This is a genomic window from Candidatus Eisenbacteria bacterium (assembly GCA_035577985.1).
Taxonomy (GTDB): domain Bacteria; phylum Desulfobacterota; class Binatia; order DP-6; family DP-6; genus DATJZY01.
In genome coordinates this window covers 1-52896 of the sequence record DATJZY010000154.1, presented here as the reverse complement: position 1 = coordinate 52896, position 52896 = coordinate 1, and the positions used below count along the sequence as shown (strand labels likewise).

Annotated in this window: 62 protein-coding genes; 40 read left to right on the top strand and 22 right to left on the bottom strand. The window is 70.7% G+C overall.

Translation table 11 applies throughout. The features are described from left to right. Positions 1-624 (bottom strand): DUF1566 domain-containing protein (locus VMS22_22590; GenBank protein HXJ36835.1); only part of this gene is annotated, 624 nt, incomplete at its 3' end. Between VMS22_22590 and VMS22_22585 the strand changes: the two genes are divergently transcribed. From VMS22_22585 to VMS22_22570, 4 genes are all read left to right on the top strand, one after another. Then, the gene (locus VMS22_22585) at positions 617-1837 is read left to right on the top strand and encodes a hypothetical protein (protein HXJ36834.1); all 1221 of its coding nucleotides are present in this window, start codon (positions 617-619) and stop codon (positions 1835-1837) included. The genes VMS22_22590 and VMS22_22585 overlap by 8 nt on opposite strands. After that, entirely contained in the window at positions 1819-2550 is a 732-nt protein-coding gene (locus VMS22_22580; protein ID HXJ36833.1) for a hypothetical protein, read from the top strand. Before VMS22_22585 ends, VMS22_22580 begins: the two co-directional genes overlap by 19 nt. Positions 2551-2584: 34 nt before the next feature. Then, positions 2585-3448 (top strand): GFA family protein, encoded by an 864-nt coding sequence (locus VMS22_22575; protein HXJ36832.1) that lies wholly within the window; start codon positions 2585-2587, stop codon positions 3446-3448. Positions 3449-3512: 64 nt separating this feature from the next. Then, positions 3513-4961, top strand: coding sequence for a sulfatase (locus VMS22_22570; protein ID HXJ36831.1), 1449 nt, complete (start codon positions 3513-3515; stop codon positions 4959-4961). Positions 4962-4980: 19 nt separating this feature from the next. On the opposite strand, the gene VMS22_22565 is transcribed toward VMS22_22570, so the two are convergent. Genes VMS22_22565 through VMS22_22555 form a run of 3 tightly spaced genes read right to left on the bottom strand, consistent with a single transcriptional unit; the run spans position 4981 to position 6863 of the window. Continuing rightward, complete coding sequence (locus VMS22_22565; protein ID HXJ36830.1) at positions 4981-5838, bottom strand: crotonase/enoyl-CoA hydratase family protein; 858 nt, start codon at positions 5836-5838, stop codon at positions 4981-4983. Between the two features lie 11 nt (positions 5839-5849). Beyond that, a complete protein-coding gene (locus VMS22_22560; protein ID HXJ36829.1) occupies positions 5850-6032 on the bottom strand; it encodes a hypothetical protein in 183 nt (60 codons plus the stop codon). Between the two features lie 3 nt (positions 6033-6035). After that, a complete protein-coding gene (locus tag VMS22_22555; GenBank protein HXJ36828.1) occupies positions 6036-6863 on the bottom strand; it encodes a MaoC/PaaZ C-terminal domain-containing protein in 828 nt (275 codons plus the stop codon). Between the two features lie 54 nt (positions 6864-6917). Here VMS22_22555 and VMS22_22550 point away from each other — a divergent pair, with 54 nt between their 5' ends. Beyond that, the gene (locus VMS22_22550; GenBank protein HXJ36827.1) at positions 6918-7661 is read left to right on the top strand and encodes an SDR family NAD(P)-dependent oxidoreductase; all 744 of its coding nucleotides are present in this window, start codon (positions 6918-6920) and stop codon (positions 7659-7661) included. A gap of 157 nt (positions 7662-7818) precedes the next feature. Here VMS22_22550 and VMS22_22545 read toward each other — a convergent pair whose 3' ends face one another. The 4 genes from VMS22_22545 to VMS22_22530 all read right to left on the bottom strand — a co-directional run bounded on the left by VMS22_22545 (position 7819) and on the right by VMS22_22530 (position 10861). Next, positions 7819-8553 carry a hypothetical protein gene (locus VMS22_22545; GenBank protein ID HXJ36826.1) on the bottom strand — a complete coding sequence of 245 codons (735 nt, stop codon included), beginning with the start codon at positions 8551-8553 and terminating at the stop codon, positions 7819-7821. An 87-nt stretch (positions 8554-8640) separates the two neighbouring features. Further along, a complete protein-coding gene (locus tag VMS22_22540; protein ID HXJ36825.1) occupies positions 8641-9279 on the bottom strand; it encodes a YqiA/YcfP family alpha/beta fold hydrolase in 639 nt (212 codons plus the stop codon). Further along, a complete protein-coding gene (locus tag VMS22_22535; GenBank protein HXJ36824.1) occupies positions 9276-9686 on the bottom strand; it encodes an OB-fold domain-containing protein in 411 nt (136 codons plus the stop codon). The genes VMS22_22540 and VMS22_22535 overlap by 4 nt, the downstream gene beginning before the upstream one ends. Continuing rightward, a complete protein-coding gene (locus VMS22_22530; protein ID HXJ36823.1) occupies positions 9683-10861 on the bottom strand; it encodes a transporter in 1179 nt (392 codons plus the stop codon). Before VMS22_22530 ends, VMS22_22535 begins: the two co-directional genes overlap by 4 nt. A 295-nt stretch (positions 10862-11156) precedes the next feature. Here VMS22_22530 and VMS22_22525 point away from each other — a divergent pair, with 295 nt between their 5' ends. Continuing rightward, a complete protein-coding gene (locus VMS22_22525; protein HXJ36822.1) occupies positions 11157-11300 on the top strand; it encodes a hypothetical protein in 144 nt (47 codons plus the stop codon). Positions 11301-11517: 217 nt separating this feature from the next. Here VMS22_22525 and VMS22_22520 read toward each other — a convergent pair whose 3' ends face one another. After that, on the bottom strand, positions 11518-12036 hold the full coding sequence (locus VMS22_22520; GenBank protein ID HXJ36821.1) for a YbhB/YbcL family Raf kinase inhibitor-like protein: 519 nt from the start codon (positions 12034-12036) through the stop codon (positions 11518-11520). An 82-nt stretch (positions 12037-12118) separates the two neighbouring features. On the opposite strand from VMS22_22520, the gene VMS22_22515 reads away from it, so the two are divergent. Both VMS22_22515 and VMS22_22510 read left to right on the top strand, forming a co-directional pair. Further along, positions 12119-13162, top strand: a complete 1044-nt coding sequence (locus tag VMS22_22515) for a class I SAM-dependent methyltransferase (GenBank protein HXJ36820.1) — start codon at positions 12119-12121, stop codon at positions 13160-13162. Continuing rightward, a complete protein-coding gene (locus VMS22_22510; GenBank protein HXJ36819.1) occupies positions 13159-14103 on the top strand; it encodes a hypothetical protein in 945 nt (314 codons plus the stop codon). The genes VMS22_22515 and VMS22_22510 overlap by 4 nt, the downstream gene beginning before the upstream one ends. Here VMS22_22510 and VMS22_22505 read toward each other — a convergent pair. The 4 genes from VMS22_22505 to VMS22_22490 form a co-directional block, all read right to left on the bottom strand. Then, positions 14097-14591, bottom strand: a complete 495-nt coding sequence (locus VMS22_22505; protein ID HXJ36818.1) for a TlpA disulfide reductase family protein — start codon at positions 14589-14591, stop codon at positions 14097-14099. The genes VMS22_22510 and VMS22_22505 overlap by 7 nt on opposite strands. Before the next feature lie 5 nt (positions 14592-14596). Further along, a complete protein-coding gene (locus VMS22_22500) occupies positions 14597-15073 on the bottom strand; it encodes a hypothetical protein (GenBank protein HXJ36817.1) in 477 nt (158 codons plus the stop codon). 80 nt (positions 15074-15153) lie between these two features. Continuing rightward, the gene (locus VMS22_22495; GenBank protein ID HXJ36816.1) at positions 15154-16293 is read right to left on the bottom strand and encodes an acyl-CoA dehydrogenase family protein; all 1140 of its coding nucleotides are present in this window, start codon (positions 16291-16293) and stop codon (positions 15154-15156) included. Next, entirely contained in the window at positions 16290-17492 is a 1203-nt protein-coding gene (locus tag VMS22_22490) for an acyl-CoA dehydrogenase family protein (GenBank protein HXJ36815.1), read from the bottom strand. The genes VMS22_22495 and VMS22_22490 overlap by 4 nt, the downstream gene beginning before the upstream one ends. Before the next feature lie 94 nt (positions 17493-17586). On the opposite strand from VMS22_22490, the gene VMS22_22485 reads away from it, so the two are divergent. From VMS22_22485 to metK, 19 genes are all read left to right on the top strand, one after another. Continuing rightward, positions 17587-18810 (top strand): glycosyltransferase family 39 protein, encoded by a 1224-nt coding sequence (locus VMS22_22485; GenBank protein ID HXJ36814.1) that lies wholly within the window; start codon positions 17587-17589, stop codon positions 18808-18810. A gap of 39 nt (positions 18811-18849) precedes the next feature. Further along, a complete protein-coding gene (locus VMS22_22480; GenBank protein ID HXJ36813.1) occupies positions 18850-19293 on the top strand; it encodes a hypothetical protein in 444 nt (147 codons plus the stop codon). Continuing rightward, a complete protein-coding gene (locus VMS22_22475) occupies positions 19290-19682 on the top strand; it encodes a hypothetical protein (GenBank protein HXJ36812.1) in 393 nt (130 codons plus the stop codon). The genes VMS22_22480 and VMS22_22475 overlap by 4 nt, the downstream gene beginning before the upstream one ends. 127 nt (positions 19683-19809) lie before the next feature. Beyond that, positions 19810-20580: a 3-deoxy-manno-octulosonate cytidylyltransferase gene (kdsB, locus tag VMS22_22470; protein ID HXJ36811.1), complete on the top strand. Its 771-nt coding sequence runs from the start codon at positions 19810-19812 to the stop codon at positions 20578-20580. After that, positions 20577-22235: a CTP synthase gene (locus VMS22_22465; protein ID HXJ36810.1), complete on the top strand. Its 1659-nt coding sequence runs from the start codon at positions 20577-20579 to the stop codon at positions 22233-22235. Before kdsB ends, VMS22_22465 begins: the two co-directional genes overlap by 4 nt. 7 nt (positions 22236-22242) lie before the next feature. Continuing rightward, on the top strand, positions 22243-23079 hold the full coding sequence (gene kdsA, locus VMS22_22460) for a 3-deoxy-8-phosphooctulonate synthase (GenBank protein HXJ36809.1): 837 nt from the start codon (positions 22243-22245) through the stop codon (positions 23077-23079). Beyond that, positions 23076-24056 (top strand): KpsF/GutQ family sugar-phosphate isomerase, encoded by a 981-nt coding sequence (locus VMS22_22455; GenBank protein ID HXJ36808.1) that lies wholly within the window; start codon positions 23076-23078, stop codon positions 24054-24056. Before kdsA ends, VMS22_22455 begins: the two co-directional genes overlap by 4 nt. 6 nt (positions 24057-24062) lie before the next feature. Beyond that, positions 24063-25028 carry a lysophospholipid acyltransferase family protein gene (locus VMS22_22450; GenBank protein HXJ36807.1) on the top strand — a complete coding sequence of 322 codons (966 nt, stop codon included), beginning with the start codon at positions 24063-24065 and terminating at the stop codon, positions 25026-25028. A 55-nt stretch (positions 25029-25083) separates the two neighbouring features. Next, the gene (gene lptC / locus VMS22_22445) at positions 25084-25671 is read left to right on the top strand and encodes an LPS export ABC transporter periplasmic protein LptC (protein HXJ36806.1); all 588 of its coding nucleotides are present in this window, start codon (positions 25084-25086) and stop codon (positions 25669-25671) included. Continuing rightward, entirely contained in the window at positions 25655-26257 is a 603-nt protein-coding gene (locus VMS22_22440) for an LptA/OstA family protein (GenBank protein HXJ36805.1), read from the top strand. Before lptC ends, VMS22_22440 begins: the two co-directional genes overlap by 17 nt. Before the next feature lie 2 nt (positions 26258-26259). Beyond that, positions 26260-26991 carry an LPS export ABC transporter ATP-binding protein gene (gene lptB / locus VMS22_22435; GenBank protein HXJ36804.1) on the top strand — a complete coding sequence of 244 codons (732 nt, stop codon included), beginning with the start codon at positions 26260-26262 and terminating at the stop codon, positions 26989-26991. A 27-nt stretch (positions 26992-27018) separates the two neighbouring features. After that, positions 27019-28497 carry an RNA polymerase factor sigma-54 gene (gene rpoN, locus VMS22_22430; GenBank protein HXJ36803.1) on the top strand — a complete coding sequence of 493 codons (1479 nt, stop codon included), beginning with the start codon at positions 27019-27021 and terminating at the stop codon, positions 28495-28497. Positions 28498-28534: 37 nt separating this feature from the next. Beyond that, complete coding sequence (gene raiA / locus VMS22_22425; protein HXJ36802.1) at positions 28535-29074, top strand: ribosome-associated translation inhibitor RaiA; 540 nt, start codon at positions 28535-28537, stop codon at positions 29072-29074. Positions 29075-29081: 7 nt separating this feature from the next. Then, positions 29082-29543 (top strand): PTS sugar transporter subunit IIA, encoded by a 462-nt coding sequence (locus VMS22_22420; GenBank protein HXJ36801.1) that lies wholly within the window; start codon positions 29082-29084, stop codon positions 29541-29543. Beyond that, on the top strand, positions 29540-30481 hold the full coding sequence (hprK, locus tag VMS22_22415) for an HPr(Ser) kinase/phosphatase (GenBank protein HXJ36800.1): 942 nt from the start codon (positions 29540-29542) through the stop codon (positions 30479-30481). Before VMS22_22420 ends, hprK begins: the two co-directional genes overlap by 4 nt. Further along, the gene (gene rapZ / locus VMS22_22410) at positions 30478-31341 is read left to right on the top strand and encodes an RNase adapter RapZ (protein HXJ36799.1); all 864 of its coding nucleotides are present in this window, start codon (positions 30478-30480) and stop codon (positions 31339-31341) included. The genes hprK and rapZ overlap by 4 nt, the downstream gene beginning before the upstream one ends. A gap of 53 nt (positions 31342-31394) precedes the next feature. Then, positions 31395-31799, top strand: coding sequence for a PTS fructose transporter subunit IIA (locus VMS22_22405; GenBank protein HXJ36798.1), 405 nt, complete (start codon positions 31395-31397; stop codon positions 31797-31799). Beyond that, positions 31796-32077 carry an HPr family phosphocarrier protein gene (locus VMS22_22400; protein HXJ36797.1) on the top strand — a complete coding sequence of 94 codons (282 nt, stop codon included), beginning with the start codon at positions 31796-31798 and terminating at the stop codon, positions 32075-32077. Before VMS22_22405 ends, VMS22_22400 begins: the two co-directional genes overlap by 4 nt. A gap of 118 nt (positions 32078-32195) precedes the next feature. Beyond that, a complete protein-coding gene (gene metK / locus VMS22_22395; GenBank protein HXJ36796.1) occupies positions 32196-33368 on the top strand; it encodes a methionine adenosyltransferase in 1173 nt (390 codons plus the stop codon). Positions 33369-33380: 12 nt separating this feature from the next. On the opposite strand, the gene VMS22_22390 is transcribed toward metK, so the two are convergent. Next, positions 33381-34829 carry an amidohydrolase family protein gene (locus VMS22_22390; protein HXJ36795.1) on the bottom strand — a complete coding sequence of 483 codons (1449 nt, stop codon included), beginning with the start codon at positions 34827-34829 and terminating at the stop codon, positions 33381-33383. Positions 34830-34936: 107 nt separating this feature from the next. Here VMS22_22390 and ahcY point away from each other — a divergent pair, with 107 nt between their 5' ends. Continuing rightward, complete coding sequence (ahcY, locus tag VMS22_22385; protein ID HXJ36794.1) at positions 34937-36415, top strand: adenosylhomocysteinase; 1479 nt, start codon at positions 34937-34939, stop codon at positions 36413-36415. Positions 36416-36427: 12 nt separating this feature from the next. Here the strand turns inward: ahcY and VMS22_22380 are convergent, their stop codons facing one another. From VMS22_22380 to lexA, 3 genes are all read right to left on the bottom strand, one after another. Next, positions 36428-37048, bottom strand: coding sequence for a YIP1 family protein (locus VMS22_22380; GenBank protein ID HXJ36793.1), 621 nt, complete (start codon positions 37046-37048; stop codon positions 36428-36430). Positions 37049-37121: 73 nt separating this feature from the next. Further along, positions 37122-38273: a radical SAM family heme chaperone HemW gene (gene hemW / locus VMS22_22375; protein ID HXJ36792.1), complete on the bottom strand. Its 1152-nt coding sequence runs from the start codon at positions 38271-38273 to the stop codon at positions 37122-37124. After that, complete coding sequence (gene lexA / locus VMS22_22370) at positions 38273-38872, bottom strand: transcriptional repressor LexA (GenBank protein HXJ36791.1); 600 nt, start codon at positions 38870-38872, stop codon at positions 38273-38275. Before lexA ends, hemW begins: the two co-directional genes overlap by 1 nt. Positions 38873-38985: 113 nt before the next feature. Here lexA and VMS22_22365 point away from each other — a divergent pair, with 113 nt between their 5' ends. Genes VMS22_22365 through VMS22_22355 form a run of 3 tightly spaced genes read left to right on the top strand, consistent with a single transcriptional unit; the run spans position 38986 to position 40597 of the window. Continuing rightward, positions 38986-39201: a hypothetical protein gene (locus VMS22_22365; protein HXJ36790.1), complete on the top strand. Its 216-nt coding sequence runs from the start codon at positions 38986-38988 to the stop codon at positions 39199-39201. Continuing rightward, a complete protein-coding gene (locus tag VMS22_22360) occupies positions 39201-39782 on the top strand; it encodes a hypothetical protein (GenBank protein HXJ36789.1) in 582 nt (193 codons plus the stop codon). The genes VMS22_22365 and VMS22_22360 overlap by 1 nt, the downstream gene beginning before the upstream one ends. 41 nt (positions 39783-39823) lie before the next feature. Then, entirely contained in the window at positions 39824-40597 is a 774-nt protein-coding gene (locus VMS22_22355; GenBank protein ID HXJ36788.1) for a hypothetical protein, read from the top strand. A gap of 6 nt (positions 40598-40603) precedes the next feature. On the opposite strand, the gene mltG is transcribed toward VMS22_22355, so the two are convergent. Both mltG and ruvX read right to left on the bottom strand, forming a co-directional pair. After that, positions 40604-41605, bottom strand: coding sequence for an endolytic transglycosylase MltG (gene mltG, locus VMS22_22350; protein ID HXJ36787.1), 1002 nt, complete (start codon positions 41603-41605; stop codon positions 40604-40606). Then, complete coding sequence (gene ruvX / locus VMS22_22345; protein HXJ36786.1) at positions 41602-42015, bottom strand: Holliday junction resolvase RuvX; 414 nt, start codon at positions 42013-42015, stop codon at positions 41602-41604. Before ruvX ends, mltG begins: the two co-directional genes overlap by 4 nt. Before the next feature lie 156 nt (positions 42016-42171). On the opposite strand from ruvX, the gene VMS22_22340 reads away from it, so the two are divergent. The 3 genes from VMS22_22340 (at position 42172) to VMS22_22330 (ending at position 46636) form a co-directional block, all read left to right on the top strand. Continuing rightward, positions 42172-43557, top strand: coding sequence for a M23 family metallopeptidase (locus VMS22_22340; protein HXJ36785.1), 1386 nt, complete (start codon positions 42172-42174; stop codon positions 43555-43557). Between the two features lie 12 nt (positions 43558-43569). Further along, positions 43570-44361: a glycerophosphodiester phosphodiesterase gene (locus VMS22_22335; protein ID HXJ36784.1), complete on the top strand. Its 792-nt coding sequence runs from the start codon at positions 43570-43572 to the stop codon at positions 44359-44361. A 112-nt stretch (positions 44362-44473) separates the two neighbouring features. Next, positions 44474-46636 carry a molybdopterin-dependent oxidoreductase gene (locus VMS22_22330; GenBank protein HXJ36783.1) on the top strand — a complete coding sequence of 721 codons (2163 nt, stop codon included), beginning with the start codon at positions 44474-44476 and terminating at the stop codon, positions 46634-46636. A 50-nt stretch (positions 46637-46686) separates the two neighbouring features. Here VMS22_22330 and VMS22_22325 read toward each other — a convergent pair whose 3' ends face one another. Together VMS22_22325 and VMS22_22320 are read right to left on the bottom strand one after the other, a co-directional pair. Then, a complete protein-coding gene (locus tag VMS22_22325; protein HXJ36782.1) occupies positions 46687-47109 on the bottom strand; it encodes a GNAT family N-acetyltransferase in 423 nt (140 codons plus the stop codon). A gap of 8 nt (positions 47110-47117) precedes the next feature. Continuing rightward, positions 47118-47939 (bottom strand): 3'(2'),5'-bisphosphate nucleotidase CysQ, encoded by an 822-nt coding sequence (locus tag VMS22_22320; GenBank protein HXJ36781.1) that lies wholly within the window; start codon positions 47937-47939, stop codon positions 47118-47120. A 41-nt stretch (positions 47940-47980) separates the two neighbouring features. Between VMS22_22320 and VMS22_22315 the strand changes: the two genes are divergently transcribed. The 6 genes from VMS22_22315 (at position 47981) to VMS22_22290 (ending at position 52426) form a co-directional block, all read left to right on the top strand. Continuing rightward, on the top strand, positions 47981-48439 hold the full coding sequence (locus tag VMS22_22315) for a phosphatidylglycerophosphatase A (protein ID HXJ36780.1): 459 nt from the start codon (positions 47981-47983) through the stop codon (positions 48437-48439). Continuing rightward, positions 48436-49710 (top strand): competence/damage-inducible protein A, encoded by a 1275-nt coding sequence (locus VMS22_22310; GenBank protein ID HXJ36779.1) that lies wholly within the window; start codon positions 48436-48438, stop codon positions 49708-49710. Before VMS22_22315 ends, VMS22_22310 begins: the two co-directional genes overlap by 4 nt. Then, positions 49710-50297: an RNA 2',3'-cyclic phosphodiesterase gene (gene thpR / locus VMS22_22305; GenBank protein ID HXJ36778.1), complete on the top strand. Its 588-nt coding sequence runs from the start codon at positions 49710-49712 to the stop codon at positions 50295-50297. The genes VMS22_22310 and thpR overlap by 1 nt, the downstream gene beginning before the upstream one ends. Positions 50298-50386: 89 nt before the next feature. Continuing rightward, a complete protein-coding gene (locus VMS22_22300; protein HXJ36777.1) occupies positions 50387-51073 on the top strand; it encodes a hypothetical protein in 687 nt (228 codons plus the stop codon). Then, the gene (locus VMS22_22295; protein HXJ36776.1) at positions 51070-51777 is read left to right on the top strand and encodes a hypothetical protein; all 708 of its coding nucleotides are present in this window, start codon (positions 51070-51072) and stop codon (positions 51775-51777) included. The genes VMS22_22300 and VMS22_22295 overlap by 4 nt, the downstream gene beginning before the upstream one ends. 4 nt (positions 51778-51781) lie before the next feature. After that, positions 51782-52426 carry a hypothetical protein gene (locus VMS22_22290; GenBank protein ID HXJ36775.1) on the top strand — a complete coding sequence of 215 codons (645 nt, stop codon included), beginning with the start codon at positions 51782-51784 and terminating at the stop codon, positions 52424-52426. A 19-nt stretch (positions 52427-52445) separates the two neighbouring features. Here the strand turns inward: VMS22_22290 and VMS22_22285 are convergent. Then, positions 52446-52896, bottom strand: a 451-nt coding sequence (locus VMS22_22285) for a hypothetical protein (protein ID HXJ36774.1), incomplete at its 5' end; no start/stop codon positions are given.

The window sequence follows — 52896 nt, the reverse complement described above, 5'->3', positions numbered from 1 at the left end:
CGGAACGCGAACCGCCCGGACGAAGTCGCCGAACTCCTTCGCGTCGCTGTCGACGTTGCCGTTGGAGAAGTTGACGTTCCAGGCGTGCGCCAGGTTCGCGACGTCGGTGCTCGCCGACCAGTAGTCGAGGGGCCGCGTCGGGCCGAAGATCGGATCGATCCGGGGCACGAGGACCGGCACGATGATCGACTCCAGCTCCGGCGCGTCCGGCGTGCTGCCGGGCGGGTTGCCGCTCATGGTCGGGAGCCGCCAGTCGTTGTGCCCGGCGAAGCCGGCATCGTTGAGTCTGTCGAGCCATTCCCAGACGGTCGAGAGCGAGCCCAGCCCCTGGGGGTCGACGTTGCACGTTCCGTCCGCCGGCGCGCACGGCTCGCAGCCACCGTCCTGCCAGTTGGCGGGATCGGTCTGCACCTTGCAGGCCACCTCGGCGCCCACCGTCGGCTGGCACAGCTTGGTCGTGTCGAGCGTGCACACGCCGGCCCACACGTAGCGGTTGTCCACGTCGTGCAGGTCGTTCGGGTTGGGGCCGCCGCCGCCGTCGTCCTTCTTCTCCCACTGCAGGCCCGTCGCCGTGTCGAAGATGGTTCCGTTCCCGAGGTCGCAGAGCGTCCCGGACGTGGCCACGCAGGCGAGCGTCGTCGTGGTGGTCGACGTGCTCGTCGTGGTGCTGGTGGTGGACCACGTGCTCGACGTCGTCGAGCTGCTGGTCGAGGTCGTCGAGGTGGTCGGCTCCTCGGTGGTGGTGGTCGTGCTGCTGCTGGTCGAGGAGCTGCTCGACGTCGAGGTGCTGCTGGTCGTCGACGAGCTCGTCGACGTGGACGACGTGGTCGGCTCCTCGGTCGTGGTCGTCGTGCTGCTCGAGGTGGAGCTGGATGTCGACGTGCTCGACGTCGTCGAGCTGGACGTCGAGGTGCTGGTCGAGGTCGACGAGGTGGTCGGCGCTTCGGTGGTGGTCGAGGTCGACGTGGAGGACGACGTCGACGAGGACGTGCTGCTGGTCGTGGAGCTGCTGGTCGAGCTGGTGGAGGTCGAGGTCGACGTGGAGGACGTCGTGGGCGCTTCCGTGCTCGTGGTGCTGCTGGACGAGGTGCTGCTCGACGTCGAGGAGCTCGTGCTGCTCGACGAGGACGAGCTGCTCGTCGAGGACGACGTGCTGGTCGTGGAGGAGCTGCTGGTGGTCGAGCTGGTCGAGGTCGACGACGAAGTGGACGTCGAGCTCGACGTCGAGGACGTCGTCGGAGCCGCGCTCGTGGACGTCGTGCTGGTCGACGGGGTCGTCGAGGTGCTCGACGTCGAGGACGAGGACGTGGTGGTCGTGGGTGCCGCGGTGGTGCTGGTGCTGCTGGTCGAGGGCGCGGTCGAGGTGGAGGTGCTCGAGGTCGACGTCGTGGGCGCGGCGCTCGTGGAGGTCGTGCTGGTCGACGGCGTGGTCGAGGTGCTCGACGTCGAGGACGAGGACGTGGTGGTCGTGGGCGCCGCGGTGGTGCTGGTGCTGCTGGTCGTCGGGGCGCTCGACGTGGACGTCGACGAAGAGGTCGTGGTCGATGACGTCGTGGGCGCCGCGGAGGTCGACGTGGTGCTGGTCGAGGGCGCGCTCGACGTGGAGGAGCTGCTGGTCGTCGAGGAGCTCGTGGTCGTGGAGGACGTGGTCGAGGAGCTCGTGGTCGTCGACGTCGTGGACGAGCTCGAGGTCGAGGTGCTGGACGACGAGGTCGTGCTGGTCGAGGACGAGGTCGTCGTGGTGGTCGTCGCCGGCGTGAGCGCCCGGCACATCGCGTCGGCCGTGCCGCGCTTGCAGACGAGCGAGGCGCCCGTGTCGTGCGCGATCAGCTTGTAGGAGCACGTGGTGAACTGGGAGCAGAGGCACGTCTGGACGCCGCCGTTCGTGATGCAGTAGGCCGTGTAGACGCCGCCGGCGGGGGCGCCGGCGGCGAGAACGTCGAACGGAAGATCGCCGAGTCCCTTGCCGACGAGCTTCGCGAGCTTGCCGGGCTTGATCAGCGCGAGCTTCGCCTGCGTCGGTCCGCCCGGCGCCGACTTGTTGACGAAGCGCGCCACCTTGGGACTGTTCGCGACCCAAGCGGCGCCCTCGGGCAGCACGAAGCCGCCCTCGGCGAGACCGTTCGCGTACTTCGCGGTGAAGTCGACGGTGATGCTCGATGGATCGGTGCCGGGACCCTTGGTGACGGCGCGATCCTTCGACTCGAAGAGGAACTTCGCTTTGCCGGCGGCGGCGAGCTTGTCCGTCACCGTCAGCTGGGTCGCGGTGACGCCGACGTCGGCCGCGCGCGCGACGGAGGTCAGAAGCAGCAGAGAAACGATCCCGGCGTAGATCGACGCTCGGGAATCACGAACACGCATTCGGTTGGCTCCTCGCCAGATCAGGCCCTTGGACACACGGATGGCGCGGGGAAGGTACCTTTCTCGGTGTTCGCGGCGCAAGCCATTCGGCCCATGCAAGTGCACTGGCCAGCGCCCTGCGCTGTGGGTTCGGCGATGACGTGCAGCGTTCTGCGAAGCCGGCGCGACGCCTTCGGAGCGGCAGTTTGACGCTGCCCGACCCGCGACGTAGCGAGGCGGCAGCATGTCGACGGTGCTTGGAAGCTGTCTCTGTGGTGACGTCGCCTGGAAAGTCGAAGAGCCGCTCGACTTGATGTCGCACTGCCATTGCTCGCGCTGCCGGAAGGCGCACGGCACGGCGTTCGCCACCTACGTCATGGGCCGGGCCGGCGGGTTCGCGTTCCTGCGCGGGCGCGAGGGCGTCCAGCGCTACGAGTCGTCGCCGGGGTTCTTCCGGCCGTTCTGCGGGCGGTGCGGCTCGGTCGTCCCGGACGGCGAGCTGGCGTGGGAGGACCGGGTTGCGATGCCCGCGGGTCCCCTGGAGGGCGACCCGGGCGTCCGCCCCCTCGCGCACATCTTCGTCGGCTCCAAGGCGTCGTGGTTCGAGATCCGCGGCGACATCCCGCGATTCGACGCCGAGCCACCCGGCTTCGGGATGACCCCGCTCGCCGAGCTGCCGCCGCGCAGCGCCGCTTCCGGGCCGCCCCGCGGGAGCTGCCTGTGTGGCGGCGTCGAGTACGTCGTCGAGGGTGCGCCCCTGCGCTCGCAGCACTGTCACTGCTCGCGCTGCCGCAAGGCGCGCGCCGCGGCGCACGCGTCGAACCTCTTCACCGTGGCCGACGGCGTGCGCTTCGTGCGTGGCGAGGACCTGCTCGTCTCCTACAAGGTCCCGGAGGCGCGGTTCTTCACCCAGGTCTTCTGCCGCGTCTGCGGCTCACCCATGCCGCGCATCGATCGCGAGCGCGGCCTCGCGGTCGTGCCGCTCGGCACGCTCGATGGGGACGCGCCCATGCGCCCCCAGCGCCACATCTTCGTGGGATCGATGGCGCCGTGGTACACGATCGCCGACGATCTGCCCCAGCACGCCGAGCTGCCGCCGGTCGCCTGAGGCGCGACGACGGCGGCCGCGCCGCGCGCTTTGAACCGCGGGAGGGGTCTAGTAGTGAACCTGCGTGGCAGGCGTGCGCGAGCTCCGTGTCCGGACCGTGGCCATCTGGATGGTGCTGTCGCTCGCCGCGTGCTCGTCGCCTCCCCGCGACCCGCGGAAGTTCAACGTGCTCATGATCGCGCTCGACGCCTGCCGCGCCGACGCGATCCACGCCTACGGCTTCGAGCGGGAAACGACCCCGGAGCTCGACGCGCTCGCTCGGCATCCGGACACGACGGTCTTCCGCCGCCACTACGTCCAGGCGTCGTGGACGAAGCCGTCGACGGCTTCGCTCTTCACGGGCCGATACGTGTCGAGCCACGGGGTCTACCTGGGGGTTTCGCTCCAGACCTACCGGAACGCGGAGGGGGCCGAGATGACGGTGGCGAATCACGCCTTGTCCGACGACGCGGAGACGCTCGCCGAACGGCTCGCCGCGCACGGCTTCGAGACCTTCGCGATCATGATGAACCACCACCTGGCGCCGGTCTTCGGCCTCGCCCAGGGATTCGGGACGGTGGTACCGTTCCAGGTGAAGAGCGGGGGCGACAGCGTCCGTGCCGTGCGCGCCCTCGACTTCGTACGCGCGCAGCGCGGACGGTTCTTCGGGTACGTCCATCTGCACGGTTGTCACTTCCCGTTCCCGTACTGGCGTCGCGATGGCGAGTACATGACTCGCTACGCCTTTCCGTACGACGAAGCCGCGCGACGACAGAGCGGGGTGGACTTCATCCGTCCCAAGGTGCGCCAGGACATCGCCGACGGCACGCTCCATCTCACGCCGGAGGACGTGCGGTTCCTGCACCTCGTGTACGAGGCGCAACTTCGCCGCGCCGACGACGTCGCCATCGGGCCGCTGTTGCGCGGACTGCGCGACCTCGGCGTCTTCGACGACACCCTCATCGTGGTGACCGCCGACCACGGCGAGGAGCTGTACGACCACGCGGGTTACGGCCATGGACACGCGCTCTGGGAGGAGCTGCTTCATGTCCCCTTCATCGTGAAGTTCCCGCACGGGCGCCGGCCCGCCCAGCTCGGCCCCGAGGTGACGCACCTCTCGCGCGCGATCGACGTGCTGCCGTCGCTTCTCTCCCTCGTGGAGCTGCCGGTCGACGCGGGCCTCCAGGGCGCCGACATCTTCGGCGGAGTGTTCCCGCGCCTGGTGATCGCGGAGATGGCGCCCGTACGCGAGGTGGAGGGCTGGGCAGGTCACCGGCGCGCGTTCCTCGACGAGCGCTACAAGGTGATCGAGACGGACGGCGGTCCGCTGCTCTTCGACCTCGCGCTGGATCCAGGCGAGCGCACGAACGTGGCGAGCGACCATCCGGAGATCGTCGCGCGGCTCGTCACGAGCGGGAGGGCCGAGATCGATCGCGCGGCGGGCGGGCCGCCCATGGCTCGCGAGGTCAAGGAAGCACTGTCTCCGGATGCCGCCGCCAACCTGCGCGAGCTCGGGTACCTCGAGGGCCAATGATCGGCGCCGCCGCCGCCGGCTACTTGAACGGCCGCGGCGGCCACCACGGATAGAACGGCGGCAGGTCGGTCGACGGCTTCATCGGGAACGCCGGCGGACGCTTCTGCAGGAATGAAGTCACGCCCTCGATCGCGTCGGCGGAGCGGCCCATCTCGTAGATGGCCTTCGAGTCGACCTTGTGCGCCTCCATCGGGTGGTCGGCGCCGAGCATGCGCCAGAGCATCGCGCGCGTGAGCGTGACGGAGATCGCCGACGTGTTCTCGACGATCTCGCGCGCGATGCCCCGCGCGGTGTCCATGAGCGCCTCCGGTGCGACCACGCGCGACACGAGGCGGCCGGCGAGCGCCTCCTCGGCCGGGAAGATGCGGCCGGTGTAGCACCACTCCGCCGCCTGGCTGATGCCGACGATGCGCGGCAGGAACCAGCTCGACGCCGCCTCGGGGACGATGCCGCGGCGGGCGAACACGAAGCCGAAGCGTGCGCTCGTCGAGGCGATGCGGACGTCCATCGGCAGCGTCATGGTGCAGCCGACGCCGACCGCCGGGCCGTTGAAGGCCGCGATGACGGGCTTCTTCGACTCGAAGATGCGCAGCGAGACGAGCCCGCCGCCGTCGCGGAACTCCTTGATCTCCGAGGCGCCCTGGCTCTCGTAGTCGAAGGTCTGGCTTCCGCCCGACACGTCGGCGCCGGCGCAGAAGGCGCGGCCGGCGCCGGTCACGATGACGGCGCGCACGGCGTCATCGGCGTCGGTGCGATCGAACGCCTCGATCAGCTCGTACATCATCGTGACCGTGAAGGCGTTCAGCTTCTCCGGCCGGTTGAGCGTGATCGTGCAGACGCCGTCCGCCACGTCGTAGAGGATCTGCGTGAACGACATGCCGGCGGCCTTCAGGCGGCGCTCTTCTTCAGCTCGTAGTCGAGCACCTCGACCGTACCGCCGCCGTCGAGCTCGACGGTGCAGAACCACGATCCGTTCGACACCAAGAGCCGCTCCTTCGTCACGCGTCCCGTGCGGCCGCCGGGCACCGTCACGCGATCGCCGACCTGGATGCGTCCCGCGGGCGGATTCATCGCTCAGGTGATGGTGGCAGCCGCGCTCGAGAGCGACTCGCCGCGCTCGGTCCTGGCCGTGAAGACGATCTTCCCCTTCTCGACCTCCCACATGTCGGTGGTGATCGTCTCGCCGGGGAAGACGACGCCCGAGAAGCGCACCTCGAAGGTCTTCATGCGCGCCGGATCGTTGTCGCAGTAGGCGGCCAGTACCGCGCGGCCCGCGTGGCCGAACGTGCAGAGACCATGCAGGATCGGCGTGTCGAACCCGCCCATCTTCGCGAAGTCGGGATCGGCGTGGAGGGGGTTCATGTCGCCCGACAGGCGGTAGATGAGGGCCTGCTGCGGCAGCGTCTTGTAGGAGATCGACTTGTCGGGCTTGCGGTCGGGCGGCACGTTGCGCGCGCCCGACGGCCCGCGGTCGCCGCCGAAGCCGCCCTCACCGCGCACGAAGATGGAGGACTGCCCGCGGAAGAGCACCTTGCCCTTCTCGTCGACGGATTCCGTCGCGACGACCACGACCGCGCCCTTCACCTTGTCGTAGACGGCCTTGATGGTCGGCGTCGTCGTGACGGTGGCCTCGGTCGGGATGGGCCCGGTGAGCTCGATCGACTGCTCGCCGTGCAGCACCATCGCCGGGTTCACCTGCATGGCGCCGCCGAGGTTCAGCATGGCGGGGAACGCGGGAACGACGGCGAAGGTGGGGAGCACCTTCAGCTCGCGCTCGTAGACGAACTGGAGCTCTTCGCGCCCGCAGCCGACGCCGAGCCCGTAGAGCATGACGTCCTTCTGGTCCCAGCTCTGCGTCACGCCGCCGAGCTTCTTGCCGATGTACGACAGATCGATGGGCATCCGCGAAAGTCACCGCATTTGACCGCCAACGTCAAGGGGACGTAACCGGAGCGGATGGCAGGTGCACTCGACGGCAGGAGCGTGGTCGTGACCGGGGCCTCGAGCGGCATCGGCGCCGCCGTGGTCCGGGCGCTGGCGGCGGCCGGCGCGCGCGTGACGATGGGCGCGCGGCGGCTCGATCGGCTCGAATCGCTCGCGCGCGAGATCGGGCCGCAGGTCGCCGTCGCCCGCACGGACATGCGCGTCGAGGCGGACGTCGTGCGCCTGGTCGCGACGGCGCGCGAGCGTTTCGGCGGCGTCGACGCGCTCGTGAACAACGCCGGCCTCGGTCGCAGGGCGCCGATCGCCGCCGCGACCCCGAGCGAGCCATGGCGCGAGATGCTCGAGACGAACGTGCTGGGTCTCCTCATCGCGACCCGCGAGGCGATCCAGGACATGGAGCGCCGCGGCGTCGCCGGGCACGTCGTCCACGTGTCGTCGATGGCGGGTCACCGCGTTCCCGGTCCCGACTCGGCCGTGTACGCGGCGACGAAGTTCGCCGTGCGCGCGATCACCGAGGGTCTGCGACAGGAGCTGCGCGCCAAGAAGAGCCCGATCCGCGTCTCGTGCGTCTCGCCCGGCTACGTCGACACCGAGTTCACGGGCGTCTTCGTCGGCCCCGGCGCGACGCCGCAGCCGCGCGACACGAAGCAGCTCGAGGCGGGCGACGTCGCGCGGGCGATCGTGTGGATCCTCTCGCAGCCGGCGCACGTCGAGGTCCATGACGTGCTGGTGCGTCCGACCGGGCAGCGGAACTGAGGCGGCGTGGTCGGTCCGCGAGGTCGGGGACGAGGCTTCGGCTTCGGCTCCGCCGCGCGACAGAACACTCGGCTGGGTAACGGCTGACATTTCGTCGCGCCGCTCCGCAGGCGCCTCCGCCTCGTCCCCGACCTCGCGGACCGACGTCGGCGCGCAGCTAGTGCCCGGTCGGCGCAGCGTGCAGCGTTTGTTGGGCGTGAGTGACTACGAGGCCCAGGGCATCGCCGCACTGATCGGACTTCGCGAGCTTGCGGGCGATCGACTTCATGTGCCGGAGGGCTCGGGCTGCGCCCTTCGCGTGGGACTTTGCGTGGGTTGGATCGGCGGTGGTGCGGGCGACCTCGTCGCGAGCTTTTTCGAGCAGCTTGTCGAATTTTGGTGGCACGGTCCTCGGGCAGCCGGCGATCTCGGGGGAGATGGCTAGCGCGCAGCGGGCGGCGTCGTAGGGGGCGGGCGAGGTGCGGCAGCAGAGGTTGAGGTAGTCGACGTCCTTCAGATCGGAGCTCTCGCGCGCCAGCATCGTCGCCCCGGCGGCGGTACCGGCGTCGACGAGGATCGAATCGGTGGCCGCACAGCGCGGCCCGCCTCCGGCGCGCGGCGCATCGAGCGCGAGCCCCGAGATGGCGATCGACGAGATCGGACGCGGGTCGCAGTCGGACGAGGCGAGGCGCGTGCACACGCGCAGGTCGAAGCGGCAAGTGCCGTCGACGACGCCGTCGGCGTCGCACGACGGATCGCCGTCGGTGCAGACGACGCCGCTCGCGCCGTCGGTCGGCGAGAGCCCTTCGAATCCGACCGTGCAATCCGTGTCGACGAGGCCGCCGCCCAGTACGGCGGCGCAGAGCGGGCGAGCTACGACGAGGACGAGGAAGACGACCACGAGGTGCCGCATTGCCGCCCTTCAAGCGCTACGCGCCGCCGACGCGACGGTCAACCGTGGCTAGGAGACCGACCCAAGACGGAGTCTTGGGTCGGCTTCCTAGATGCCGCGTTCGCGCAGGAATTCGAGCGACTCACTCCATAGAGCATCCAGCACGTCGGTGAGCTCGTGCCCCGACTCGTACACGACGAGACGGCGTAGCGCCCCGCGGCGCGCGACGAAGCGCTCGGCGGCCTCGAGCGGCACGGCGTCGTCCCGCCGGCCGTGCAGGACGAGGGCCGGGCAGGTCGGATCGGGCTCCTCGGGGTAGCGCCGGGCGTCGTCGAGGAGCGCGATCGAGAGCGGCTCCTCGCGATCGCGCCCGTAGTGGAACACGGGCGCCGTACCGCGCGCGCGCCACTTCGCCATCGCGGCCTCGCCGACGCTGTGCTCCCATCGCGCGGCGAAGCCGAAGGCGGGCGCCATGAGGACGAGGGCCGGAACCCGATCCGGACGGCGCGCCGCCGCGAGCGCGGCGAGATAGCCGCCGAGGCTCGAGCCGAAGAGGATGGTGGGTCCGGCGTCGAGCAGCGCGTCGGCGATCGCGAGCTGTGAGGTGATCGTCATGTTCGTGAAGTCCGGCGCGAGATCCGGCACCGCGAGCGTATGGCCGCGCTCGGCCAGCCGGGCGCGGAAGACCCGCGCCTTCGTGCTGCCCGGACCCGAGGCGAAGCCGTGCAGATAGGCGAGGCGGGTCACGAGCGCGGCACGAAGTAGTGGAGCCCGATCGCGTCCGAGGCGCGGACGATCCGGAGCTCGACCGGGAGACCCAGCCGGAGCGCCGGCGGCTCGACGCCGCGCACCGCCGTCACCATGCGCGGTCCCTCCTCGAGCTCGACCACGACGACGGCGTACGGCACGTCCTCCATGAAGGGTGGGACGAGCCCCTGGTGCGTCACGGTCCAGCTGAAGACCACGCCACGACCCGACGTCCGCACCCACTGCCAGCGATCGGAGCCGCAGCGGCCGCACATGATGCGCGGCGGGTGGCGCCACACGCCACAGCCGTCGCAGCGCTGCAGGCGGAGCTCGCCCGCGGCGAGGTGCGCGTAGAACTCGGCGTTGAGGCCGTCGGGATTCGGCGTGAAGCGCGGCGTGAACGTCATCGATCGCTCCGCAGGATCGCGAGGCTGCCGTCGCCGAAGTCGCCCCAGCCGGTGACGAGGCCGAGCGTCGCGTCCGGCACCTGCGCCGGGCCGGCCTCGTGGCGCAGCTGCCGCACGGCCTCGATCACGTGGTTCATCCCCCACATGTGCCCCTGCGAGAGGAGCCCGCCGTGCGTATTCAAAGGATAGCGGCCGCCGAGCTCGATCCGGCCGTCGCGCACGAAGTCGGCCGATTCGCCCCGGGCGCAGAGGCCGAGCGCCTCGATCTGCAGGAGCGCCACGTACGTGAAGCAGTCGTAGATCTGCAGGAAGTGGACGTCGTGCGGGCGGATGCCCGCCATCGCGAACGCCTTCGGCGCCGCGAACGAGAGGCCGATCTGGTACGGGTCGGGCCGGTTCGGGATGTCGTCGGCAGGCATGGGATGCCCTTCGGCGGCGCCCATCAGCACGACCGGCGGACGGCGGAGATCGCGCGCGCGCTCGCGGCTCGTCACCACGATCGCGTTCGCGCAGTCGGTCTCGAGCGAGCAGTCGTAGAGCCGGAACGGCTCCGACACCCAGCGCGCGGCGAGGTACTGCTCCATCGTGAGCGGCTTGCCGTGCATGAGCGCGCGCGCGTTGCGCTGCGCGTGGGCGCGGCACGCGACCGCGATCGCACCCGTCGCCTCGTCGGGGATGCCGTACTCCAGCTTGTGGCGCGTCGCGATCCACGCGTACATCTGCACCGGCAGCATCGCGCCGTACGGCATGTAGAAGTCCATGACGACGTCGGCGAGCGTCGTCGCGGTGAGGCCGTGCTTGGGGGTGCGCGCGCCGGGCTTCGGACGGAACGCCGAGTAGCCGTTCCAGCCGACGACGACGAGCACCGCCGTCGCGAGCCCCGCGTCGACGGCCATCGCGGCGCTCTGGAGCGCCGCGACCGGGCTCGCGCCGCCCATGTGCACGGTGACGGAGTAGCGCAGGTCCCGGATCCCGAGGTTCGCGGCGAGCTCCTCGGCGGTCGTGTAGCCCGACGGTGGGATGATGCCGTCGATGTCGGCGAGCCGGAGCCCCGCGTCGGCCGTCGCCTCGCGCGCGACCCGCAGCATCATCTCGACCGGCAGCTCGTCGGCGCCGCGGACGTACTCGGTCTCGGCGACGCCGACGATGGCGGTGCGATCCGCGAAGCCGGGCATCGGGTGCATATGCCGGATCGGAGCGGGTGTGGGCAATCGGTACTCCATCTCCAGGCATTGCGGTTCGGCGGAGCCGGCGTTAGCGTCGCGCGCATGACGGAGCCCGCCCCAGCGGCCCCTGCATCCCCCGCGCGCTACACCGTCGAGGAGTACTTCGCGCTCGTGGATCAGGGCGTGCTCGAGCCCGACGATCGTGTCGAGCTGCTCGAGGGTGTGGTGGTGGCGATGGCGCCGGAGAACTTGTGGCATGCGAACGGGGTGCGACTGGTGGCGCGGGCGGTGACGAAGGCGGTCGGTGCGCGCGGCTACGTCGACCAGCAGCATTGCTTCGATCCGCATCGCCCGGCGCGGGGAGCGGATCGCGCTCGCCGCACTGCCGGACGTCAGCGTCGCGGTCGACGAGCTGCTGCCACCCGCCGAGACGGGCGACCTCGGCTAGGGGTAGCGGCCAAGACTACGTCCCCGGTCGGGGAGTCGGACCGCCGGGATGTCGCGTCCGAGCCTGCGCGAGCGTCGATCAGCGGCCGCGTTCGTCATGCGTACCTCGTGTGCCGCGCCGGCTCCGCCGGCCGCGGCATGTCGGTCGCGCGGGCCACGGGCGGCGACGCCCTCGCGCCCTACCCCCGAGCCAAGACGGAGTCTTGGCTCGATTGCTCCTAGCGCCCGTACGTTCCGACCAGCTCGGCCTTGCCGAGCGTGTGCCCGGCGATCGCGCGCAGCACGTCCGCCTTGGTCGCGCCCGGGGCGAGGCCGGTGGGCGCGTCCAGGGCGTAGAGCGTGAAGTGATAGTGGTGCGGCGGACCGGGGGGCGGGCACGGGCCCCCGTGGCCCGCACGTCGGAAGTCGTTCTTGCCCTGCGTGCCGATCGTGGCGTCGCCCGGCGCGACGCCCGCCGGCAGCGACGTCGCCGTCGCCGGCAGGTCGTAGAGGACCCAATGGACCCAGGTGCCGGCGGGCGCGTCGGGGTCGTCGACCACGAGCGCGAAGGCCTTGGTGCCGGCGGGCGGGTCACGCCAGGCGAGCGGCGGCGAGGCGTCCTTGCCGTCGCACGTGTGCTCGCGCGGGATGGTCGCCCCCGCCGCAAAGGCGCCGCTCGTGAGGGTGAACGTCGCCGCCGTGGCGGAACTCCCCGCGACGAGGACGAGGGCGCCCGCAGCCACGCCGCGCACCGACATGGCGCGAGCATAGCCCGACTGCGGCCGCGCTCAACCCCGACCGTTTGACAGCGACGCCCGGGCCGGCGATCAGGCGACGGCGATGCGCGTCGGCGCGATCGGAGAGAGCTTCATGGAACGGCTCGGTCTCGTGAGCGGCGTGGTGCCGACGCCGTTCGTCGACTCGTGGGCGACGTTCATCTTCGCACGGACCGTGATGGTCGCCGTGCGGATCGGGCTCTTCGATGCGCTCGAAGAGGGACCGCTCGAAGCCCCGGAAATCGCCCAACGGTGCGGAACCGACGCGCGCGGCACGACGAAGCTCCTCGGCGCGCTCGCCGCGTCGGGCTACGTCGAGCTCGCCGGGACGCGCTACGCGCTGACCGCGCTCGCGCGCAAGTGGCTCCTCGCCTCGAGCCCGCAGTCGCTGCGCGACGTCATCCTGCTGCGCTTCGTCGACTGGGAGTGGCTCGGCGAGCTGGAGCGATTCGTCCGCACGGGCGCGCCGGTCGACATGCACGCGCGCATGTCGAAGGAGCAGTGGGGCATCTACCAGCGCGGCATGCGCGCGCTCGCGCGCACGTCGGCGGCGGAGGTGATCCAGCGCACGCCCGTGCCGAAGGGCGCGACGGCCCTGCTCGACGTCGGCGGTTCCCACGGGCTCTATTCGGTCGCGTTCTGCCGCCAGTACCCGGCGCTGCGCGCGACGGTGCTGGATCTTCCGGAAGCGGTCGCCGAGGCCGCGCCGCTCCTCGCCGAGGAGAGGATCGGCGATCGCGTCGTGCATCGGGTCGGCAACGCGATCACCGACGACTTCGGCACGAGCGTCTATGACGTGGTGCTGTTCTCGCAGGTCGTGCACCTCTTCAGGGCGGAGGTGTGCCGCGACCTCGTGCGCCGCGCAGCGGGCGCGCTGCGCCCCGGAGGCCACGTCGTCATCTTCGACATCATCCGCCCGCCGTCGCCAACGGCCAGCGGGCAGGGTGCCGCCTTGATGGACCTCTACTTCGCGCTGGTGAGCGAGTCGGGCACCTGGTCGTTCGAGGAGATGGCGAGCTGGCAGCGCGACGCGGGCCTCACCGCGAAGAAGCCGATCCGACTCATGAGGCTGCCGGGGCTCGGGATCCAGGTCGGCGTGAAGCGGTGACGGCGGCGCAGATCATCCAGGGCTTCGAGGTCGAGGCGGTCGTCGTGTTCGCCATCGTCGGCTGGCGCGTGCTGAGCCAGCTCCTCTTCACGGGAACGCTGGGCGTCCTCGGCTGCCTGTTCGTCGGCGGCCTCGCGGTCGCGATCGTGGGCGATCCGATCGCCAACTGGGGACTCACGGCGCTCTACAGCGATCAGTTCATGCTGCTGCCGGCGGCCATGGGATGGGGGCTCTCGCCGGCCCAGTCGTGGGCGTGCGTGTTCGCGTACCCGTGGTGCTTTCCGATGATGGCGTACGCCGGGCGGTGGATCGCGCGCCGGCTCGGCGGCACGTCGGCGCCCGCCGGGTTCCTCGGCGGCGCGCTCGTCGGGGCCGTGCTCTTCACGCTCGCCGTCCCCGTGACCTTCGTGCCGCGCCAGGTGATCGTCTACCAGAACGCGCCGCCCTGGCCGCTGACGCTCTTCGCCGGAACGCCGGGACAGGTCCAGCTCCTCGACGTGCTCGGGATCACCGTGTTCGTCGGGCTGCTCACGGCGATTCTCATGCCGGCGGCCGGCCAGTCCCGGTTCGAGCGCTGGCTTCCGCGCGGGGTGGTCGGGCGTGCGGGCGTCTCATCGGTGGTCGTGCTGGGGCTCTTTCTCCTCGCCTTCTCGCCGGCGCTCGCCGTGCGCGCCCTCGGGCTCGACACCGCGGTCGGCTTCGCGCACTCGCCGTTCAAGACGGTGCCGCTCTACGGCCAGGTCGAGGCGTACCCGCAGGAGGTCGTAAAGAACTTCATCACCGCCTGCACCAGGAACCTCGACGAGGGCCGTTGCCGGTGCTCGATCGACGCCATCCGGCGTCGCTTCACGGCCGACGAGTATCACGCCTTGGAAATGCGCGCCGCGAAGGGCGACATGCCGCAGGAGCTTGTCGCCGCGGTGGACGAATGCCGCTACTGATCGCCGAGCAAAGGCGGCACGAGCCGCTCGAGCGCCTCGGCGGTGAGGAACCGCTCGTGCCACGTGAGGGCGCCGCGCGCCACCAGCGCCGAGGTCGGGAGGCCCCGGGGGAAGAGCGCTTCGGCGCGCGACTCTTCGCCCGCGGCGAGGCGCACGGTGTCGTACTCCATGCCCCAGGCGTCGCGGGCCTCTGCGACGCGCTTGGCGTCGGTCTCGAGGGCGACGCCGACGACGCGCAGACCTCGCTCGCGCCACTTCGCGGCGGCGCGATTCAGCGCCGGAACCTCGGCGCGGCACGGCGGGCAGTAGGTCGCCCAGAACGCGAGGACGGTCGGCGCCCCCGCGGCCACCTCGCGCAGGGTCGTCGCGGTGCCGTCTCGTCGCACGACGCGCAGCTCGAGCACCGCCGACGGGGACGGAGCTGCGACGGGCGCCGGCGGTTCCGCGGCGCCCGCGGCCAGCGCGAACGCCGCGGCAAGAGCGAGCACGGGAGCTATTTCACTACGATCTGACCCTTGGCGGGAAGGATGCTGCCCGGTCCGGCGCCCTTGTGGTCGCCGCCCACGATCATCGCGGTGAACGCGTAGGCTCCCGGCTCGAGCGAGCAGACGCTCGCGAAGCGACCGGGCGGCAGGGTGCCGACCAGCTTGTCGTTCTCCCAGGTGAAGAGCGCCCACGGAGGCGAATCGGCGGCGGCGCCGCCCGCACCCTTCACGAGACCACAGTGGATCTTCTCCTTCAGATCGGCCGGGTCCGTGAACACGACCTTGATCGGGTGCACCGAGTAGTTGACGAACGACACGACGTCGCCGTGGGCGAGGTTCGTCGTGGAGGGCCGCACGTCGTTGCCGTCGAGCGTCACGGTCTGTGTGCCGTGTTGGGCGTGATCGCCCTCGTGCTCGGCGAACGCGGGGATCGCGCCGAGCGCGAGCAGCAGGGCCAGCGAGAGACGGGTAGCGCGGATCGTCATGGCGGCCTCCCTGATGAACGGTGGCCGGGCTCCGTGCCCGGGCTGCCCGAGAGATGCCGCGGGCCGTCGGCCGTTACAACTCAGAACCCTTCGAGCGCCGCGACCCGCTCGCGGTGGAAGACGGGGTCCCCGTAGGCGACCTCGTTCACGTGCGCCCGCTTGAACCACAGGTGCAGGTCGAACTCCCACGTGAAGCCGATGCCGCCGTGCATCTCGACCGCCCGCCGCGCCGTGCGGCTGTAGATGTCGCCGAGCGCGGCCTTCGCCATCGCGGCCGCGCACGACGATTCCTTCGCCGGTCGCGCGTCGTAGGCGTAGGCCGCGTACCAGAGCAGCGAACGCGAGGGCTCCACGTCCGCCACCATCTCGGCGGCGATGTGCTTGAGCGCCTGGAACGAGCCGATCTTGCGGCCGAACTGCTCGCGCATCTTCGCGTACTCGACCGCCATCTCGATGGTCCGCCAGGCGCCGCCGAGGCTGTCGGCGGCGATCCCGATGCAGGCGAGGTCGATGAGGCGCGCGACGATCGGCCAGGCCTTGCCCTCGGGCCCGACCAGCGCCGATTTCGGCACGAACGCATTCTTCAACGTGACCTCGCCGATCCGTCGCGTGAGGTCGAAGCCGTCCTGCGGGCGGACGCGGAGGCCTTTCGTGCCGCGCTCGACGAGGAAGAGCGACACGCCGGCTTCCTTGTTCCCCGCCTTCGTCCTCGCCGCGACCAGGAGCACGTCGGCGCCCGGCGCGTCCTGGACGAAGAGCTTGGTGCCATTCAAGACCCACCCGGCCTTCGTCTTCTTCGCGCTCACCTGCACGCCGGCCGGCTCGACCGCCTGGTCGCCCTCGGCGAGCGCGAAGGTGCCGAAGGCGTCGGCGGCGAGGAAGCGCGGCAGCCAGTGCGCGCGCTGCTCGGCGGTACCGGCCTTCAAGAGCGCGGCGATCACGAGCTGCGTCGGCAGGAACGGCCCGGGCACGACCGCGCGCCCGATCTCCTCCAGCACCAGCACGAGGTCGAGCGTCGCGAGTCCGAGGCCGCCCAGCTTCTCGGGGACCGCGAGGCCCATCCAGCCGAGCTCGGCCATCTTCTTGTAGAGCGCGCGCGGGATGCCGTCGCCGTCGACCGCGTTCGCACGCGCGAGCGCGGGCGGGCACTCGGCGGCCAGGAACTCGCGGGCCGCGCGTTGCAGCGCCTCCTGGTCTTCGGAGAGGCCGAAGTCGATCATGAGGGGCGCGCCTCGCGCGGCAGGCCGAGGCCACGCTCGGCGATGATGTTCTTCTGGATCTGGGCGGTGCCGCCGCCGATGATGAGCCCGAGCGCGAACATGTAGTCGGTCGGCCAGATGCCGGCGTCGCGGACGTGCGGATCCTTCTTGGTGAGCCAGCCCGCCTCGCCCATGATCTCGAGCGCGGCGCGGTCGATCTGGTGGTTCAGCTCGCAGGTGACGAGCTTGTTCACCGACGCGTTGATGCCGGGCGGCCGCTTGCGCAGCGCGTCCGTGAGCTGCCGGTAGCCCTCGAGCCTCATCGTCTCGACCCGGATGGCGAGGTCGGCCAGCCGCTGGCGCACGATCGGGTCCTTCGTCGCCGCCCGGCCGCCGCGCTTCTCGGCTCGCGCGCGGCGGACGAGGTTGTCGAACAGGATCTGCGTGCGCGTCGTCGAGGCGAGCATGTTGCGCTCGTGGAACAGCGTCGAATTGGCGACCGTCCAGCCGTCGTTGAGCTTGCCCACGAGGTTCGTGCGCGGCACGCGGACGTCCTCGAAGAACACCTCGTTGAAGCCACGGTCGCCCGTCATCTGGACGAGCGGGCGCACCGTGATGCCGGGCGACTTCATGTCGATCAGGATGTACGAGATGCCCTTGTGCTTCGGCGCTTCGGGGTCGGTGCGGACGAGGCAGAACATGCGATCGGCGTACTGGGCGCCCGACGTCCAGATCTTCTGGCCGTTCACGACGAAGTGGTCGCCCTCGAGCGCGGCGCGCGTCTTGAGCGAGGCCAGATCCGAGCCCGAGCCCGGCTCCGAGTAGCCCTGGCACCACAGCTCGTCGGCGCCGAGGATCTTCGGCAGGTAGGTGCGCTTCTGCTCCTCGGTGCCGTGCATGACGAGGGTCGGACCGACCATCTGCAGACCCATCATGCCGATCAGCGTCGGCGCGCTCGCGCGCGTCAGCTCCTCGTTGACGATCGTCTGCTGCATCACGTCGGCGCCCTGGCCGCCGTATTCCTTCGGCCAGCCCATCGCGACGTAGCCGGCGTGGTAGAGCTTGCGCTGCCACTCCTTGGCTCGCTCGATGCGCCTGGGGTCGTCGTACTCGAGCGAATCGCCCGAGCGATCCTTGCGCCAGGCGGGGACGTGCTTCTTGAGCCACGCACGCACTTCCTTGCGGAACGCGACGTGCTCGGGGGAATCCGTGAGATCCATGACCCCGGTCGCTAGCACGTGGGCCGTCGCGCTGTCACGTGCGGCCGGTGCGCGCGGGTCGACCGCGCGCGTGCCGCTTGGTACTGGGCGAGCCGTGCCGGAGCGGACGAGGAGCACGGGGCTGTCGGGACGGACGATCGCGCTGGCGCTGGGGCTGCTCGTCGCGTTGCTGTCGCTCCACGTCGGCGACCCGTGGCGCTATCTCCACGACGACAACGGGCGGCGATACTCGTCGTATGCGCGCACGCATCTCGTGCGCGGCCTCGCGGTGACGGGCGGGCGCGACTTCTTCTACGACGCGCGCGACGGCCGCATGGTGCCGTACGGGCACCATCCGCCGGGGCTCGGGTTGCTGCTCGCGGGATGGTTCCGCCTGCTCGGCGCCGACTCGCCGCTGGTCGCGCGATCGCTCGCGGCGCTCTTTCACCTGGCGACGGCGCTGATCGTCTTCGCGATCCTGCGCGCCTGCTACCCGGGACCGCCGGGGCTCGTCGCGGCGTTCGTCTTCGTCGTCGTGCCGATGAGCTCGTTCTTCGGCAAGCTCGTGAACTTCGAGCCCTTCGTCCTTCCGTTCATGGTGGGGGCGGTGGTCATGTACTGGCGCTGGGCTGAGCGCGGCGGACACGGGTTCCCCACCGCGACGTTCCTTCTCGTCGCGGCCGGCACGCTGATCGACTGGCCGATCCTGCTCGCGCTCCTGGTGATGGCCGGCGACGCGCTTCGGCGGTGGCGAGGCGGCGAGGGACGCGCGTTCCTCACGGTCGCGATCGCGGCGCTCGTCGTGGGCCCGCTCCTCGGCGCCGCCGTCGCCGCGTGGACCAGCAGCGCGGTCGGCCTGCTCGAGCTCGGCAGGGCGGCCCGCTTCCGCCTCCGCCTCCATGGCCAGTACCACTGGTGGCAGCTCGTCGGAAAGATCGTCGACTACAACCGGCGCTACTTCACCGAGCCCGTGCTGATCGCGCAGGTGGTGGTCGCGGGCAGCCTCCTCGCCGACTGGTGGCGCGGCCGGACCTTCTCGCCCCGCGCACGTCTCGTCGCGCTCCTGGGTCTCGCCGGGTTCGTTCCGCTCGCCGGCTTCCCCTCGAGCGCGCGCTATCACGCGTACTGGCAGTTCGACCTCCTGCCGTACGCGACGCTCGCCGTCGCCCACGTGCTCGACACGATGGTCGCGCGGCTCGGGCGGCCGCAGCGCCGGATCGCGTACGCGGCGCTCGTGCTCTGGGTCGGGATCGCGTCGGGCACGATGCTGCACACGCGCTACCACCGGCCGAGCGGCTACGTCGGCCGGATGGTGCGCCAGTTCCAGCACTACCTGTGAGCCCTTGAGCTGGCTCGCCGGCCGCGGCATGGCGGAGGCGTGGCTGCCGCCGGCGACGACGTGCGTTCCCTCGAGCGGCTGCTACGCCACCGGTACGGCGAGCTGGTCGAGGACATCACCGCCGACGAGTCGTTCGTCACGCGCAGGACGTTCGGGTGCCTGTCCTGCTATCTCCATGGGCGGCTGAAGCTCGCCCTCGCCGAGGGCAGGGCTCACTGGGACGGCGTGCTGGTCGCGACCGCGAAGGAGCACCACGCGTCGCTCCGCAGGACCGTGGCGGCGCTCCGCCCGCATCCGGTGCTCGGCAAGTGGCTCTACCTCGCGGCGAGCGGCGACTCGTTCGAGGACGACGCGCGGCGCCTCGCCGCGCTCGCGCTCGCCGACGATCCGCGCATCGGCGTCGAGCCGACGCCGCGACGCGAGCGCGCCCGGGGACGCCGGACCCGATCGCGCACGCGGGCGCACCGAAGGAGAAGCGCATGAGCGACGGCGCACGATTCGCGCGGCGCGTGTTCGGGGCTGCGGGCATCTACGGGATCGTGTGCCTGCTCCCGATGTACTTCGTCGAGGGATATCTCGGCCAGGTCTTCCCGCCGCCGGTGACGCATCCGGAGTTCTTCTACGGCTTCGCGGGGGTCGCGCTCGCGTTCCAAGTGCTGTTCCTGCTCGTGGCACGCGATCCTGTCCGCCATCGCGACATGATGATCCCGTCGATCATGGAGAAGCTCGGCTACGGTCTCGCGGTCGTCGTGCTCGTCACGATCGGCCGCACCGCTGCCGGGATGCTCCCGACGGCGCTGATCGACCTCGCGCTCGCCGTCCTCTTCGCGATGGCGTGGATGCGAACCGGCGATAGCGGGCCTTCGAATTGACGCCCCTCGGAGCGACTCCTATAGTCGCCCTTCGTAGCCGGGGCCGGGGAGCGCAGTTTTCATCCAGATGCCGCGCGCGCGGCACGAGACGTAGGTCGATCTACGGTGCTCGGCTGCAAAGCTGAGTATGCCTGCCGCCACCGTCGCCATCATTCCCGCGCGTTACCGCTCGACCCGCTTGCCGGGGAAGGCGCTCGCCCTCATCGGCGATCGACCCATGATCTGCCACGTCGCCGAGCGGACGCGACGGGCGCGCGGCCTCGCGGGCGTGATCGTGGCGACCGACGACGAGCGCATCCGCGACGCCGTGCGCGCGACCGGCAGCGACGTGGTGATGACCCGCGGCGATCACCCGTCCGGGACGGACCGGCTGGCGGAAGTCGCGGCAGGGCTCGCGGCCGATGTCGTGATCAACGTCCAGGGCGACCTGCCGCTGCTCGACCCGGCCATGGTCGAGCTGCTCGCGGCGCGGATGTCGGCCGAGCGCGACCTCCCCATGGCGACGCTCGCAACGCCGATCCACGACGCCGCAGCATTCGGCTCGCCGCACGTCGTGAAGGTGGTCGTCGGAGGCGACGGCCGCGCGCTCTACTTCTCGCGGGCGCCGATCCCGTTCGACCGCGACGGGACGCGGGCGGCGGGCGAGCCTCTCGGCTGGCGGCACATCGGCATGTACGCGTACCGGCGCGAGGTGCTGATGCGCCTCGCCGGGCTCGCACCGTCCCCGCTCGAGGAGCGCGAGCGGCTGGAGCAGCTGCGGGCGCTCGAGCACGGGATCGCCATCGGGGTCGTCGAGTGGCGTGCCGCAGCCCCTCTGATAGAGGTGGACACGCCCGAGGACTTGGAGCTCGCACGTCGAGCGTTTCGTGGTCAGACGAACGGGGGAGGGTCGGCATGACGAAGGAGGCGACGAAAACCAAGTTCATCTTCGTGACGGGCGGCGTGGTGTCCTCGCTCGGCAAGGGCGTGGCCTCCGCGTCGATCGGCGCGCTGCTCGAAGCGCGCGGGCTCACCGTCACGATCCTGAAAGCCGACCCCTACATCAACGTCGACCCGGGAACGATGAGCCCGTTCCAGCACGGCGAGGTGTACGTCACCGACGACGGCGCCGAGACGGACCTCGACCTCGGCCACTACGAGCGCTACGTCTCGACGCGCGCGACGCGCAAGAACAGCTTCACGACCGGCCAGGTCTACGACACCGTCATCACCAAGGAGCGGCGCGGCGACTACCTCGGCGGCACCGTGCAGGTGATCCCGCACATCACCGACGAGATCAAGCGGCGCATCCGCGAGGCGGCGGAAGGTTTCAACGTCTGCATCACCGAGGTCGGCGGGACCGTCGGCGACATCGAGAGCCTGCCGTTCATCGAAGCGATCCGGCAGCTCGGCTGGGAGCTCGGCCGCCAGAACACGCTCTACATCCACCTGACCCTCGTGCCGTACATCGTGTCGGCGAGCGAGCTCAAGACCAAGCCGACGCAGCACTCGGTGAAGGAGCTGACCGGCTTCGGCATCCAGCCCGATATCCTGCTCTGCCGCGCCGCGCAGCCGCTCGAAAAGAAGGTGAAGCAGAAGATCGCACTCTTCTGCAACGTCGACGAGAGCCGCGTGATCAGCGCGCCCGACGTCAGCACCATCTACGAGGTGCCGCTCGTCTTCCACGCCGAGGGTCTCGACGAGCGCATCGTGGAGCGCCTGAACACGTTCACCGGTTCGCCGAATCTCACCCGCTGGCGTCGCATCGTCTCGGCGATCAAGAACCCCAAGGGCACGGTGCGGATCGCGATGGTCGGCAAGTACGTCGACCTCACCGACTCCTACAAGAGCCTCAACGAGGCGCTCACGCACGGCGGGATCGCCAACGAGTGCAAGGTCGAGACGATCTACGTCGACTCCGAGTCGATCGAGAAGGAGGGTATTCCCGAGAGCGTCAAGACCGCCGACGGCATCCTCGTGCCCATGGGCTTCGGGCCGCGTGGCACCGAGGGCAAGATCGCGGCGGTGCGCTACGCGCGCGAGCACGAGATCCCGTTCCTCGGCATCTGCTTCGGCATGCAGATGGCCGTGATCGAGTTCGCGCGGCACGTGTGCGGGCTCGAGCGTGCGAACTCGACCGAGATCGATCCGGCGTCGCCACACCCGGTCATCCACCTGATGGACGACCAGAAGGACGTCACCAACAAGGGCGGCACCATGCGGCTCGGGTCGTATCCGTGCTTCTTGAAGGACGGGACGCTCGCGCGGCGCCTCTACGGCCGCAAGAACATCGGCGAGCGCCACCGCCATCGCTACGAGTTCAACAACGCCTATCGCGACCAGCTCGAGACCGGCGGGCTCGTGTGCTCGGGCGTGTCGCCCGACGGGCGGCTGGTCGAGGTGATCGAGCTGCCGAACCACCCGTGGTTCATCGCGAGCCAGTTCCATCCCGAGTTCCGGTCGCGGCCCATGGACTGCCATCCGCTCTTCAAGGGCTTCATCAAGGCGGCCATGCAGCAGAGCGCGCAGCGCCGCCCGGCGGCGAAGAGCAAGCTCAAGGTCGTGAAGGGTTAGGAGGCCGGTGCACGCGCCCGCCACCGCGGTACGCGTCGGCTCGATCACGATCGGCGGCGGTGCGCCGCTCGCGCTCATCGCCGGGCCGTGCGTGATCGAATCGCGCGACGCCGCGCTTCGCCACGCCGATGCGCTCGCCACGCTCGCCGAGAAGACGGGCGTGGGGCTCGTCTACAAATCGTCCTTCGACAAGGCCAACCGCACCTCGATCGGCGGCTTCCGCGGCGTCGGCATGGACGAGGGACTCCGCATCCTCGACGACGTCCGGCGCGCGACGGCGCTGCCGGTGCTGACCGACGTCCACGAGGCGAGCCAGATCCGTGCCGTCGCGGCGGTGGTCGACGTGCTGCAGACGCCCGCCTTCCTGTGCCGCCAGACCGATTTCGTCGTCGCCGTCGCCGCGGCGGGAAGACCCGTCAACCTGAAGAAGGGACAGTTCCTGTCGCCGGCCGAGATGGGGCGCGTGGTCGAGAAGGCGCGCTCGACCGGCAACACGCAGCTCCTGGTCACCGAGCGCGGCTTCGCGTTCGGCTACAACGACCTCGTCTCCGACCTGCGCTCGCTCGCCGTCCTCGCCGAGACGGGGTGTCCGGTCGTCTACGACGCCACGCACAGCGTGCAGCAGCCCGGGGGCCAGGGCACGCAGTCGGGCGGGGATCGCCGTTTCGTGGCGCCGCTCGCACGCGCCGCCGTCGCGGCGGGCTGCGATGCCGTCTTCATGGAGGTGCACGAGGATCCGACGCGGGCGCTATCGGACGGCGCGACCAGCGTACCGCTCGCCGACGTGCCGGCACTGTGGGCGCAGCTCGTCGCGATCGACCGCGTGCGCCGGGAGCGCGCGTGAGCGCGCGACGCCCATCGGAGGATCGCACGAACCGCGCGCGCCGCGTGCTCGACATCGAGGTGCGTGCGCTCGCCGGCCTGCGCGATCGCCTCGACGCGTCGTTCACGCGGGCGCTCGACCTGCTGCTCGCCTGCCGCGGCAAGATCGTCGTCACCGGCATCGGCAAGGCCGGCATCGTCGGGCGCAAGATCGCCGCCACGCTCGCGTCGACCGGGTCGTCGGCCGTGTTCCTCCATGCCGCCGAGGGCAGTCACGGCGACGCCGGCACGCTGGCGCGCGGCGACGTCGTCCTCGCCATCTCGTACAGTGGCGAGACCGAAGTGTTGCAGCTCCTGCCCGTCATCCGTCGCTTCGACGTGCCGCTCATCGCCATGACCGGCAGCGCCACCTCGTCGCTCGCGCGCGCCGCCGACGTGATGCTCGACGTCAGTGTCACCGACGAGGGCTGCCCGCTGGGCCTCGCGCCCATGGCGAGCACGACCACGATGATGGCGCTCGGCGACGCGCTCGCCGCGTCCCTCGTCGAGGAGCGCGGCTTCACCGCGGAGGATTTCGCGCTCCTGCACCCGGGCGGCGCCCTCGGCCGCAAGCTCGTCCGCGTCGACGACCTCATGCACAGCGGCGAGGAGATGCCGGTCGTGGCCGAGACCGCATCGCTGAAGGACGTGCTCGTCGAGATGACGACGAAGCGGCTCGGCATCACCGCGGTCGTCGATGCCGCCGGCGGCCTGGCCGGGATCGTGACCGACGGCGATCTGCGCCGCGGCCTCGAGCGCGCGGCCGACATCCGCACGCTCACGGCGCGCGACCTGATGACGCGCACGCCGAAGACGATCGCGGGCTCGGCGATCGGCGGGCAGGCGCTCGCCGTGATGGAGCGCCACAAGATCACCGCGCTCGTCGTGCTCGGGGACGGCTCGCGCAAACCCCTCGGCGTGATCCACCTGCACGACCTGCTCCGCGCCGGGATCGTGTAGGCACGCGTGGCGGTTCCGGCGCCGAAACGGAAGAAGACGCTCTGGCGGCGCATGCGGCGCGCCACGCGCGGGCCGCGCAACGCCGTGCTCGCACGCGGGATCTACCTCGTCGCGCGGACCGTGGGGCTCCTGCCGGCTCCGATAGCCCTCGGGCTCGGGCGCGCGCTCGGCAGCGCCGCACACGGCCTGTTGGGGAAGCCGCGCCGGCTCGCGCGCGAGCACGTCGCGCTCGCCTTTCCGGAGCTGGGCGAACGCGAGCGCGTCGCCCTCGTGCGCGCGACCTTCCGGCACGCGGGGCAATCGTACGCGGAGCTGGCGCTCTGGCCGCGCCTCGCGCGCGACGCGGAGTACGTGCAGATCGAGCGCCGCGAGCTCCTCGACGAGGCCCTTGCCGGCGGGCGCGGCTGCCTCGCGATCACCGGACACGTCGGGAACTGGGAGCTCCTCGCTGCGCGCATTGCATCGCTCGGCTACGGGCTCTCCGTCGTCGCGCGCCGGGTGAACGACGAGCGGTTCGACGCGCTCGTGCGGCGGTTCCGGGGCGGCGCCGGCATGGAGATCCTGCTCCGCGACGATCCGCGCTTCCTCGCCAACGTGCGCGAAGCGCTCGGGCGCAACCGCATCGTCGCCATGCTGATCGACCAGGATAGCCGGGGCGGAGGCGTGTTCGTGCCGTTCTTCGGACGCCCGGCGCATACGCCGCCCGGCGCGGCGATCCTCGCGCTGCGCACGAAGGCGCCCGTCGTCACCGTGTTCATCCACCGCCGCCCCTCGGGTCGCCACGTGATCCGGTTCGAGCGCGTGCCGATCCGACCTGGCACCGGCAAGGTGATGGATCTCACCGCGCGCTTCACGCGATCGATCGAGGACGCGATCCGGGAATCACCCGCCGAGTGGGTGTGGTGGCACGAGCGCTGGCGACGGCAGCCCGATGGCGAGACGAGCGTCGACGAGCTGTCCGCGGACGCGTGATCGTCGCCTTTACTCCCTCCGGGGTGCGTGGTAGCGATTCGCCGGAGTCACGCCCATGCGGAGGTCACGGTTACGGGCGGCGCTGCTCACCGTCGTGGCCGCCGCGCTCGCGGGAATCGCCGTGGCGACGTGGCAGAACGTCACGGCGCGCCGCCCGCGCACCGTCGCCGATCTCGGCGCCGATTTCGTGCCCGAGGTGGCCCAGCACATCCAGAGCTTCCGCCGCGTGAAGATGAAGAGCGGCAAGGCCGTCTGGGAGGTGCAAGCCGAGGACGCACAATACTTCGACAGCGACGGCCAGGTCGTCGTGCGCAAGCCCGTGGTGACCTTCTTCCTCGACGACGGTACGCGTCGCGCGCAGCTCGTCGGCAACGAGGGACAGCTGACGCTCGATGGCAAGGAGCTGGCGGGCGTCACGCTGCGAGGCGACGTCGTGCTCGTGATCGACGATCTCGAGCTCCGCACCGCCGAGGCGTTCTACGACCACGCGAAGGACCGCATCAGCGCGCCGGGCGCCGTCACCATCCACGGCAAGACGCTCGACGTGCAGGGGCTGGGGCTCGAGGTCGAGGTGACGCCGCGGACGGTGCGGCTGTTGAGCGAGGTCCACACGGTGGTGAAAGCCAATGCCGAGCACTCGTGACCTGCTGGCCGTCGTGCTGGTCGCGCTCGCGGCGAGCCGCGTCGCCGGTGCGGAGGCGGCCGAGGACACGTCGCAGAGCGGATTTCTCGGGCTCGGAAACACGCGATCCAAGGAGCCGATCACCATCACGGCCGACAACCTCGAGTACCAGTACAAGGACGGCCTGGTCGTCTATCGGGGTGACGTCCTCGCGGTGCAGGGCGAGGTGAAGGTCCGCAGCAACGAGCTGCGGATCACGCTCGCCAAGTCCGACGACGACAAGAAGGCGTCGGCCGCCAAGGCCGCGAGCGATCTGGGCGACGCCGGCACGTCGAAAGTGCAGTCGATCGTGGCCAGCGGCAACGTGCGGATCGATCAGGGCGCGCGGTGGGCGGTCGGCGGCAAAGCCACGTTCGACCAGTCGAACCGGACGCTCGTGCTCACCGAGAATCCCGTGATGCACGACGGTCCGAACGAGGTGTCCGGCGATCGGGTGGTGGTCTACCTCGACCAGAACCGCAGCGTGGTCGAGGGCGGCTCGAAGCGCGTGAAGGCGACGCTGATTCCGACCAAGGACGGCGGGGGCAAGCCGGGGCCCGCGCCGTGAGCGTGGCGACCGGGGCGCTGCTCCGGGCCGAGGGACTCACCAAGTCGTTCGTCGGGCGTTGTGTGGTCAATGCGATCACGATCGACGTCCACGCCGGCGAGATCGTGGGGCTCCTCGGTCCGAACGGCGCCGGCAAGACGACGAGCTTCCACATGATCGTCGGTCTCACGCGGCCCGACGCGGGACGCGTATATTTGAACGGCGACGACGTGACGCCGCTGCCGATGTACCAGCGCGCGCGTCGTGGGATCGGGTACCTGCCGCAGGAGCCGTCGGTGTTTCGCAAGCTCAGCGTGGAGGAGAACCTCCTCGCCATCCTCGAGACGCTCGACTTGACGGCGGTCGAACGCGAGGAACGTTTGCGTCAACTTCTTGACGAGCTGGGGATCGCCAAGCTCGCGAAGTCGAAGGCGCAGTCGCTGTCGGGCGGCGAGCGCCGGCGCCTCGAGATCACGCGTGCGCTCGTGATTTCGCCCTCGTTCATGCTGCTCGACGAACCGTTTGCGGGCATCGATCCCATCGCTGTGGTTGACATTCAAGGCATCGTGTCTCAGTTAAAGAAGCGGGGAATCGGAGTACTCATTACGGATCACAACGTGCGCGAAACACTCGGCATCTGCGATCGCGCGTACATCGTGAATGAAGGAACGGTGCTCGAAGAGGGCACCCCCGAGCAGATCGCGACGAGCCAACGGGCCCGCGAGATCTACCTGGGCGAGAAGTTCCGTCTGTGACCGCTCCCTTCCCGCTCTGAACGTCTGATGGCCAACGACGCCCGCATCGTCCTGCAGCAGCGGCTCACGCAGCAGCTCGTGATGACGCCGCAGCTCCGGCAGGCCATCAAGATCCTGCAGGTGTCGCGCGCCGAACTCGAGACGCTCGTCGACCAGGAGCTCATCGAAAACCCCGTCCTCGAGGAGAACCTCGAGGACAAGACGCCCGAGGGTGAGTACGAGGTCCCGACCGTCGACGGTCTCAAGGCCGGCGACGAGGCGCCGGCCGACGGCACCGCCGAGGTCGAGCAGGCGTCCAGCATCGATCAGATCGACTGGCGGGAGTTCGCCGAGAACTACTCCAACGACATGCACGGCTCGATGGGGCCGGGGGCGAGCTCCGACGACGACGACGACCGCCGTCCCGCGATCGAGAACATCCTCGTGAAGCGCACCCTGCTGCCCGATCACTTGATGTGGCAGCTCCGCTTGTCCGACATGAGCGACGCGGAAAAGGAGATCGGCGCGCTCATCATCGGGAGCCTCGATCAGGACGGCTACCTCACCATCTCGGCCGACGAGGTCGGATTCCTCGCCAACGTGTGGCCCGACACGGCGCTCGTGGAGCGGGTCCTCGGGCGGATCCAGCAGTTCGATCCGCCGGGGGTGGCCGCTCGCGACCTGCCGGAGTGCCTGCTCCTGCAGCTCCGTCAGCTCGGGTGCGACGACGACTCGTTGCCGGCCCGGATCGTCCGCGACCACCTGCCGATGCTCGAGAGCCGCCGCTTCGATCGGCTCGCCCGCGAGCTCGCCGTCACCGTCGATCAGATCTCCGAGGCGACCAAGATCATCAGCGTGCTCGAGCCGAAGCCGGGGCGCGACTTCGGCGACGGGGAGACCCGCTACGTCACCCCCGACGTCTACGTGCACAAGGTGGGCGAGGAGTGGGTCGTCACGCTCAACGAGGACGGGCTGCCGCGCCTGCGCGTCTCGTCGTTCTACCGGCAGATGCTGGGACAGGGCGGCTCGAGCGAGGCCCGCGGCTACATCCAGGAGAAGATGCGGGCCGCGGCGTGGCTCATCAAGTCGATCCACCAGCGCCAGCGCACGCTCTACATGGTGACGTCGAGCATCGTGAAGTTCCAGATGGAGTTCCTCGAGAAGGGCGTCGCCTTTCTGCGCCCGCTCGTGCTGAAGGACGTGGCGAACGACATCGGCATGCACGAGTCGACAGTCAGCCGCGCGACGGCCGGGAAGTACGTGCACACGCCCCAGGGGACGTTCGAGCTCAAGTACTTCTTCACGTCGAGTCTCCGCAGCGGTCACGGCGAAGAGGTCTCGGCCGAGAGCGTGAAGGACAAGATCCGGACGATCATCGCCGCAGAGGACGGCAAGAAGCCGTTCTCGGACCAGCACATCGCCGAGATGCTCGCCAAGGAGCAGATTGACATCGCACGGCGCACGGTGGCGAAGTATCGCGAGCTGATGGGCATCCTGCCCTCGTCGAAGCGGAAAGCCGTGTACTGAGCACCGCGAGGGTCGGGGTGGGGCCTGGGGAGGCTTCATGCAGATCAACGTCACCTTCCGGCACGTGAACCCGACACCCGCGCTTCGCGCCCACGCCGAAGAGAAGCTCGAGCGGATGGTGAAGAAGTACCTCCGCCGGCCCGTCGACGCGCACGTGATCCTGTCCGTCGCCAAAGAGCGGCACGCGGCCGAGGTCACGCTCCAGGCGGACCACGTGACGATGTTCGCCAAGGAGGAGACGACGGATCTCTACGCCGCGATCGATCTCGCCGTCGAGAAGCTCGAGCACCAGGCGCAGAAGCTCCGCGCCAAGCGCAAGGAGCACAAGGGACCATCGGCCGCCGTGCGCACGCAGGTCGCCGAAGACGCGGCCCCGTCGCGCGGGGCCGCGAGCCGACCCCGGGTCATCCCGCGCCGCGTGTCGGCCAAGCCGATGGGGGTCGACGAAGCGCTCGAGACCCTCGCTCGGACCGGGGACGAGTTCCTCGTCTTCACCAATGCCGCCTCCCAGACCTTGGCCGTGCTTTATCGCCGGAAAGACGGTAACTACGGGCTGATCGAACCGGAGGGACGTTGATCAGCCCATGAAGATCGAAGACATCCTCGCCGAGTCGCTCGTGCTCCCCGACCTCGCGGCGCGCACGAAAGCCGACGTGCTGGTGGAGCTCGCCTCCGCCGTGGCGAGCCGCAACCCCGAGATCGAGCGGGCGAAGCTGGTGGGCGCGCTCGAGGAGCGCGAGCGGCTCAACAGCACTGCGCTCGGCGACTGCGTCGCCATTCCCCACGGGAAGCTCCCCGGCATCCGGCGCGTGTTCGCGGCTTTCGGCCGCAGCAAGACCGGCGTCGACTTCCAGTCGCTCGACGGCAAACCCACGCACCTGTTCTTCCTCCTGGTCGCACCCGAGGATTCCGCTGGCGCCCACTTGAAGGCGCTGGCGCGCATTTCGCGCCTCCTGAAGGACGCCGACTTCCGCGCCCGCCTGCTCGCCGCCCCCGACGCCAACGCCCTCTGGACCATCATCCGGGACGAGGACGCGCGGTATTGATCGTCACCGTCGGCGAGCTGCTGGAGACCCTGGGCGAGCGCCTGGCGCTCCGGCTCGTCACAGGAGAGACGGGCACCGCACGCGTGATCACGGTACCGCGCGTGCAGCAGCCGGGCCTCGCGCTGGCGGGCTACCTCCCGCAGCTCCACCCCGATCGCTTGCAGGTGCTGGGGAACAGCGAAGTCGGCTTCCTCGAGACGCTGCCGGCACCGCTCGCGCACGAGCGGGTCGAGACCATCGTCGGCTCGGGAGTCGCGTGCTTCGCCGTGACCAACGGTACGCCGGCGCCGTCGTTGCTCGCGGAGGTGGCGGGCGCGATGGGCGTCGCGGTGATCGTGTCGGGGCTCCGCACGGCCGACTTCATCCGCCAGGTGACGGCATGGCTCGAGGATCGGCTGGCCCCCGAGACGACCATGCACGCCGACCTCGTCGAGGTGCACGGGCTCGGGATCCTGATCCTCGGTCGCAGCGGCATCGGGAAGAGCGAGTCGGCGCTCGACCTCGTGTCGCGCGGTCACCGCCTGGTCGCGGACGACGCCGTGCTCGTACGGCGTATCTCGCCGACCGTCCTGCGCGGCCGCGCGGCGACCCTGCTGAAGCACCACATGGAGATCCGCGGCCTGGGCGTGATCGACGTCGAGGCGCTCTTCGGCACGCTCGCGACCCTCGACGAGCGCCAACTGGATCTCGTCGTCGAGCTCATCGACTGGAGCGACGACGCCGATCGCCTGGGGCTGGTCGACACGATCCATACGCTGCTCGACGTACCGCTCCCGCTCGTGCGCATCCCCGTCGTGCCGGGTCGCAGCATGGCGATGCTGATCGAGACCGCGGCCCGCGAGCGGATCCTGCGCGCGCGTGGCCGGCACAGCGCAGTCGAGTTCGCGGCCCGGATCGACAAGGCCGCGGGTGGTGGGGCGAAGCGGAAGGCCGGATGAGCGAGCCGCTCCTGGCCGTCGTCGTGACCGGCCTGTCGGGATCGGGCAAGAGCACGGCGCTGCGTGTCCTCGAGGACCTCGGGTTCTACTGCGTCGACAACCTGCCGGTCGCGCTCGTGCCGCGCTTCATCGAGCTGTGGGAGGCGTCGCGAGAGGAGGTGCATCGGGTGGCGCTCGGTATCGACGCGCGCGAGCGGCGCTTCCTCGAGGGCTTCCAGACCGCCTTCGACGAGCTGCGGCGCGCGGGCGTCCGCCTCGAGGTCATCTATCTCGAAGCGAGCGACGAGGTCTTGGTCCGTCGCTTCAGCGAGACCCGCCGGCCGCACCCGGCCGCCGTCGGCGGCGCCGTGGAGGACGGGATCCGCCGGGAGCGCGACGCGCTGCGCGAGGTGCGGGAGGTCGCCGATCGGATCGTCGACACGAGCGCGTTCACGGTGCACGAACTCCGCGCCGCCTTCCGTGACATGCTCGCGCGCGCCGATACGCGCGATCTCACGGTGTCGCTCGTCTCGTTCGGTTACAAGTACGGCCTGCCGACCGACGCCGACCTCGCCTTCGACTGTCGCTTCCTTCCGAACCCGTTCTTCGTGGACGAGCTGCGGCCGAAGACGGGGCTCGACCAACCGGTCGCCGACTGGGTCCTCGGGCGTGACGACGCGCAGGAGTACCTGCGGCACGTGGTGGACCTGCTCGCGTTCTCGCTCCCGCACTATCGACGCGAGGGCAAGAGCTACCTCACGATCGCGGTCGGGTGCACCGGCGGTCGGCATCGCTCCGTCGTCTTGGTGGAAGAGCTGAGACGGCGGCTCGCGGGCACGGGCGCCCGCGTGCTCGTGCGGCATCGCGACATCGACCGATGACGCGCTGGCGCGAGCTTGCTGGCGTGGAGGGCGTCGAGTAAGGAGCGGGACGCATGGTCGGGATCGTCGTGGTGGGACACGGCCGGATCGGCGAGGAAGCGCTGGCGACGCTCGAGAGCGTGGTCGGTCCGATCGAAGCGTTCGAAGCCGTGACGACGTCGATCGTCGAGCGACCCGAGGAGATCCGCATCCACATCCGCGCGGCGGTCGAGCGCGTGCGGCGCAGCGGCGGCGTCGTCATCATGACGGACATGCTCGGCGACACGCAGACGAACCTGTCGCTCGCCGTCGCGCGCGAGACGGGGGCGGAGGTCGTGGCCGGCGTCAACATGCCGATGCTGATCAAGGCGACGACCGCGCGCGGCAACGCGGACGCGCGCCGCCTCGCGGAGCTCCTCACGCGCTACGGGCAGGAGCACATCGTGTGGGCGACCGCGGCGGGCCCGGGGCGCCCGTGAGCGAGGAGATCTGCACCGCGACGCTCGAGATCGTGAACCGGCTGGGTCTCCACGCACGCGCGGCAGTGCTGCTCGTGCAGGAAGCGAAGCGCTTCGACGCCGAGGTGACGGTGTCGAAGGACGGGCAGACGGTGAACGGGCTCAGCATCATGGGGATCATGATGCTCGCCGCCGAGAAGGGCAGCACGATCGACGTCGAGACGAAGGGGCCGCAGGCCCGCGCCGCGATCGACGCGATCAGCGCGCTGGTGGCGAGCCGCTTCAACGAGCCGGAGTGACCGCGGCGGCCCGGCGCGCGGCGATGCCGACGGCGCCGGCCATGCGGAATGCGAGGCGGGCGTCCGCGCGCCGGCGGCTTGCGACGGCGGACGGGCTTCGGGTAAGGTCCTCGGCTCTATGCTCAAGGACTACGTCTTCACCTCCGAGTCCGTGAACGAGGGGCATCCCGACAAGGTCTGCGACCAGATCTCGGACGCCATCCTCGACGCCATCCTGGCGCAGGACCCCAACAGCCGCGTCGCGTGCGAGTCGCTCATCAAGACGGGTCTCGTCGTCATCGCGGGTGAAATCACGACCAATGCGCACGGGCTCAACTTCGGCGAGATCGCCAAGCGCGTCATCCGCGAGATCGGCTACACGACCCCCGAGACCGGCTTCTCGTGCGACACCGCCGCCATCGTGACGGCGATCGAGCGCCAGTCGCCGGACATCTCGCAGGGCGTGACGGAGGGCGAGGGCCTGCACAAGGAGCAGGGCGCCGGCGACCAGGGCCTCATGTTCGGCTACGCGTGCGACGAGACGAAGGAGTACATGCCCTTCGCCATCTACACCGCGCACCGCATCGGGCAGCGCCTCGCCGAGGCGCGCCGTTCGGGCGAGCTGCCGTACCTCCTTCCCGATGGCAAGTGCCAGGTGACCGTCGAGTACAAGGACGGCAAGCTCAACCGCGCCGGAACGATCGTCGTGTCGACGCAGCACACGCCCGAGGTGAAGTACGAGAAGCTCCGCAACGAGGTCATCGACGACGTGGTGAAGCGCGTCATCCCGCAGGAGTTCCTCGACAAGCACACCGTCTACCACATCAATCCGACCGGGAAGTTCGTCGTCGGCGGCCCGCAGGGCGACTGCGGGCTCACCGGCCGCAAGATCATCGTCGACTCGTACGGCGGCTACGGCCGTCACGGCGGCGGCGCCTTCTCCGGGAAAGACCCATCGAAGGTCGACCGGAGCGCGGCGTACATGGCGCGCTACATCGCGAAGAACGTCGTCGCCGCGGAGCTGGCGGCCAAGTGCGAGGTGCAGGTTGCATACGCGATCGGCGTCGCCGAGCCGGTCTCCGTCCTGGTCGACACGTTCGGCACCGGGCAGGTCGCCGACGACAAGATCGCGAAGGCCATCCGCGAGATCTTCGACCTGAAGCCGGCGTCGATCATCAAGACGCTGGGCCTGAAGAAGCCCATCTTCCAGCGCACGGCGTCGTACGGCCACTTCGGCCGCGTGCCCGAGGGCGACTACTTCACCTGGGAGCGCACCGACCGGGTGAAGGATCTGCGGTCGGCGGCTTCCTAGTGACTCCGGGCACTAGTTCGGTCGCGCGTGACGCTCCAGGAGCGTGCCGTCGACGACGAGCTGGCTGATGTTGGCGAGGTCGGCGATGTTGGTCGTGGGGTCGCCGGCAACCAGCAGCAGGTCGGCGCGTCTTCCGACGGCGATCTCGCCGTAGTCGGCGGCGTCGCCGGCGAGAAAGCGGGCGTTGTCCCAGGTCGCGGCACGCAGCGCCTCGGCCGGGGTGAGACCGGCGTCGACGAGCTTTGCGAGCTCGAGGTGCAAGCCGGCGCCCGGGAACTGGGCGTAGTTGCACCCGTCGCTCCCCGCGAGCACGACGACGCCCGCGGCGCGTAGCTTCGCTACGTTGCGGCGCCGGGCCTCGTGGGCCGCGGCGGCGACGCGTGCAAAGGCCGCCATCTCGTCGGTCGGAGGGGGTGGCGTCGCGAAGAGCGCCGTCAGCACGTCGGGACGCGCCAGTTGCCGCTCGATCGGAAGGAGGTCCGCCACGCGCTTGAGCGCCCGCGCCGACGCGTCCCACACGGCGAGGGTCACCACGACGGGTGTGCGCTCGGCCGCGATGACGGTGACGGCCTCGTCGGAGATCTCTTCGCGCCACGGTGCGTGGGCGAGCGCGTCGACGCCGCCCCGCACGGCGTCGATGGCTTCCGCCGAGGTTCCGATGTGCGCGATCGAGCGCACCCCGCCGGCGTGGCCGGCCGCGGTGACGGCCGCGATCGTGGCGATGTCGAGCCGCGGGGTGTCGTCGCGCGCGCCCGTGTCGATGGCGAGCTTCAGGATGTCGGGGTGCTCCGGGAGCAACGCCTCGACCGCTCGCCGTCCGTCGTCGGGCGTCGCCAGCTCGCGCGTGGCGCGCGAGACCACGTACCAGCGCAGGTACCACGGGAGCCATGCGCGCAGGACCTCCGCCGGATGTCCGCCGACGGCGGTGAAGACGGGACCGGCGGCGTAGACGCGAGGGCCGAGATCGGCATGCGTCGCGACGCGCGTCCGCTCGCCGAACACGGCCGGGGTGAGATTGCCGAGGTCGAGCACGGTCGTGACGCCGGCGTAGAGGAAGGCGCCCAGGTTGTCGGTGACGTCGGGCAGGACGCCTACCGTCCAGGGCGGCGCGGGCGTCGATCCGGTGTGGGCATGGACGTCGACCAGGCCCGGGAGCAGCACGCCGCCGTGTCCGTCGACTTCGGGAATGCCGGGCGCCGAGACGCCGCGCGGTGCGATCGCGGCGATCGTGCCGTCCTTGACGACGACGTCGCTCGCGCCGGCCGCGAGCGTCGCATGCGGCGCATCGAACACCCGGACGTCGCGCAGCACGATCGATCGCGACGCTCCCGGCGGAGTCGTCACGAGCGGGGCCTCCTTCCGGCCGCACGCGGCGAGGGCGACCAGGGCCGCGATCGTGGCTCGGCGGGCGGTGGGGGTCACGACCCGGCGGCGGTACCACGCGCCGGAGGGCGTGGCCATGCCGGACCCCGGACGGGGTGGCGGTTGACTGGGCCCCGGGGGAGGTGTAACGCTTCATCCGGATGGATTGATTGGTCATGCGGCGCTGCCGCCCCGGAGGAATTCCCATGTCGAAGACCGCTGCCGTTGCCACGACGCCGCCTGCCGCCCGCCTGCCGTTCAAGGTGAAGGACCTCGCGCTCGCCGAGCTGGGTCGGAAGGAGGTCCGCCTCGCCGAGCAGGAGATGCCGGGCTTGATGACGATCCGGGCCAAGCACGGCGCGACGAAGCCGCTCAAGGGCGCGCGCATCATGGGCTCGCTGCACATGACGGTGCAGACGGCCGTCCTGATCGAGACGCTGACCGACCTCGGCGCCGACGTGCGCTGGGTGTCGTGCAACATCTTCAGCACGCAGGACTCTGCCGCCGCGGCGGTCGCCGTCGGACGCGACGGCACGGTCGAGAACCCGAAGGGCGCCGCCGTTTTCGCCTGGAAGGGCGAGACGCTGGAAGAGTACTGGTGGTGCACCAACGAGGCGCTCGTGTGGCCCGACGGCCGCGGCCCCGACCTCATCGTCGACGACGGCGGCGACGCGACGCTGCTCGTCCACAAGGGGCTCGAATTCGAGCGCGCCGGCGCGGTGCCGGCCTTCGACCCGAAGAACGATCCAGAGGAGTGGGGCATCATCCTGGACCTTCTGCGCCGGCTGCAGCGCGAGGCGCCCGGACAGTGGGAGCGCATCTCGACCAAGGTGCGCGGCGTGTCCGAGGAGACGACGACGGGGGTGCATCGGCTCTACGAGATGGCGAAGAAGGGCGCGCTCCTCTTCCCGGCCATCAACGTGAACGACTCGGTCACGAAGTCGAAGTTCGACAACATCTACGGCTGCCGGCACTCGCTGATCGACGGCCTCAATCGCGCGACCGACGTCATGCTCGGCGGCAAGATCGCCGTCGTGTGCGGCTTCGGCGAGGTCGGCAAGGGCTGCGCCGAGTCGCTGCGGGGGCAGGGCTGCCGCGTAATCGTGACCGAGATCGATCCCATCTGCGCGCTCCAGGCCGCGATGCAGGGCTACGAGGTCGCGACCGTCGAGGACTACGTCGAGCGGGCCGACGTCTTCGTCACCACCACCGGCAACGTCGGCATCATCACCGCCGCCCACATGGCGCGCATGAAGGACAAGGCGATCGTCGGCAACATCGGCCACTTCGACAACGAGATCGACATGGCCGGGCTCGGCAAGGTGTCCGGCGTGAAGAAGGTCAACATCAAGCCGCAGTACGACGAGTGGGTCTTCCCCGACGGCCACTCGGTGCTGATCCTCGCCGAAGGTCGCCTGCTGAACCTCGGCTGCGCGACGGGGCACCCGTCGTTCGTCATGAGCGCGTCCTTCACGAACCAGGTCCTGGCGCAGCTCGAGCTCTGGCAGCAGAACGCGAAGTACAAGAAGCAGGTGTACATGCTGCCGAAGCAGCTCGACGAGGAAGTCGCGCGGCTGCACCTGGAGAAGCTCGGCGTCAAGCTGACGACGCTCACGCCGAAGCAGGCGGAGTACATCGGCGTGCCGGTCGAGGGTCCGTACAAGCCGGACCACTACCGGTACTGAGCGCCTCCGGGGTCAGCGCAGCAGTAGGAGCAGCACGCCGACCGGCAGCCCGATCACCAGCACGACCACGAGGACCGAGAGGATCCAGGTCGTGAGCGAGCGCAGCACCGAGAACCGGTTCACCTCGGCGAAGCACAGGAGCGACGCGGTGGACGTCCACACGCCGAGCAGGAGGGAGGCCAGCCGCAGCGTCGTCAACAGCAGCGGCGAGGCGGCGTCGATGGTGGGTCGCTCGGGACTCAGCAGCTCGGTGCCGAAGAGCGCGAACTGGAGCACCCAGAGCGCGAAGCCGCCCACGACCGCCGGTACGCCCGCCCACGCGAAGGCCGCCGCGACCTCCTGACGCGACGCCGTTCCGCCGAGCCATCCTCCGATCGAGCGCATGTACCAGGCGCCCAGGTGCGAGGAGGGGACGCTCAGGAGCCCGACCAGGATGCAGCCGCCGGCGGCGAACAGCGGCGGAACGTCGAACGACGGCGCGTGCGAGCGCAGCGCGCTCAACGTGCCGACGACGCCGCCGCCGAAGAACAGCAGGTTCACGTGACGGCGCGGGTCGCTGTCGACGATCCGCCGGATGGTCGCGCGCGGCGCCTCCCAGATGGTGACGAACGGGCTCTCGTTCTCCGGCGTCATCGCACCTCCCGCGGCTCGCCCCCCCGCAAACCGACGTCCGGCGGCTCGGGCGTGGGTAGCACGAACGCGCCGCTCAGACGAACGTCGCGGCGACGGTGTCGGCGAAGCGGAGGCCGCGCGCACTCAGTCGGAGCCGGTCGCCGGCCCACTCGAGCAGATCGTCGCGCACGAGGCCCGTGACGTGCGGAAACGCCTTCGCGAGCCCCACGCCGAAGCGCGCTGCGAACGCGGTCGCGGCGACGCCGGCGATGCGGCGCAGCCCCGTGAAGACGAAATCGGCGCGGGCTTCGTCCACCGTGAGCGGGTGCTCTTCGGCGACCGCCGTGCCGCGCGCCGCCACCGCATCGGCGTACGCGCGGGGATGTCGCACGTTGCTCCACCGTCGCGCGGCGTCGGGCGTGGCGTCGAATGCGTGCGCGCCGGCTCCGATGCCGAGATACCACGACCCGTCCCAGTAGCGCTGATTGTGGCGCGAGGCGTGATCCGGGCGCGCCCAGCTCGAGATCTCGTAGCGCTCGTAGCCGGCGGCGGGCAGCCGAGCCGCGGCGAGCTCCGCCATGGTCGCTTCGACGTCCTCGTCGACGGCACGGATGCGGCCCGAGGCGCGCCAGGCGTGATACGGCGTGGCGCTCTCGAACGTGAGCGCGTAGGCCGACACGTGATCCGGCGCCAGCGCGATGGCCTCGTCGAGGTCGTGTGCCCACTCGGCCTCGTCGCCGCCGGGGACGGCGAAGATGAGGTCGAGGCTCAGGTCCGCGAACCCCGCGGCCCGGGCGTTCCGGACCGCGGCGCGCGCGTCGTCCGGGGTGTGGTCGCGCCCGAGCGCGCGCAGGAGGCGCTCCTGGAACGACTGGACGCCGAGCGAGAGGCGCGTGACGCCGGCCCGCCGGAAGCCGCGCAGGCGTTCGGCGTCGAGCCCCCCCGGGTTGGCCTCGAGCGTGATCTCGGCACGTTCCTCGATGCCGCAGCACCGCGCGGCGGCGTCGACGACCCGCGCGATCGCCTGGGGCGTGAACAACGACGGCGTGCCGCCACCGAAGAAGATGCTCGTGGCGCGCCGCCCACGCCACGGGGCGCGCTCCGTCCAGGTCGCGAGCTCGCGCACGAGCATCGCCGTGTAGTCGGCTTCGGGCGGCGCGGCGTGGGCGTAGACGTTGAAGTCGCAGTACGGGCACACGTGCCGGCACCAGGGCACGTGGACGTAGAGCGCGAAGCCCTCGGACATCAACGGTAGCGGCGCAGAAGGGCGATGACGACGCCGCGGATTTCGACCTCGCTCTCGCGGACGACGATGGGCTCCATGCGCTCGTTGGCCGGCACGAGGTGGACGCGTCCCCGCCGCCGGTAGAACCTCTTCACGGTCGCCTCGCCTCCGACCACCGCCACGACCGTCGATCCGTTCGGCGCCTCGCGTCGCGACTCGACGACCACCACGTCGCCGTCGTGGATGCCGTCGTCGATCATGGAGTCGCCCCGCACGCGGAGCGCGAAGGTGTCGCCGCGGCCGAGGAACTCCTGCGGCACGGTGATCGACCCGGGCACCTCGATGGGCTCGAGCGGCGTGCCCGCGGCAACCGTCCCGAGCAGCGGGATGCGCGCGCCCGCGGCGGTGTCCGGCGGCGGGACCACCGACAACGCCCGGCTCTGGTGCGTGAGCCGCCGCACCGCGCCCTTGTCCTCGAGCTTGCGCAGATGCTTGTGTACGGTCGCGACCGACGAGAGCTTCAGGTGACGGCCGATCTCGTGCAGCGTCGGCGCGTAGCCGTGACGGTCGATGTGGGCCTGGACGAAGTCGAGAACCTGCTTCTGGCGGCGGGTCAGCACGGCGACAGGCGAAGATTAGGCGAATTCCTCAGCCCGGGCAATAGCGTCGTCGCAGGTATTGTCACCGCCGCGCCGGCGTCGCAGACTCGGCGCGCCCGCCCCGGGAGGTTTCCATGCGACGGATGGTGGCGATGGCGACGGTCGGCGTCCTGCTCTGCGCGGGCGACGCGCTCGCGGCGAGACGGATCACGCGCTGCTGCGTGACGATCACGGACGGCGAGGGATCGCGGCGCCCGTACTGCTTCAATCTCGAGACGCGCACGCGGCGCGCCGGGCGGCTCGTGTGCAGGCTCGTCGGCGGCCGACCGCAGCGCGGGCGGTCGTACTGATGGCCGTCGTGCTCGACCGGCATGCGGTGGCCGAGATCGACCGCGCCATGGCGGAGGATCGTACCATGCCGCCCGCGGACGCGATCGCACGGCGCCTCGGCGCCGCGAGCTGGACCCTCACGTTCGCAAGCGACGGCCGCCTGCGTGCGGTGACGGTGCTCGCGGACGAGGTGGCGCTGCGGCTGCCGGAGGCGAAGGCGAGGGTTCCCGAGCCGCCGAAACCCCCGCTCGAGCGGATGTTCGCCCTTCGACCCGACGGTGGCCTCGCGAAGCTCCTCGGCGGGCGCGAAGCCACCGGACGCCAGCTCGTCGATCTGGCGCTTCGGCAGACCGCCCCGGAGATTCGGGCGGAGGCGGCACGGGTCGCGGTCGAGGCGGCGATGAAGGATCCCGAGCTCGAGCGGATGCTCCTCGGCGCCCTCGAGGGCGTCGACGATCGGACCCTCGCCCAAGGGCTCACGGGTGTCGCGGGCGACGGAGCGATCGGGCTGCTTTCGCTGGTGGCCGAGCAGGCGCGGGGCCGTCCGCTCGGTACCCGCGCAGGCCGCCTGCTGGTGCAGCTCGGCGTGACGGGCGAGTAGCGGTTGCCAGCTCGCGGGGAGCGCGCGTACGCTCCCCTGTGATGCGGGCCGCGGCCATCGTTCTCGTGCTCGTCGCCGTCGGTCGCGTTGCCGCGGCCCTCGGCGATCTGCGCTACGAGAACGAGCGCGTGACGGCGCGCTTCGAGCACGTTCCCGTCGCCGACGCGGTCGCCGCGCTCGCCGGCGCGACCGGGGCCGAGCTGCACGGCGGCGTCATCTCGACGCGCGAGGTAACGCTCGTGCTCGACGCGGTGCCGGTCGAGGAGGCCCTGCACCGGCTCCTCGGCGACCAGAACTTCACGGTGAGCTACGCCGACGCCGGGCGCGTCACGCGCATCGTGCTGCGCGGCGGGCCCGAGGCCCCGGCGCCGCCGCCGGCCGGGTCGCCCGCCGCCGGCGCCGCTCCCGAACCGGCGAAGCCGGGCTTCCCCGTCGTCCTCGGGCGGATGTTCGATCGGCACCGCCCGATCGACATCCCGGAGCCGCTCGCGAAGGAGGTCGGTGCGAACAAGCTCGGGATGCCCGAGCTCCTCCAGATGGCGATGGCCGACGAGAACGGCATCAATCGCGCTCTCGCGACCAACGTCGTCCTGACGGCGCTCGAGCGCGAGGCGCGCTATCGCCGGGCGTTCCTTCGCTCGCTGCATCGCCTCGATCCCGAGGAGCTGGCCGGCATCGCGACCGGACCCGACGGTGCGCGCTTCGAGGAGATCCTCGAGTTCCTGGCGGCGCACTCGCGCGAGCCGACGCTCCAGAAGAAGGCGGGCGTCGTGCTCGACCAGCTGCGTGAGGCGCGCGACGGCGCCAGCGGCTGAGCGTGCTCAGTGGGCGTGCCGCTGGTAGCGCGCCACCGCGGCATTGTGGTCGGCGAGCGTCGCGGAGAACTGGTGCGAGCCGTCGCCACGCGCGACGAAGTAGAGATAGTCGACCGGCGCCGGATCGACCGCCGCTTCCAGCGCCGCGCGGCCTGGATTCGATATCGGCGTCGGGGGAAGGCCCGGGATCGTGTAGGTGTTGTAGGGCGTCGGCCGGTGCAGATCGGCGTGCGTCAACGCGCGATCGCCCGGCTCGCGCCCGTAGAGCACCGTCGGATCGGACTGCAGCGGAATGCCGCGACGCAGGCGGTTCACGAACACGGCCGCGACGAGCCGGCGTTCGTCGGCGCGATGCGCCTCTTCCTCGACCAGCGAGGCCAGCGTGACGACCTGGTGCAGCGTGAGCCCGAGTTTCGCGGCCTTCATCACGAGCGCCGGCGTCGCAACGTCACGGAAGCGCTTCAACATGGCGCGCAGGATGCGATCCGGAGGCGTCGCGAGGGGGAAGCTGTAGGTGTCCGGGAAGAGATATCCCTCGGCCCCCTCGGGCGGGAGATCTTCGGCGGCGAGAAACGCGGGATCGTCGAGGAGGCAGTAGAAGCTCTCCTCCGCGCCGAAGCCGGCGCCCGCGAGCGCGCCGACGACCTCGCGCACCGTCAGGCCCTCCGGGATCGTCACCGGATGGAGCGGGTCGGGGCGCGAGGTCACGCGCGCCAGGAGCTCGAGCGGCGAGAGGGGCGTGGTGATCAGGAACTCGCCCCACCGGACGTCGCGGTCCTGCCCGGTGGCGCGTGCCCACAGGGTGAGGAGCTGCGGGAAGCGGAGGACGCCCAGCGCCGCGAGCTCGTCCGCGACCTGCGCGAAGCGCTGCCCCTCCTCGATCGTCACGACGATCGGCGCGTTTACCGGCGGACCCGAGCGATGGAGCAGGACGACGGCCCCGGCCACGACGCCGATTGCCGCCATAAGTCCGCAGACCATCAGGGTGATGACGACGCGGCGCTTCACAGGCGATGCCCCGCCAGGTACGACCGCAGGATGCCCGCGGCAGCCACCTGGTCGACGAGCGCCCGGCGATCCCTGCGCTTGACCCCCGTCTCACGCAGCAGGTCCTCGGCCTCCACGGTGGTGAGGCGTTCGTCCCAGAGGTCGGCCGGCAGACCCAGGTGCTGCGAGAGCTTGCTCGCAAAGCGCCGCACCTTCGCCGCCTGCGGGCCCTCGCTGCCGTCCATGTTGAGCGGCAGCCCGACGACGAGCCGCTCGGGTGCAAAGGGAGCGAGGAGTCGCGAGATCGCCTCGAAGTCCCGAACCCCACCAACGCGCCGCACGACTCCCACACCGCGAGTCGTGATCCCCAGCTCGTCGCAGACCGCGACTCCGATGCGCGCGTCGCCGACGTCGAGCGCCGCGAGCCGCATCGGCCGCGCTCTAACATCGGGACCCGAACCCCGCAATCCCAAAGAAAAATCCGGGGGAATGCATTGACATCCGCTAGGGCCTTTGGCAGGGTTCGCCCGCCCCAAACAGCTTTTGTGTCGCGTTCCCCAGCGCGGCCTGGATCGGAGGACCGGCGAGTGTCGAGAGGCCGAAACCTGGTCGGAAAGGTGCTGGCCCTCGTATTCATGGGGGCGCTGCTGCTTCCGAGTATCCTCGGTGCGAAAACCACCAAGCGCTGCGCCCGCTCGGGGCACAGAAAGGACGCGAAGGTCGTCCGGGCGCCCAGCACGCCGGCGACCAAGCGCAGTGGGGGAACCAAGCGGGTCGCACGCTCGAAACACCGTCTGAGATACGCCCGGACCCGGACCCCGGGGGTTCGGGGGAGCGTCGACGAGCACATCCACATCCGTAAAGGGGACACCCTCGAGAACATCCTGGCCGCCCGGGGTGTCGGCATCACGTACGCCCGGGAGTGGCTGTCGGCCGCCGTCGGTGCGTTCGATCTCTCGAAGATCCGCCCCCGTCACGGTCTCACGCTGCGCTTCGACCGCGAGACCAGGGAGCTGGAGTCGATCCGCTACGAGGTGGACGCCAAGAGCCTCCTGGTGGTCGAGTCGTCGAGCGACGGCATCCAGGCGCGGCTCGAGGACCTGCCGTACTTCGTCGAGGTCAAGGGCATCGCGGGCAGCATCGAGCGCGGATTGCGCGAGGACACGGTCGCCGCCGGCGTGCCGGCCCGCATTGCCGCCGACATCGCCGACATCTTCGGCTGGGACGTCGACGTCGAGACCGGGCTCCAGCCCGGCGACGAGTTCCGGGTGATCTACGAGAACATCTGGCAGGTCGGCATGAGGCAGCCGCAGGCCGGCAAGGTGCTGGCCGCCGAGCTCGTGATCGGCGGCAAGCGGCAGACGGCCCTCCTGTTCGAGAACGACGACGGCGAGGGCGCCTACTACCGTCCGTCCGGCGAGGCCGTCTCGCGCACGTTCCTGCGCTACCCGGTCGAGTTCACCGAGATCAGCTCGGAGTTCTCGCTTGAGCGCTTCCATCCGGTCCGCCGGCGATGGCGGCCCCACTGGGGCGTCGACTTCGCGGCTCCGTACGGTACCCCGGTTCGCGCGGCGGCGAACGGGACCGTCGCTTCGGCCGGCTGGGAGAGCGGGCTCGGACGCGCCGTACGTATCGACCACGAGAGCGCGGTCGCGTCGACGTACGGCCATCTCTCGCAGATCGCCCCGGCGGTCGTTCCGGGGGCGACGATCGAGCGCGGCCAGGTGATCGGCTACGTCGGGTCGACGGGTCTCTCGACCGGCCCGCACCTGCACTACGAGATCACGCGCGAGGGCGAGCACACCGATCCGCTCGAGTTCACGTGCGATCGCGAGCCCTCGATCACCGCGCCGCTGGCCCGGCAGTTCGATCGCACGAAGAAGGAAGCGGTGAAACAGCTCGCGTCGATTCCGGGCAACATGGAGCCGACGAACCTCTCGCTCTCGACCACGCTCTTCCAGGCGGCGGAGTAGACGACGCGATACCTGGACGGACCGCGGCCGCGCCTGTTCGCGCATCGCGGCGCCTCCGGCACGCATCCCGAAAACACGCTGGTCGCGTTCGCCGCCGGGCTCGCGGCCGGCGCCGACCGCCTGGAGCTCGACGTGCACGCGACCGCCGACGGCCACGTCGTCGTGCTGCACGACGCAACGCTCGAGCGGACGACGAACGGCGCGGGCCCGGTGCGAGCGATCCGGCTCGCGGAGCTCCAGCGCCTCGACGCGGGCTTCCACCTTCGCGCGGCCGACGGCAGCCACCCGTACCGCGGGCAGGGGATCCGCGTACCGACGCTGGAGGACCTCCTCGCCGCGCATCCGGACGTTGCGCTCAACGTCGAGGTGAAGCAGGGCGAGCCGCCGATCGTCGATGCCGTGCTCGCCGTCCTCGACCGGCACGACGCCCGCGAGCGGACGCTGCTCGCGGCCGAGCACCACGAGATCATGGAGAGCATCCGTGCCGTCGCGCCGGACGTCGTGACGGGCGCGTCGACGGCCGACGTCGCAGACTTCATCTTCCGGCTGCGCGATGGACGGCTCGCCGACTACCGGCCGGTTGCGACGGCGCTGCAGGTGCCGCCCGACCACGAGGGGATGCCCATCGTCACGGCGGAGTCGGTGGCCGCGGCGCACCGGTTCGGACTCGAGGTCCACGTGTGGACCATCAACGAGGGGGCCGAGATGGCGCGCCTGCTCGACCTCGGAGTCGACGGACTCATGACCGACTTCCCGGCGCGCGGCGCGGCGCTGCTGCGACGGCGCGGGCTCCGCCCGGTGTAGCATCGGGGCCACACCCGTGGCGCCGTCGCGACGGGGCTGGCCTCAGACTGCCGATCGTGTAGGGCAGGGCGGCGGGCACGCAAGCTGCAATCGGCCACCACGGGGAGGGCGCATGGTCCAGGAGAAGACGACCTACTGCCGAATCTGCGAGGTCACCTGTGGGCTCATTGCGACGATCGAGGACGGACGGGTGACGAAGCTCCGTCCGGATCCCGATCACGTCGTCTCGCGTGGCTACTCGTGTCCGAAAGGGCTCGCGTCGCACGAGGTGACGCACGATCCCGACCGTATCCTGCACCCGATGAGGCGGACCGCCGCCGGATGGGAGCGCATCTCGTGGGAGCAGGCGGTCGGCGAGATCGGCGCCAAGCTCAACGCCTTGCGCGCCGCACACGGCCCGCACGCGATCGCTCTCTACACCGGCAATCCGTCGGGCTACGCGTACGCGCATCGCATCTACTCCGCCAACTGGATCAAGGCGATCGGGAGCCGCAACTCCTACGGCGCGGGCTCGCAGGACAACCTGGCCGACTTCCTCGCCGCCCGCTTCCTGTACGGGGCGAGCTTCCGCCAGCCCATCCCCGACGTCGATCGTACGCGCTACCTCCTCGTCGTCGGAACGAACCCGCTCGTCTCGCAAGGCACGCTCGTCCACATGGTCGACGCGAAGGCGCGCCTGCGGGCGGTGGGCGAGCGCGGGGGCAAGGTCGTCGTCATCGATCCGCGCCGCACCGAGACGGCGCGTATCGCCGCCGAGCACCACTTCATCCGGCCGGGGACGGACACGTTCATGCTGCTCGCCATGGTGCGCACGATCCTGGAGGAGGGGCTGGAAGACCGCGCCTTCCTCGCGGCGAACGCGACCGGCGTCGAGTGGCTTCGCGATCGGGTGGGGCCGTTCACGCTCGAGCGCGCGGCCGCCGAGACGGGCATCGACGCCGACACCATCCGCCGCCTGGCGCGCGAGTTCGCGGCGGCCGACGGAGCGTGCGCCTTCGGACGCGCGGTCTGCGGTCCGTTCGGCACGCTGCAGGCCTGGGCGCTCGACGTGCTCAACGTCGTCACGGGCAACCTCGATCGCGCGGGCGGAGCGGTGTTCTCGGAGGGGCTCGTCGACCTGGCCGCCACCGTGCGCCAGCTCGGGCTCGACGGGTACGGCGAGCATCGAAGCCGCGTCCGCGATCTGCCAGGGGTCCTCGGCGAGCTGCCGGCGGGCGTGCTCGCCGACGAGATCACGACGCCGGGCGACGGACAGATCCGCGCGCTCGTCGTCACGGCCGGCAACCCCGTCGTCTCGATCGCGAACGGCGCCGCCCTCGCCGCGGCGATGAAGCAGCTCGAGTGCACGGTCGTCATCGACGTCTACATGAGCGAGACGGCCGCGCTCGCCGACTACTTCCTCCCCGCCGCCACGTCGCTCGAGCGCGAGGACTTTCCGGTCTTCCACGTGAACCTCCTCACCGAGCCGTATTCCCAGTGGACCGAGGCGATGATCCCGAAGCTGGGCGAGGCCAAGGAGGAGTGGGAGATCTTCACCCTGCTCGGCGACGCGATGGGTCTCACCTACCTCGCGAACCCGGCGGCGCATTGGCTGCGCCGGGCGCTCCGGCTCGCGGGCAAGGAGTTCTCGCCGCGCTGGATCATCGACGGGATGATCCGCACCGGGCCGATGGGCGACTGGTACTTGCCCTGGTCGCGTGGCTGGAACGTCGCGCGGCTCGCCGAGCATCCGCACGGCGTGCGCCTCGGGGAGCTGCGGACGGGCGTCCTGCGCGCGAAGCTCCTCACCGCCGACAAGCGCGTCGCGCTGCGCAGCGACGACATCGCGCGCGAAGCCGACCGGCTGCTGCGCGAGCCCGCGCTCGCGCCCGATCGCGAGTTCCCGCTGCGCCTGATCGGCCGGCGCGACAACCGTTCGAACAACAGCTGGCTGCGCAACGTCCCGAAGCTCATGCGCGGGGATCGCGATCGCCGCCTCCGCATGCATCCCGACGACGCCGCGCGACTCGGCATCGCCGACGGCGAGGTCGCGCGCGTGCGCAGCCGGGTCGGCGCGGTCGAGGCCGAGGTGCGCCTCTCCGACGAGCTGATGCCCGGCGTCGTGAGCCTGCCGCACGGCTGGAGCGACGGCATCGAGACCCACCGGCACGTGGTCGCAGAGCTCGGGCGCGGACCCAACTGCAACGACCTGATCGATCAGCACGCGATCGAGCCGCTCGCCGGCATGGCGTGGCTGAACGGCTTCCCGGTGTCGGTCGAGGCGCGCGGCGCCTGACTGCGGCTACGGGATTGCTTTGATCGACTGCCGGTGGGCGGAGCGGGGGGTCAGAGCGTCTTGCGGTACCACGTCTGCCCCGATCCGCGCGGGCAACCCTCGGCGCGTCCGACGGCGAGGAAGCTGAGCTTCTCGTAGAAGCGTGGCGCCTGGAAGTCGTGCGTGTCGAGCACGATGAGCGCGCAGCCGCGCGCGCGGGCTTCCCGCTCGGCCGTCGCCACGAGGTCGCGCCCGATACCCCTCCGGCGCAGGCGCTCGGTCACCCAGAGAAATTCGATCCGGCAGTAGCCGCCCCAGGTGTAGCCGGAAAGGCCGGCCAGCATGTCGCCCGCGTCGTCGCGAACGAAGCACGCGAGCCGGCGACCGTCGTCGAACCCGGTCGCGGCGCAGTTGAAGGCTTCGATCTCTGCCTGCAGTCGCGCGAGGTCCTTCGGATCGGGATCGGCTTCGAGGACGATCACGCGCGACGGCATGGCCGGCGCTACTTCTTCTTGACCTCGCCGCCGTGCGCCTCGATCAGCGCCATGAGACCATCGTGCAGGAGGCCGTTCGAGGCGACCATCCCCGGCCGCAGCGGCGAGCGTCGATTGAAGACGAGGGGCTCGCCCTCGAGCCCGGTCACCTTGCCGCCCGCCTCCTCGACCAGGATCGTGCCGGCGCAGATGTCCCACTCGTTCTTCGGCGTGAGCGTGAACGTGGCGTCGCCGTTGCCGACCGACAGCTCGGCGAGCTTGAAGGCGACGCTGCCCGTCAGCTCCACGTGGCAATACGGCTTGAACGGCTCCCACTCGCCGCGCTTGTCCTCGGAACGGCTCGCCATCACGTGTGCGAGCGCGACGTGCGCCTGCTTGCTGACGCGCGCGGGCGAGCCGTTGAGGGTCGCGCCGGCGCCGCGGGCGGCCGAGTACATCCGGTTGGTCGCCGGGTTGTACTCGACGCCGACCACCGGTTTGCCGTTCTCGACCAGCGCCACGCACACGCAGAACTCCGGCACGCGCAGCGTGAACTCGCGCGTGCCGTCGAGCGGGTCGACGATCCACACGCGCTCCTTCGCGAGACGCTCGGGTGAGTCCTTCGTCTCCTCCGAGAGCCAGCCGTAGTCGGGAAAGGCACCGAGGAGGCGCTCTTTCAGCAGGTCGTCCGACTCCGAATCGGCCTGCGTGAGCCAGTTCTCCTCGCGCCCGGCACCCTTGTCGCTCTTCGCGACCTGCTCGATCGGCTTCTCGTAGTATCGTTTGACGATGGCGCCCGCTTCACGCGCCGCCGCCTCGGCGACCGCTCGTTCCCGCTCGAACGATGGCATCCGGGTTCCGTACACCATCGGCGCGTGGTAACCAACCGCTCGTGCGTACGCTCGTGATCGTGCTCGCGACGGCCGGCGGCGCGGGCTACGCGCCCGTCGCGCCCGGCACGGTGGGCGCGCTCGTTGCGCTGCCGCTGGTGCCGTGGATCGCGGCCCTGCGCGCCCAGTCGTGGAGCCTCGCCACCGGGCTCGTGCTCGTGATCGTCGTCGTGGCGATCTGGGTTGCGGGACGCGCCGAGGCGATCTTCGGCCAGGTCGACCATTCGCGCATCGTGGTCGACGAAGTGGCCGGCATCGCCGCCGCCGCGCTCTTCGTGCCCGCGACCTGGGTCGCGGCCGGGATCGTCTTCGTCGTGTTCCGGGTCTTCGACGTCGTGAAACCGTTTCCCGCCGGCGCGATCGACCGCGGCGTGCACGGCGGGCTCGGCGTCGTGGGCGACGACGTCGTCGCCGGGGTGTACGCGGGCGTCGTCACGCGCGTGCTGCTGGAGGTGCTGTGATCAAACGTGCCGCCGTCCTGTCCACCGGCGACGAGCTCACGACCGGGCGGATCGCCGATACCAACGCGCAGTGGATTGCCGACAAGCTGTTCGAGCTCGGCATCGACCTCGTCACCGTCATCACCGTCGGCGACTATCCGGAGCGCCTCGAGTGGGCGTGGCGGCAGGCGCTCGCGCAGGCCGACCTCGTGATCTCGACCGGCGGCATCGGCCCTACGGCGGACGACCTCACGACCGAGACCGTCGCCGCGGTGCTCGAACGCGCGCTCGTCGAGGACACGCCGTCGGCCGATCGCATCCGCCGCTTCTTCGCATCGCGCGGCGTCGAGATGCCGCAGAACAACCTGAAGCAGGCCATGGTCCCCGAGGGCGCCGTCATCGTCCCGAACGCGCTCGGCACGGCGCCCGGATACCGCGCCACGGCGGGCGGCAAGCACGTCATCGTGCTGCCCGGCGTGCCCCGCGAGATGAAGCCCATGGTCGAGGAGACGGTGCTCCCCTGGCTGCGCGCGCAGCAGGGCGGTGACGTCTACCTGGCGCACGTCTTCCAGACGTTCGGCATCTCGGAGTCGGGGCTCGACGAGCTGGTCGCTGGCGTCGTCGATCCCGGCGAAGGTCGGGTGTCGTTCCGTGCGAGCTTTCCGGAGGTGTCGCTCCGCGTGGTCGTGCGCGGCGCTCCCGACGAAGCGGCGCGCCGGCTCGAGAGCGTCGCGTCCCGCATGCGCGAGCGCCTCGGTGAGTTCTGCTACGGCGAAGGCGCCACCACGTCGATGGAAGAGGTGGTCGGTACCGCGCTCCGCCGCGAGGGCCTCAAGCTCGCGCTCGCGGAGTCGTGCACGGGCGGGCTCGTCGGCCACCGCGTGACGTCCGTTGCGGGCTCGTCGGCGTACTTCCTGGGCGGCGTCGAGGCGTACGCGAACACGGCCAAGATGGCGCTCCTCGGCGTGCGGCGCGAGACGCTCGAGGTCCACGGTGCGGTCAGCGAGGAGACGGCGGGCGAGATGGCGGCCGGCGCGCGGCGGGCGTTCGGTGCGGACCTCGCCGTGTCGACCACGGGCGTCGCCGGCCCCGATGGCGGCACCAGGGAGAAGCCCGTCGGCCTCGTCTGCTTCGGGCTCGCCTCGAAGGACGGCGTGCGGACGGCGACGCACCAGCTCTGGGGCACGCGCGACTGGGTGAAGCTCCTCGCCTCGCAGGTGGCGCTCGACATGGTGCGACGGTCGGCGCTCGGCCTTCCGCCCTGGGATCCATCGCTCTTCCGCCGCCGCTGATGCGATGCTTCGTCGCCGTCGACCTCGCCGACGAGGCGCGCGCGGCGATCGCGGCGGTGCAGGCGGCGCTGCGCGCCGCGGGTCCGAGGGCGGACGTCCGGTGGGTCGATCCCGCGGCGTTGCACCTGACACTCAAGTTCCTCGGCGCGACCGACGACGCGCAGCTCCCGCAGGTGCGGGACGCGATCGCGACCGTGGCCTCGTCGCACGCGCCGTTCCGGATCGGTCTCGCCGGGGTCGGGGCGTTTCCGAGCCTCGCCCGGGCGCGGACCCTGTGGGCCGGCGTCGCGCGCGGCCTGCGCGAGCTCGGCCTCCTCGCCGCCGACGTCGAGCGCGCCGTCCTGCCGCTCGGGTTTCCGCTCGAGGCGCGTCCTTTCGGCGGCCACGTGACGCTCGGCCGGGTGCGCTCGCCCCGCGGCCTCGGGCCGGTGCGCGACGAGGCGACCGGGTTCGGGCAGAGAGGGCTCGGTGACTGGACGGTCGCGGAGGTCGTGCTCTACCGGAGCCACCTCAGCTCGAGCGGGTCGGTCTACGAGCCGCTCGCGAGGCTCGCGCTCGGCGGCGCGCCAGTCGGCGAGGACGGGTAGCCAGCAACTCGGGACCATGGACACGGCAGTTCTCGCCCCGGCGGGGGCTCTTGTGGGCCGAGCCTCGTCCATGGTTCTGTCGCCGCGAGATGAAGCGCGGGACAGCCCGTCTCGGACTGGTCCTCCTCGGCGTGTCCTTCATCGCTTCGGGGAGCGCGGCCACGGCCGATGCCGACGTGCTCTGTCTGAGGAAGTCGGGCGCGGTGATCGTGCGCAAGGCCTGCCGCGATCGCGAGACGGTGCTCGATCCAGGCGAGGTCGGTCTGGTCGGGCCTTCCGGACAGCCCGGGTCGCCCGGCGCCATGGGCCCCGACGGCCTGTTGCCCTTCGAGGTGCTCGACGCGCGCGGAGTGGCCGTCGGCGTGGTGGCGAGCGTCGACGGCCTCGTGCTTCTCGAGCACCCTGCGCTCGAGCGGCCGGTCCTCTTCGACGTCAGCCCGGAGGGGTTCGCCGACCGGAGCAACGACCGCCTCTATCACGAGCTCGCTGGCTGCACCGGGGCCGCCGCCCTGAGGGCGTCCACCGCGATCGCCGGCCTCGTTCCGACCGCGGTGCTCATGGGACCGGTCGCGTTCTACGAGACGGGATCGTTCGGCTCGTTCACGGCCGCGTCCTACGAGCAAGAGTGCGGCACTGGCGAGGTGCCATCGACGCCTCGCGGTACGTGCTGCACCGACACCGGCTTCCCCCTCATGCTGACAGACACCTTCCCGGCCGCACGCGTCGGGCTGTCGGTCCTGGGTTTCGAAGCGCCGTTCCGGATGGTGGTGCGATGACGCGCGGCGGGGCAGCACTCGTCGTGGCTCTCGTCGGGCTGCTCGCCGGCGGAGCGCCCGCCGACGCCCGGATGCTCTGCCGCAAGCCGTCCGGGAAGGTTTTCGCCCGCGATGCGTGTCGCAAGAAGGAGACACAGATCGACCCCGGGCAGCTCGGGGTCGGGGGCCCGCAGGGGATGGCGGGTGTGCCGGGAGCAATCGGCCCTGCAGGCCGCCTGCCGATTCGCGTCACCGACGCGAACGGCCGTGAGGTGGGGCCGCTCGCGGACATCTTCGGCGGCGCGCTCCTGGCGTTCACGCCAACGGGCGAGACGGCTCCGGTGCTGGTCGAGATCGACCCCAGCGGCGTCGCGGACAGCGCCCGGTTCCGCGGGGACGCTTTCGATACCCAGATATCCTACGAGTCGACCGACTGTACCGGCGAGCCGTTCCTCTTCTTCGATTCATTTCGGGGCACGTTCTTCGCCCCCACGCTCGTCATAGGAAGCACGGTGTCGTATCCGGTCGGAGCAACGCGGGATATCACCGTCCGCTCGATCGAGCATCCGCGAACGGCGGGGCTCTGCGGTGCTCTGACGCCCACCGAGCGTGGCACCTGCTGCGAGGGAGGATTGCCTCAAGCGATACAGACGCGGATCCCGGCGCGCCGCTTCGCCATCGCCGACATCCCTTTCACTCCGCCGTTCTCGGCTGCACTCCGGTGAGCCCATGCGTCGATTTCTCTTGACCCTGCTCGCCGTGGCGCTCACCGCCGAGGTCGTGAGCGCCACGGTCCTGTGCACCGCGCGCTCGGGGCAGATCGTGGCGCGCGAGCGCTGTCGCAAGCGCGAGCGACCCCTCGATGTCGTGGGCGTCGGCCAGCCCGGCTCCGACGGTGCGATGGGTTCGCCGGGCGCGCCCGGCCGCTCGCCGCTCCGGGTCGTCGATGCCGCCGGCACGGAGGTGGCGCTGCTGCGTCTCATCGGCCCCTCGAACGACAGCGTGCTGCTGACGCATCCGCTGCTCGGAGGTCCCCGGCGGGTTACGGTCACCCGCCAGGGCTCGCTCGACGGCCAGGTGTTCCACGCCTCGCCCGACTGCTCGGGCGACGCGTTCATCCGTGACCCCGGACCCGTGTTCGTGGCGACGGCCGAGGTCCTCGCAGACGTCGTCTACTGGCCGGCTGACGGAAGCGGCCAGGCGGCCACGATGGGCTCGTTCCATACCAACGTCGACTCGGGCGGGGGCAGCGTCCCGATCGCCGGGGGGACCTGGTGCCGGCCGGGCTCGGAGATCGGCACCTGGGTGCCCGCGCTGAGTGTTCCGCTCTCCGCGATCGGCATCACGCCGCCGCTGCGCGCCGAGGCGCGGTGAGCGGGCGACGAGGCGGACGCTACTGGAGATCGCTGTCGAGCGTGTACGAGCCGTACGATTCGGTCGTGTACCCGTCGACGTAGACGTAGTAGGTCGTGCCGCCGGTCACGGGGAGCTGCAGCACCTCGGTCGCGTTCTCGCCGAGCACGTCTTCGCACGCGAGCTCGGTCTGCGGGTCGTCGCAGGTCGTGCGGACGTAGATCCCGCCATCCCAGTCGCTGGTGAGCGAGAGGGTGAGGGTGCCGTCGGTGGCTGGCGTGACGACGTAGACCAGGTCCGGCGCCTGGGCGTTCTGCATGCAGCCGACACCGGGCCCATGATCGATTCCGGTGCCCGTGTCGCCGTTCGCGGTGGTTCCGATCGAGAGCGGTCGCGGCAGCGCGCAGCTCTGGCCCGTCGGGGTCGTGGTGGTGGTCGTGGAGCGCGTCGTCGAGGTCACGTTCATCGACGTGGTCGACGGGGTCGTGGTG

Bases quoted from the DNA above. Each gene is read 5' to 3' on its own strand.
- VMS22_22565 (HXJ36830.1), bottom strand. From the start codon at position 5,838: ATGTCGTTCACGCAGATCCTCTACGACGTGGCGGACGGCGTCTGCACG.
- VMS22_22380 (HXJ36793.1), bottom strand. From the start codon at position 37,048: ATGACGCCGGAGAACGAGAGCCCGTTCGTCACCATCTGGGAGGCGCCG.
- hemW (HXJ36792.1), bottom strand. From the start codon at position 38,273: ATGTCCGAGGGCTTCGCGCTCTACGTCCACGTGCCCTGGTGCCGGCAC.
- VMS22_22490 (HXJ36815.1), bottom strand. From the start codon at position 17,492: ATGGATCTCACGGATTCCCCCGAGCACGTCGCGTTCCGCAAGGAAGTG.
- VMS22_22360 (HXJ36789.1), top strand. From the start codon at position 39,201: ATGGCCGTCGTGCTCGACCGGCATGCGGTGGCCGAGATCGACCGCGCC.
- VMS22_22295 (HXJ36776.1), top strand. From the start codon at position 51,070: ATGACGCGCGGCGGGGCAGCACTCGTCGTGGCTCTCGTCGGGCTGCTC.
- thpR (HXJ36778.1), top strand. From the start codon at position 49,710: ATGCGATGCTTCGTCGCCGTCGACCTCGCCGACGAGGCGCGCGCGGCG.
- VMS22_22390 (HXJ36795.1), bottom strand. From the start codon at position 34,829: ATGGCCACGCCCTCCGGCGCGTGGTACCGCCGCCGGGTCGTGACCCCC.
- kdsB (HXJ36811.1), top strand. From the start codon at position 19,810: ATGCCTGCCGCCACCGTCGCCATCATTCCCGCGCGTTACCGCTCGACC.
- VMS22_22515 (HXJ36820.1), top strand. From the start codon at position 12,119: ATGCGCGTCGGCGCGATCGGAGAGAGCTTCATGGAACGGCTCGGTCTC.
- metK (HXJ36796.1), top strand. From the start codon at position 32,196: ATGCTCAAGGACTACGTCTTCACCTCCGAGTCCGTGAACGAGGGGCAT.
- VMS22_22560 (HXJ36829.1), bottom strand. From the start codon at position 6,032: ATGAATCCGCCCGCGGGACGCATCCAGGTCGGCGATCGCGTGACGGTG.
- VMS22_22355 (HXJ36788.1), top strand. From the start codon at position 39,824: ATGCGGGCCGCGGCCATCGTTCTCGTGCTCGTCGCCGTCGGTCGCGTT.
- lptC (HXJ36806.1), top strand. From the start codon at position 25,084: ATGCGGAGGTCACGGTTACGGGCGGCGCTGCTCACCGTCGTGGCCGCC.
- VMS22_22465 (HXJ36810.1), top strand. From the start codon at position 20,577: ATGACGAAGGAGGCGACGAAAACCAAGTTCATCTTCGTGACGGGCGGC.
- ahcY (HXJ36794.1), top strand. From the start codon at position 34,937: ATGTCGAAGACCGCTGCCGTTGCCACGACGCCGCCTGCCGCCCGCCTG.
- VMS22_22300 (HXJ36777.1), top strand. From the start codon at position 50,387: ATGAAGCGCGGGACAGCCCGTCTCGGACTGGTCCTCCTCGGCGTGTCC.
- VMS22_22545 (HXJ36826.1), bottom strand. From the start codon at position 8,553: ATGCGGCACCTCGTGGTCGTCTTCCTCGTCCTCGTCGTAGCTCGCCCG.
- VMS22_22520 (HXJ36821.1), bottom strand. From the start codon at position 12,036: ATGTCGGTGCGCGGCGTGGCTGCGGGCGCCCTCGTCCTCGTCGCGGGG.
- raiA (HXJ36802.1), top strand. From the start codon at position 28,535: ATGCAGATCAACGTCACCTTCCGGCACGTGAACCCGACACCCGCGCTT.
- VMS22_22325 (HXJ36782.1), bottom strand. From the start codon at position 47,109: ATGCCGTCGCGCGTGATCGTCCTCGAAGCCGATCCCGATCCGAAGGAC.
- VMS22_22330 (HXJ36783.1), top strand. From the start codon at position 44,474: ATGGTCCAGGAGAAGACGACCTACTGCCGAATCTGCGAGGTCACCTGT.
- VMS22_22500 (HXJ36817.1), bottom strand. From the start codon at position 15,073: ATGACGATCCGCGCTACCCGTCTCTCGCTGGCCCTGCTGCTCGCGCTC.
- VMS22_22475 (HXJ36812.1), top strand. From the start codon at position 19,290: ATGAGCGACGGCGCACGATTCGCGCGGCGCGTGTTCGGGGCTGCGGGC.
- VMS22_22555 (HXJ36828.1), bottom strand. From the start codon at position 6,863: ATGCCCATCGATCTGTCGTACATCGGCAAGAAGCTCGGCGGCGTGACG.
- VMS22_22405 (HXJ36798.1), top strand. From the start codon at position 31,395: ATGGTCGGGATCGTCGTGGTGGGACACGGCCGGATCGGCGAGGAAGCG.
- VMS22_22320 (HXJ36781.1), bottom strand. From the start codon at position 47,939: ATGCCATCGTTCGAGCGGGAACGAGCGGTCGCCGAGGCGGCGGCGCGT.
- ruvX (HXJ36786.1), bottom strand. From the start codon at position 42,015: ATGCGGCTCGCGGCGCTCGACGTCGGCGACGCGCGCATCGGAGTCGCG.
- VMS22_22550 (HXJ36827.1), top strand. From the start codon at position 6,918: ATGGCAGGTGCACTCGACGGCAGGAGCGTGGTCGTGACCGGGGCCTCG.
- VMS22_22535 (HXJ36824.1), bottom strand. From the start codon at position 9,686: ATGACGTTCACGCCGCGCTTCACGCCGAATCCCGACGGCCTCAACGCC.
- VMS22_22575 (HXJ36832.1), top strand. From the start codon at position 2,585: ATGTCGACGGTGCTTGGAAGCTGTCTCTGTGGTGACGTCGCCTGGAAA.
- rpoN (HXJ36803.1), top strand. From the start codon at position 27,019: ATGGCCAACGACGCCCGCATCGTCCTGCAGCAGCGGCTCACGCAGCAG.
- VMS22_22495 (HXJ36816.1), bottom strand. From the start codon at position 16,293: ATGATCGACTTCGGCCTCTCCGAAGACCAGGAGGCGCTGCAACGCGCG.
- rapZ (HXJ36799.1), top strand. From the start codon at position 30,478: ATGAGCGAGCCGCTCCTGGCCGTCGTCGTGACCGGCCTGTCGGGATCG.
- VMS22_22530 (HXJ36823.1), bottom strand. From the start codon at position 10,861: ATGCCCGGCTTCGCGGATCGCACCGCCATCGTCGGCGTCGCCGAGACC.
- VMS22_22440 (HXJ36805.1), top strand. From the start codon at position 25,655: ATGCCGAGCACTCGTGACCTGCTGGCCGTCGTGCTGGTCGCGCTCGCG.
- VMS22_22290 (HXJ36775.1), top strand. From the start codon at position 51,782: ATGCGTCGATTTCTCTTGACCCTGCTCGCCGTGGCGCTCACCGCCGAG.
- VMS22_22365 (HXJ36790.1), top strand. From the start codon at position 38,986: ATGCGACGGATGGTGGCGATGGCGACGGTCGGCGTCCTGCTCTGCGCG.
- VMS22_22420 (HXJ36801.1), top strand. From the start codon at position 29,082: ATGAAGATCGAAGACATCCTCGCCGAGTCGCTCGTGCTCCCCGACCTC.